Annotated in this window: 58 protein-coding genes, 1 tRNA gene and 2 pseudogenes (2 of these 61 running past the window's edge); 31 read left to right on the top strand and 30 right to left on the bottom strand. The window is 57.4% G+C overall.

The features are described from left to right. Both HL45_RS00875 and glmM read left to right on the top strand, forming a co-directional pair. A protein-coding gene (locus HL45_RS00875; protein WP_049969232.1) for an MFS transporter crosses the window boundary here: on the top strand, window positions 1-77 show its final stretch. It extends 1147 nt beyond the left edge of the window; 77 of the gene's 1224 nt are visible here — the last part of the coding sequence; the start codon falls outside the window, past its left edge; its stop codon occupies window positions 75-77. Window positions 78-124: 47 nt separating this feature from the next. Further along, window positions 125-1489, top strand: a complete 1365-nt coding sequence (gene glmM / locus HL45_RS00870; protein ID WP_049969231.1) for a phosphoglucosamine mutase — start codon at window positions 125-127, stop codon at window positions 1487-1489. Between the two features lie 20 nt (window positions 1490-1509). On the opposite strand, the gene HL45_RS00865 is transcribed toward glmM, so the two are convergent. The 7 genes and pseudogenes from HL45_RS00865 to HL45_RS00845 form a co-directional block, all read right to left on the bottom strand. Then, on the bottom strand, window positions 1510-2622 hold the full coding sequence (locus HL45_RS00865) for a DUF7118 family protein (RefSeq protein WP_049969230.1): 1113 nt from the start codon (window positions 2620-2622) through the stop codon (window positions 1510-1512). 9 nt (window positions 2623-2631) lie between these two features. Then, window positions 2632-3027, bottom strand: coding sequence for a phosphoribosyl-AMP cyclohydrolase (gene hisI / locus HL45_RS00860; RefSeq protein WP_049969229.1), 396 nt, complete (start codon window positions 3025-3027; stop codon window positions 2632-2634). A 58-nt stretch (window positions 3028-3085) separates the two neighbouring features. Next, entirely contained in the window at window positions 3086-3286 is a 201-nt protein-coding gene (locus tag HL45_RS21540) for a hypothetical protein (protein ID WP_233274651.1), read from the bottom strand. After that, a complete protein-coding gene (locus HL45_RS21535; protein ID WP_233274693.1) occupies window positions 3271-3579 on the bottom strand; it encodes a polysaccharide deacetylase family protein in 309 nt (102 codons plus the stop codon). Before HL45_RS21535 ends, HL45_RS21540 begins: the two co-directional genes overlap by 16 nt. Window positions 3580-3637: 58 nt before the next feature. Further along, window positions 3638-3958: pseudogene (locus HL45_RS21530) on the bottom strand (polysaccharide deacetylase family protein); the annotation flags it as partial. 91 nt (window positions 3959-4049) lie between these two features. Then, window positions 4050-4727, bottom strand: coding sequence for a uracil phosphoribosyltransferase (gene upp / locus HL45_RS00850; RefSeq protein WP_049969228.1), 678 nt, complete (start codon window positions 4725-4727; stop codon window positions 4050-4052). A gap of 92 nt (window positions 4728-4819) precedes the next feature. Beyond that, on the bottom strand, window positions 4820-6052 hold the full coding sequence (locus HL45_RS00845; protein WP_049969227.1) for a GTP-binding protein: 1233 nt from the start codon (window positions 6050-6052) through the stop codon (window positions 4820-4822). A 121-nt stretch (window positions 6053-6173) separates the two neighbouring features. Here HL45_RS00845 and HL45_RS00840 point away from each other — a divergent pair, with 121 nt between their 5' ends. From HL45_RS00840 to HL45_RS00830, 3 genes are all read left to right on the top strand, one after another. Continuing rightward, window positions 6174-6470 carry a hypothetical protein gene (locus HL45_RS00840; RefSeq protein WP_049969226.1) on the top strand — a complete coding sequence of 99 codons (297 nt, stop codon included), beginning with the start codon at window positions 6174-6176 and terminating at the stop codon, window positions 6468-6470. Between the two features lie 21 nt (window positions 6471-6491). Beyond that, window positions 6492-7466 (top strand): ArsA family ATPase, encoded by a 975-nt coding sequence (locus tag HL45_RS00835; protein WP_049969225.1) that lies wholly within the window; start codon window positions 6492-6494, stop codon window positions 7464-7466. A gap of 118 nt (window positions 7467-7584) precedes the next feature. Beyond that, window positions 7585-9345 carry a carbon starvation CstA family protein gene (locus HL45_RS00830; protein ID WP_049969224.1) on the top strand — a complete coding sequence of 587 codons (1761 nt, stop codon included), beginning with the start codon at window positions 7585-7587 and terminating at the stop codon, window positions 9343-9345. 22 nt (window positions 9346-9367) lie between these two features. Here HL45_RS00830 and HL45_RS00825 read toward each other — a convergent pair whose 3' ends face one another. Beyond that, window positions 9368-9991, bottom strand: coding sequence for a hypothetical protein (locus tag HL45_RS00825; RefSeq protein WP_049970035.1), 624 nt, complete (start codon window positions 9989-9991; stop codon window positions 9368-9370). A 105-nt stretch (window positions 9992-10096) separates the two neighbouring features. Between HL45_RS00825 and HL45_RS00820 the strand changes: the two genes are divergently transcribed. The 4 genes from HL45_RS00820 (at window position 10097) to HL45_RS00805 (ending at window position 13155) form a co-directional block, all read left to right on the top strand. After that, window positions 10097-10861, top strand: a complete 765-nt coding sequence (locus HL45_RS00820; RefSeq protein ID WP_049969223.1) for a class I SAM-dependent methyltransferase — start codon at window positions 10097-10099, stop codon at window positions 10859-10861. Between the two features lie 25 nt (window positions 10862-10886). After that, window positions 10887-11111: a hypothetical protein gene (locus HL45_RS00815; RefSeq protein ID WP_049969222.1), complete on the top strand. Its 225-nt coding sequence runs from the start codon at window positions 10887-10889 to the stop codon at window positions 11109-11111. A gap of 108 nt (window positions 11112-11219) precedes the next feature. Further along, window positions 11220-11909: a DUF5828 family protein gene (locus tag HL45_RS00810; protein ID WP_049969221.1), complete on the top strand. Its 690-nt coding sequence runs from the start codon at window positions 11220-11222 to the stop codon at window positions 11907-11909. A 58-nt stretch (window positions 11910-11967) separates the two neighbouring features. Further along, window positions 11968-13155 carry an inorganic phosphate transporter gene (locus HL45_RS00805; RefSeq protein WP_049969220.1) on the top strand — a complete coding sequence of 396 codons (1188 nt, stop codon included), beginning with the start codon at window positions 11968-11970 and terminating at the stop codon, window positions 13153-13155. Between the two features lie 21 nt (window positions 13156-13176). Here HL45_RS00805 and HL45_RS00800 read toward each other — a convergent pair whose 3' ends face one another. Both HL45_RS00800 and HL45_RS00795 read right to left on the bottom strand, forming a co-directional pair. Then, window positions 13177-13827, bottom strand: coding sequence for an IMPACT family protein (locus HL45_RS00800; RefSeq protein WP_049969219.1), 651 nt, complete (start codon window positions 13825-13827; stop codon window positions 13177-13179). 83 nt (window positions 13828-13910) lie between these two features. Then, window positions 13911-14414, bottom strand: coding sequence for an ACT domain-containing protein (locus HL45_RS00795; RefSeq protein WP_049969218.1), 504 nt, complete (start codon window positions 14412-14414; stop codon window positions 13911-13913). Between the two features lie 101 nt (window positions 14415-14515). Here HL45_RS00795 and HL45_RS00790 point away from each other — a divergent pair, with 101 nt between their 5' ends. The 6 genes from HL45_RS00790 to HL45_RS00765 all read left to right on the top strand — a co-directional run bounded on the left by HL45_RS00790 (window position 14516) and on the right by HL45_RS00765 (window position 21371). Continuing rightward, a complete protein-coding gene (locus HL45_RS00790; protein ID WP_049970034.1) occupies window positions 14516-15085 on the top strand; it encodes a putative glycolipid-binding domain-containing protein in 570 nt (189 codons plus the stop codon). 271 nt (window positions 15086-15356) lie between these two features. Beyond that, window positions 15357-16298, top strand: a complete 942-nt coding sequence (locus tag HL45_RS00785) for an ABC transporter ATP-binding protein (protein WP_233274650.1) — start codon at window positions 15357-15359, stop codon at window positions 16296-16298. A 275-nt stretch (window positions 16299-16573) separates the two neighbouring features. Then, complete coding sequence (locus HL45_RS00780) at window positions 16574-17146, top strand: ABC transporter permease (protein WP_211250812.1); 573 nt, start codon at window positions 16574-16576, stop codon at window positions 17144-17146. Between the two features lie 145 nt (window positions 17147-17291). Further along, complete coding sequence (locus tag HL45_RS00775; RefSeq protein WP_049969215.1) at window positions 17292-17741, top strand: hypothetical protein; 450 nt, start codon at window positions 17292-17294, stop codon at window positions 17739-17741. A gap of 217 nt (window positions 17742-17958) precedes the next feature. After that, complete coding sequence (locus HL45_RS00770; protein ID WP_049969214.1) at window positions 17959-18141, top strand: hypothetical protein; 183 nt, start codon at window positions 17959-17961, stop codon at window positions 18139-18141. Between the two features lie 92 nt (window positions 18142-18233). Further along, the gene (locus HL45_RS00765; protein WP_049969213.1) at window positions 18234-21371 is read left to right on the top strand and encodes a type 2 lanthipeptide synthetase LanM family protein; all 3138 of its coding nucleotides are present in this window, start codon (window positions 18234-18236) and stop codon (window positions 21369-21371) included. An 86-nt stretch (window positions 21372-21457) separates the two neighbouring features. Here the strand turns inward: HL45_RS00765 and hisB are convergent, their stop codons facing one another. Next, window positions 21458-22045, bottom strand: a complete 588-nt coding sequence (gene hisB, locus HL45_RS00760) for an imidazoleglycerol-phosphate dehydratase HisB (protein ID WP_049969212.1) — start codon at window positions 22043-22045, stop codon at window positions 21458-21460. A 101-nt stretch (window positions 22046-22146) separates the two neighbouring features. Here hisB and HL45_RS21040 point away from each other — a divergent pair, with 101 nt between their 5' ends. Next, window positions 22147-22323 carry a hypothetical protein gene (locus HL45_RS21040; protein ID WP_162833831.1) on the top strand — a complete coding sequence of 59 codons (177 nt, stop codon included), beginning with the start codon at window positions 22147-22149 and terminating at the stop codon, window positions 22321-22323. Here the strand turns inward: HL45_RS21040 and hisA are convergent. Continuing rightward, a complete protein-coding gene (gene hisA / locus HL45_RS00755) occupies window positions 22320-23042 on the bottom strand; it encodes a 1-(5-phosphoribosyl)-5-[(5-phosphoribosylamino)methylideneamino]imidazole-4-carboxamide isomerase (RefSeq protein WP_049969211.1) in 723 nt (240 codons plus the stop codon). The genes HL45_RS21040 and hisA overlap by 4 nt on opposite strands. A gap of 76 nt (window positions 23043-23118) precedes the next feature. Between hisA and HL45_RS00750 the strand changes: the two genes are divergently transcribed. Both HL45_RS00750 and fer read left to right on the top strand, forming a co-directional pair. Then, window positions 23119-24306, top strand: coding sequence for an inorganic phosphate transporter (locus HL45_RS00750; RefSeq protein ID WP_049969210.1), 1188 nt, complete (start codon window positions 23119-23121; stop codon window positions 24304-24306). A gap of 72 nt (window positions 24307-24378) precedes the next feature. Beyond that, window positions 24379-24768 (top strand): ferredoxin Fer, encoded by a 390-nt coding sequence (gene fer, locus HL45_RS00745; protein ID WP_049969209.1) that lies wholly within the window; start codon window positions 24379-24381, stop codon window positions 24766-24768. Between the two features lie 319 nt (window positions 24769-25087). On the opposite strand, the gene HL45_RS00740 is transcribed toward fer, so the two are convergent. From HL45_RS00740 to HL45_RS00730, 3 genes are all read right to left on the bottom strand, one after another. Further along, window positions 25088-25969 carry an ABC transporter permease gene (locus HL45_RS00740; RefSeq protein ID WP_049969208.1) on the bottom strand — a complete coding sequence of 294 codons (882 nt, stop codon included), beginning with the start codon at window positions 25967-25969 and terminating at the stop codon, window positions 25088-25090. Then, the gene (locus HL45_RS00735; RefSeq protein WP_084156764.1) at window positions 25966-27033 is read right to left on the bottom strand and encodes an ABC transporter ATP-binding protein; all 1068 of its coding nucleotides are present in this window, start codon (window positions 27031-27033) and stop codon (window positions 25966-25968) included. The genes HL45_RS00740 and HL45_RS00735 overlap by 4 nt, the downstream gene beginning before the upstream one ends. A 79-nt stretch (window positions 27034-27112) precedes the next feature. Then, complete coding sequence (locus HL45_RS00730; RefSeq protein WP_049969207.1) at window positions 27113-27700, bottom strand: DUF3238 domain-containing protein; 588 nt, start codon at window positions 27698-27700, stop codon at window positions 27113-27115. A 102-nt stretch (window positions 27701-27802) separates the two neighbouring features. Here HL45_RS00730 and HL45_RS00725 point away from each other — a divergent pair, with 102 nt between their 5' ends. Continuing rightward, window positions 27803-28846: an A24 family peptidase C-terminal domain-containing protein gene (locus HL45_RS00725; RefSeq protein WP_211250811.1), complete on the top strand. Its 1044-nt coding sequence runs from the start codon at window positions 27803-27805 to the stop codon at window positions 28844-28846. 15 nt (window positions 28847-28861) lie between these two features. Here HL45_RS00725 and HL45_RS00720 read toward each other — a convergent pair whose 3' ends face one another. The 4 genes from HL45_RS00720 to HL45_RS00705 form a co-directional block, all read right to left on the bottom strand. Continuing rightward, window positions 28862-30028 carry an inorganic phosphate transporter gene (locus HL45_RS00720; protein ID WP_049970031.1) on the bottom strand — a complete coding sequence of 389 codons (1167 nt, stop codon included), beginning with the start codon at window positions 30026-30028 and terminating at the stop codon, window positions 28862-28864. A 32-nt stretch (window positions 30029-30060) separates the two neighbouring features. Then, window positions 30061-30918, bottom strand: a complete 858-nt coding sequence (locus tag HL45_RS00715; RefSeq protein WP_049969206.1) for a universal stress protein — start codon at window positions 30916-30918, stop codon at window positions 30061-30063. Window positions 30919-31043: 125 nt separating this feature from the next. Next, window positions 31044-31634: a DUF7090 family protein gene (locus HL45_RS00710; protein ID WP_049969205.1), complete on the bottom strand. Its 591-nt coding sequence runs from the start codon at window positions 31632-31634 to the stop codon at window positions 31044-31046. A 48-nt stretch (window positions 31635-31682) separates the two neighbouring features. Further along, a complete protein-coding gene (locus HL45_RS00705) occupies window positions 31683-32123 on the bottom strand; it encodes a DUF2391 family protein (RefSeq protein WP_049969204.1) in 441 nt (146 codons plus the stop codon). Window positions 32124-32252: 129 nt separating this feature from the next. Here HL45_RS00705 and HL45_RS00700 point away from each other — a divergent pair, with 129 nt between their 5' ends. Both HL45_RS00700 and mdh read left to right on the top strand, forming a co-directional pair. Then, window positions 32253-32933 (top strand): class I SAM-dependent methyltransferase, encoded by a 681-nt coding sequence (locus HL45_RS00700; RefSeq protein ID WP_049969203.1) that lies wholly within the window; start codon window positions 32253-32255, stop codon window positions 32931-32933. Between the two features lie 147 nt (window positions 32934-33080). Next, the gene (mdh, locus tag HL45_RS00695; RefSeq protein WP_049969202.1) at window positions 33081-33995 is read left to right on the top strand and encodes a malate dehydrogenase; all 915 of its coding nucleotides are present in this window, start codon (window positions 33081-33083) and stop codon (window positions 33993-33995) included. 585 nt (window positions 33996-34580) lie between these two features. Here mdh and HL45_RS00690 read toward each other — a convergent pair. Then, window positions 34581-35240 (bottom strand): metallophosphoesterase family protein, encoded by a 660-nt coding sequence (locus HL45_RS00690; protein WP_049969201.1) that lies wholly within the window; start codon window positions 35238-35240, stop codon window positions 34581-34583. Between the two features lie 25 nt (window positions 35241-35265). After that, window positions 35266-35877 (bottom strand): IMP cyclohydrolase, encoded by a 612-nt coding sequence (locus tag HL45_RS00685; protein WP_049969200.1) that lies wholly within the window; start codon window positions 35875-35877, stop codon window positions 35266-35268. Between the two features lie 135 nt (window positions 35878-36012). Here HL45_RS00685 and HL45_RS00680 point away from each other — a divergent pair. Further along, window positions 36013-36085, top strand: a tRNA-Gln gene (locus HL45_RS00680). 70 nt (window positions 36086-36155) lie between these two features. Here HL45_RS00680 and HL45_RS00675 read toward each other — a convergent pair. From HL45_RS00675 to HL45_RS00665, 3 genes are all read right to left on the bottom strand, one after another. Continuing rightward, window positions 36156-36536: a DUF5789 family protein gene (locus HL45_RS00675; RefSeq protein WP_049969199.1), complete on the bottom strand. Its 381-nt coding sequence runs from the start codon at window positions 36534-36536 to the stop codon at window positions 36156-36158. A 64-nt stretch (window positions 36537-36600) separates the two neighbouring features. Then, window positions 36601-37098: a KEOPS complex subunit Cgi121 gene (gene cgi121 / locus HL45_RS00670; RefSeq protein WP_049969198.1), complete on the bottom strand. Its 498-nt coding sequence runs from the start codon at window positions 37096-37098 to the stop codon at window positions 36601-36603. Then, on the bottom strand, window positions 37095-39365 hold the full coding sequence (locus tag HL45_RS00665) for an ATP-dependent DNA helicase (RefSeq protein WP_049969197.1): 2271 nt from the start codon (window positions 39363-39365) through the stop codon (window positions 37095-37097). Before HL45_RS00665 ends, cgi121 begins: the two co-directional genes overlap by 4 nt. Before the next feature lie 122 nt (window positions 39366-39487). Here HL45_RS00665 and HL45_RS00660 point away from each other — a divergent pair, with 122 nt between their 5' ends. Both HL45_RS00660 and HL45_RS00655 read left to right on the top strand, forming a co-directional pair. After that, window positions 39488-40240, top strand: a complete 753-nt coding sequence (locus HL45_RS00660; RefSeq protein WP_049969196.1) for a nucleoside phosphorylase — start codon at window positions 39488-39490, stop codon at window positions 40238-40240. A gap of 79 nt (window positions 40241-40319) precedes the next feature. Then, window positions 40320-40562: a ferredoxin gene (locus HL45_RS00655; RefSeq protein WP_049969195.1), complete on the top strand. Its 243-nt coding sequence runs from the start codon at window positions 40320-40322 to the stop codon at window positions 40560-40562. A gap of 186 nt (window positions 40563-40748) precedes the next feature. Here the strand turns inward: HL45_RS00655 and HL45_RS00650 are convergent, their stop codons facing one another. Next, complete coding sequence (locus tag HL45_RS00650) at window positions 40749-42242, bottom strand: Cdc6/Cdc18 family protein (protein ID WP_049969194.1); 1494 nt, start codon at window positions 42240-42242, stop codon at window positions 40749-40751. Window positions 42243-43871: 1629 nt separating this feature from the next. Between HL45_RS00650 and HL45_RS00645 the strand changes: the two genes are divergently transcribed. The 6 genes from HL45_RS00645 to HL45_RS00625 all read left to right on the top strand — a co-directional run bounded on the left by HL45_RS00645 (window position 43872) and on the right by HL45_RS00625 (window position 47316). Further along, on the top strand, window positions 43872-44513 hold the full coding sequence (locus tag HL45_RS00645) for an Era-like GTP-binding protein (protein WP_049969193.1): 642 nt from the start codon (window positions 43872-43874) through the stop codon (window positions 44511-44513). A gap of 4 nt (window positions 44514-44517) precedes the next feature. Beyond that, window positions 44518-44904 (top strand): DUF2073 domain-containing protein, encoded by a 387-nt coding sequence (locus tag HL45_RS00640; RefSeq protein ID WP_049969192.1) that lies wholly within the window; start codon window positions 44518-44520, stop codon window positions 44902-44904. Next, window positions 44904-45773 carry an OapC/ArvC family zinc-ribbon domain-containing protein gene (locus HL45_RS00635; RefSeq protein WP_049969191.1) on the top strand — a complete coding sequence of 290 codons (870 nt, stop codon included), beginning with the start codon at window positions 44904-44906 and terminating at the stop codon, window positions 45771-45773. The genes HL45_RS00640 and HL45_RS00635 overlap by 1 nt, the downstream gene beginning before the upstream one ends. A 127-nt stretch (window positions 45774-45900) precedes the next feature. Further along, entirely contained in the window at window positions 45901-46347 is a 447-nt protein-coding gene (locus tag HL45_RS00630) for a hypothetical protein (protein ID WP_049969190.1), read from the top strand. A gap of 94 nt (window positions 46348-46441) precedes the next feature. Beyond that, window positions 46442-46534 carry a hypothetical protein gene (locus HL45_RS22025; protein ID WP_449267255.1) on the top strand — a complete coding sequence of 31 codons (93 nt, stop codon included), beginning with the start codon at window positions 46442-46444 and terminating at the stop codon, window positions 46532-46534. Between the two features lie 5 nt (window positions 46535-46539). Beyond that, the gene (locus HL45_RS00625; protein WP_049969189.1) at window positions 46540-47316 is read left to right on the top strand and encodes a DUF7089 family protein; all 777 of its coding nucleotides are present in this window, start codon (window positions 46540-46542) and stop codon (window positions 47314-47316) included. A gap of 63 nt (window positions 47317-47379) precedes the next feature. Here the strand turns inward: HL45_RS00625 and HL45_RS00620 are convergent. Beyond that, window positions 47380-48976: pseudogene (locus tag HL45_RS00620) on the bottom strand (ammonium transporter); the annotation flags it as partial. A 435-nt stretch (window positions 48977-49411) separates the two neighbouring features. After that, window positions 49412-50395 (bottom strand): porphobilinogen synthase, encoded by a 984-nt coding sequence (hemB, locus tag HL45_RS00615; RefSeq protein ID WP_049969188.1) that lies wholly within the window; start codon window positions 50393-50395, stop codon window positions 49412-49414. Between the two features lie 152 nt (window positions 50396-50547). Between hemB and HL45_RS00610 the strand changes: the two genes are divergently transcribed. Next, on the top strand, window positions 50548-51204 hold the full coding sequence (locus HL45_RS00610; RefSeq protein WP_394324783.1) for a DedA family protein: 657 nt from the start codon (window positions 50548-50550) through the stop codon (window positions 51202-51204). A gap of 364 nt (window positions 51205-51568) precedes the next feature. On the opposite strand, the gene HL45_RS00605 is transcribed toward HL45_RS00610, so the two are convergent. The 3 genes in view from HL45_RS00605 to HL45_RS00595 are tightly spaced (each overlapping or abutting the next) and all read right to left on the bottom strand, a layout consistent with a single transcriptional unit that may run on beyond the window. Beyond that, complete coding sequence (locus tag HL45_RS00605; protein ID WP_049969185.1) at window positions 51569-54253, bottom strand: TRAP transporter permease; 2685 nt, start codon at window positions 54251-54253, stop codon at window positions 51569-51571. Then, window positions 54250-54762, bottom strand: a complete 513-nt coding sequence (locus HL45_RS00600) for a DUF1850 domain-containing protein (RefSeq protein ID WP_049969182.1) — start codon at window positions 54760-54762, stop codon at window positions 54250-54252. The genes HL45_RS00605 and HL45_RS00600 overlap by 4 nt, the downstream gene beginning before the upstream one ends. Continuing rightward, window positions 54734-55655: the 3' portion of a TAXI family TRAP transporter solute-binding subunit gene (locus HL45_RS00595; protein WP_049970030.1), read on the bottom strand. The gene runs 119 nt beyond the window's last position; the window shows 922 of its 1041 coding nt (coding positions 120-1041); its start codon lies off the right edge, out of view — the gene reads right to left on this strand; it ends in the stop codon at window positions 54734-54736. Before HL45_RS00595 ends, HL45_RS00600 begins: the two co-directional genes overlap by 29 nt.

Below are 55655 nucleotides of genomic sequence, written 5' to 3'. Positions count from 1 at the left end.
TAGTCGGTTCGTTCGTCGTCCTGGCGTGGGAATCACCGGTCAAAGCGGTCACGGGACGCCCGGCAGAGGCGGAGTAGCACCGGTATTCGGAATCTCTTTGAACACAGAATCCGCAGAACCGCATATGAAGGTGTTCGGGTCGAGTGGAACGCGAGGGGTCGCAAACGACGAGTTGACCCCCGAGTTCGTGCTCAAGATTGCGAAAGCGGCAGGGACGGTGTGGCGCTCCGACCGAGTCGCTCTCGCCCGAGATACGCGGGCTACCGGCGACATGCTCGCCGACGCCGCCGCCAGCGGGTTGGCCAGTATCGGAGCAGACGTGGACCGACTCGGTGTCGTGCCGACGCCCGGGGCACAGGCCTACACGGAACGAGAGGGCGTTCCGGCGTTGATGATAACCGCGAGTCACAACCCGCCGGAGTACAACGGCGTGAAACTCATCGGCGAGGACGGTATCGAACTCGCCGTCGGGAGTTTAGAGCGCATCGAAGACAAATTCCTGACCGAAGCGTTCGAAGAAGTTCGCTGGAGCGAAACGGGACACAGCCACCACATCGAAGACGCCCGCGACTGGTACGTCTCGCAACTGCTCGAACACATCGACACCGAGAAAATTGCCGACGCGAACCTGACCATCGCACTCGACCCCGGACACGGAGCAGGGTCGCTCACCTCGCCCGAATTCTTCCGAAAACTCGGCTGTGAGGTCGTCACGGCGAACAGCCAACCAGACGGTCACTTCCCCGGACGCAATCCGGAACCGGTTCCGAAGAACCTCCGCGACCTCGGCCGATTGGTCGAATCGACCGACGCAGATGTCGGAATCGCACACGACGGGGACGCAGATCGCGCCATTTTCTACGACGAAAACGGCGACTACATCGAAGGCGACGCCACACTAGCCGCGCTCTCCGCCGCACAACTGGAACCCGGCGATGCTGTGGTTTCTGCAGTCAACGTCTCTCAGCGCCTCGTGGACGTGGCCCGCGAAACCGGTTCGACGCTCGAACTGACGCCAATCGGCAGTACGAACATCATCACCCGAATCCGCGAACTACAAGACCAGAACGTCTCGGTTCCGGTCGCTGGCGAGGGCAACGGTGGCATCTTCTTCCCGAACTATCGTCTGACCCGCGACGGAGCCTACACCGCAGCGAAGTTCCTCGAACTGCTGGTTGACCGAACCGCCAGCGAAGTCGTAGAGCCGTACAGCGGCTACCACAACATTCGGACGAACATCTCGTACACGACGGACGCAGAACACGACGCTCTGCTTTCTGCAGCCGAGCAAAAGGCGGAGGAGTCCGACGCGGAGTTGAACACCCGCGACGGCTACCGACTCGATTTCGGCGATGCATGGGTACTCGCGCGACCCAGCGGCACCGAACCGATAGTTCGAATCTACGCCGAGGCACGTGAGCAACACCGCGCCGAAGAGCTTTCCGAAGAGATGGAAGACACGCTGAGAATTGCAAAAGCGAGCGTCTGAAGTCGAATCTTGTGTCGGGTTTATCGCTTCGGATAATCCGAGAGCGCGTCGTTCAGTTCCGTTTTTCGCTCACGAATCTGTCGTAGTTTGTCCTCAACAGCACCGCGGGCGAGTCGCTCCCGTTCCTCGTCAGTCAACTCTGCCCGTGCTTGTGCCGCGATTCGTAGCGTGTCGAACCGCGAATCGTGCGTGAGTCGCTGGACTTCACGGAGGCGAGCGACCGCTTCCGCGGGCGCGAAGCGGTCTGCAACGCGAATCGCTTCTTCACACCACCAACGGAGTTCGTTGGCGGGGGCTGGCGGCCAGCCAATAAGGAGTGGGTCTGCGTCGAGTCGGTCGAGATACGTTTCGTTCGTGGAGACGGCGCGTTTCAGTTCAGCGGGGTCGGAGACGTAGTGGTCGAGTTTTGACCGGGAGTAGCGGGCGAGTTGGAGTAAATCCGGGATCGACTTCTCGCCAACCTTGTTTTCGAGCAGGTGGCTTCTGAGTTCCTCCGGCGGCGAATCGAACTCGACCAGCGGATACTGTTCGGTTGCGGTGAGAAAGTGCATCACCCCCCGGGCGCTCGAATCACGTTTGAACGCGACGAAGGCAGACGAAATCGCGTCGTCCGCGGCTTGGATTGGTTCTCTTAACTCCTCCGTCGGGGCGTCCAAGTCGGCTTCGCCTAACTCCTGTAGCCGTTCCAAATCGTCAATTTTGTCGTCCAGTTCGGCGATTCTGTCGGCGACGGAGCGGCGCACGTCGTGGTATCGCTTTTTGGCTTCCCGGCGTTCGTCGAGGGAAGATGCGATTTCGTCGGCGGGTTCGAGCGTCTGCCGAATCCGGTCGAAATCGTCCTCGCTGAGGCGTCGTTTGTCAGAAATGTCCTCCGCCCGTTCGAAGGACTCGCGGGCGGGCAGGTCGTCGGGAAGGTTTTCGACCAAATCCGCGAATTGGCCTTGAAACTCCACAAACGACTTGAAATCACCGGTTCCGGTGGCTTTGCCTTCGTACCGACTGAGCAGTTTCATCGCGCGGTCGTGGGCGTCGGCGACTGCCTCGATTCGTGTTTTTCCGTGCTCCGAAACCGCAGATTCGGCCTCTCGGCAGGCTTCGTCCGCGTTCCGGAGGTCAGTGAGTAGGTCGCTCATAGCACTTCGTTATCCGTAGACTTCGTCCGGGTCGTACACCTTCTCCGCGACGACTTCGGTTTCGGCGGTTTCATCGTCATTCAGTTCCTCAATTTGGCGGTAGAAGCAGGATTCATAGCCTGTGTGGCAGGCCCCGCCCTCTTGTTCGACGAGGTAGAGAAACGTGTCGCCGTCGCAATCGACACGAACGCCTTGGACATGTTGGACGTGGCCGCTGGTGCCGCCTTTCTTCCAGAGTTCGTCCCGACTTCTAGAGTAGTAGTGTGCGAGGCCGGTTTCGACGGTTTGCTCGACTGCTTCGGGCGAGACATAGGCCAGCATCAGCACGTCACCGGAGTCCGCGTCTTGGGCGATTGCAGGGAGCAGGTCGGAGTCATCGAATGCAAGCGCGACTTCATCTGTCATAGTTGAGCGAAGGTAGTGGTACGGAATAGGCTTTTTCGTGAGGAACGCGGCAACCGAATCAGGTTCCCATCACTTCCAAAACGTCGCGCTCGCCATCCCAAATTTCCGTTATGACCGTGTCCACATCGGCAAATTCGACGCCCGGTTTCGTCTGCATGTGCTGAATCAACTCCTCCAATCGTCGCGACCGTGGCGGTTGTCCGATGACCTGCGGATGCATGGCGAGGGTGAAAATCCCGTTTTCTACGTTCTTGTACATCCAATCGAATTGGGCTTTCTAGAGGTCGAAAACAGCTCGTTCGTTCGCGTATCCCACAAAATCGACTGTTCCCAGACGAACATCAGCACCGGGAAGTCGGCCCGCTTCCACGAAATCGGGATTTCGATGATGTCGGTCGAGTCACCGAGTTCGAAGGGGTCTGAATCGGGTGCCTTCCAGTTTCTGCGGAGATGGTACGGCGCGAAATCGTTGCCCATCTGGCTCGAATCCCATTCGAAGCCAAGTTCCTCGATGATTTCGAGCGTGTGATCCGAAAACTCCCACGCAGGCAAGCGAAATCCGGTTGATTTCCGTCACGTCCTCGATGTTGGAAATCGCGCGTTCGTATTCGGACTGCTCCGCTTCCTTGCTGTCGAAGGAGGCAGGATTGACGTGCCGCCAGCCGTGGCACTGCACGTCGTAGCCTCGGTCGTGAACTTTTCCGACGCGGTCGGGAAAGCTTTCTATCGTGTGCCCGGGGACGAGCCACGTCGCCGGAATGTCGTGTTTGTCGTGCAGGTCGAGGAGGCGCGTGGGTCGGCGCGCCGACCCACGCGCCGTAGATTCCGCGGGACAGTTGTGTCGGTGCGTCTGACGTCCCGAAGGTGTGTATCCAGACGGACACTGCGTCGAAATCGTAGGTCGGGCAGACGGTCGCGTTGGCCATCGCAAACGGAGACGACAGAAAGTGAAATATTTCTATCTCATTCGTGAGCCGTCGCTGATGGTTGGATTAGCGAGGAAAAGTCGGATAGCGAGAGAGTTACGTCGTGCGGAACGCGCGGTCACCTGCATCGCCCAGTCCGGGGACGATGAAGCCGTCGTCGTTGAGTCGGTCGTCGATACTCACGGTCAGCAAATCTGCTTCCGGAAACTTCTCGTGAACGTTGAGCAGGCCGTCGGGGGCGCTGACCGCCGAGAGAACGAAGAAGTTCTCGGGATTCGGTTGCTCGTTCAGGACTTCTTCGAGAACTGCGCACATCGTGCTCCCGGTTGCGAGCATCGGGTCGGCCACGATAACCGTATCCTTCTCCGTGATTTCGGGGAGTTTCACGTAGTCGATGGTGATGGGGAACTCACCGTCCTCGTTCATTCCGGCGTCCTCGTTCCGACCAGCGCTGATGACACCCTGTTTCGCTCGGGGGAACGCCTTCAGCAGGCCTTCGACGAACGGCGTCGCGGCGCGCAGAACGTTGATGATGACGACGTTGTCCAGTCCTTTGACGCGCTCGCCGGTCGTTTCGGTGAGTGGCGTGTTGATTGAAACGTACTCCGTATCCATCGCGCCGTCGATGATTTCGTAACCACAGATGCGGCCGAGTTTGACGAGGCCCTTGCGGAAACCGACTTGTTCCGTGTTCTCGTCTCGAATCTTCGAGAGCGTGTCCTTCGCCATCGCGTGCGTGATGAGGTGGGCGTCACCTCGCTGCTCGATAGTCATATGCGATTCGTGCGTGGCGAGTGGCTATAAGCTAACGATACGGCCGAAGCATCGGGAGGATTTGACACGGGACGAAAACGCCGCACTTTCGATTATTCGCCGAAGGTCAGCAGGCCGTTTTCGGACTGCGGAAACGGATTTTCGAACTCGTCCCACTCCGCGTCCATCTCCTCGTCAGTCAGTAAGCAGTCGTCCAGTCGGGAGGGAATCGTCTCCTCGTCGAAGTCGGTTCCGATAAAGACGAGTTTCGTTTCGCGGTCGCCCCATTCATCGTCCCAATCGAGGTCGGAGCGATTGTCGCGGTAGAGCTTCTGGTCAATTTCGGGAAGGCTCGCAATCCACTTGCCCGCGGTTTCGACGCGGGCGGACGACCCGGCTTGGCCGTACTTCATGACCCACTCTTGCCCGGCGAGCCAGAACGTCCCTTTCGCCCGGATGATGCCGTCGGGAAGCGATTCGAAGAAGTCGGCGAGTCGTTCGGGATGGAACGGTCTTCGGCGGCGACACGCGACTGACGACACGCCGTAGGTTTCCTCGGGATGGCGGTGGGCGTGATTGTGGCCGGACGTGTCATCAGTGTGGTCAGTGGAATGGTCGTGGTCGCCAGCGTGTTCCATCGCTCGTTTCCACCCCGCCGAATCGCTGACTGCATCCCTGTCGAACAGCCCGCGTTGAAGGACTGCGTCGGGAGAAATTTGCCCGTGTTCGGTTCGAATCAGTTCCGCCCGGGGTTGAAGTGCGCGAAGGGTCGCCTCGATTTCGTCCAGTTCCTCCTCGGAAACGAGGTCGCATTTGTTGAGCACGAGCACGTCACAAAATTCGATTTGCTCGATGACGAGGTCGGAAAGGGGGCGCGTTTCACCATCCTCCGTTTCGGTTCGTTCGACCGGCGAGTCGCCGTCGAAGAAGTCGCGGAACTGGCGCGCACTGACGAGGGTAACCGTCGTATCCACGTCGTATCGGGCCGCGGCGCGCGATTCGGTCGTGAACAGTCGGGCGACTGGGGCGGGTTCGCTGATGCCGGAAGATTCCACGACGAGGGTGTCGAACTCCCAGTCGCGGGCGAGTCGGCTGACCTCGGTTCGGAGGTCGTCCTGCAACTCACAGCAGATACAGCCGTTTGAGAGTTCTGCAACGCCGTCTTCGGCGGTGAGTTCGGTGCCGTCCTGTATCAGTTCGGCATCGACGTTTATCGTGCCCATATCGTTGACGAGCACTGCGATGTCCCTGTCGCTGCTTTCGCCGAGGAGGTGGTTGAGCGTCGTCGTCTTACCTGCGCCGAGATTACCGCTTAGAATCGTGACCGGGATTCGACCCTTGCTCATCTGGTACCGCGTCGCACGAACCGGAGCGTCTTAAACGTATCCGCAGAAGGAGACGGTTTGCTTCGCTCGTCGTCCTTCCCCGACCCGGTTGCTTAAATAGCGAGGACAACACTGTGGTAGTATGTCACTAGCGGACAAAATCGAGACGTATCGGCGGCACGTCTCGGAGTGGCTTCGCGGCCTCTATCACGGGATGATTTCTCACCCGGCGTATGAATTGATAGAGAAAGAAGCCGAGGACGTAGAGGACGAATTCATGCTCGCGTGCTTTCCCGACGTGTTCGGCGTCCCGAGTCCGATTTCGTACTACACCGCCGAACTGCTTCCGTATCTGACTGACGAGTTCGAGGCGTGGGAACGCCGGATGTGGGACCGCGAATCGCTCATCGAACGCAAGGGTCAGCAGTATCACTTCTAGCACGATGGAGAGAGTTCTACCATGAAGAAGTTCGTTTTCTTCGGCGGGAAGGGTGGCGTCGGAAAGACAACGGTTTCCAGCGCCTACGGCCTCAAAAGCGCGAATGCGGGGCTGAAAACGCTCGTCGTTTCGACCGACCCGGCACACAGCACCTCCGACGTGTTTGACCAGCAGTTCGGCGACGAACCCGCCCCGGTCGATGGCCACGACAACCTCTGGGCGATGGAAATCGACCCCGAACAGGAGGTCGAAAACCACCTGATGGAGATTAAACGGGCGATGGGCGACCAAGTGAGTCCGGGGATGGTCAACGCAATCGACCGGCAAATCGAGATGTCGCATCAGACGCCCGGCGCGCACGAATCCGCGCTGTTCGACCGATTCGTAGACGTGATGCAAAATTCCGAAGAGTACGACCGCGTTGTATTCGACACATCGCCGACAGGTGGGACGCTTCGACTGCTTTCACTGCCCGAGTTCCTCGAAGGGTGGATAGAACGCCTGCTTCACAAGCGCAAACGAAGCATCGACCTGTACGAGAAAGCGGCAATCGGTGGCCGAGAACCGCGACGAATGGCGGAAGGCGACCCGATTATCGCCCGCCTGCAGGAACGAAAAGAGATGTTCGAGTTCGCTGGCGAGGTGCTTCGCACCGAGTCGGCGTACTTCCTCGTGCTCAATCCGGACGAGTTATCGATTCGTGAAACGAGTCGTGCTGTGGAAGAATTGACCGAGTACGACCTCGCCGTCTCCGGACTCGTCATCAACAAGGTCACACCGGAACCCGACGCGGACGAATCCGGAAGAGGCGCGAAATACCTTCGTGACCGCTGTCGAACCGAACGCGAGCGAATCGAGCATATTCGAGACGCCTTCGAGGAACCGGTCGTCGCGGTTATCGAATCCCGTGTCGAGGAGGTGAAAGGCTCGTTGCTCGCAGACGTGGCAAAAGGGTTAGATGTGGCTGTGGAAACGACACCGAAATCTGCCGGATAGCTGTTGAATGAAAGGGGACATTGTCACAGAAAGCGGCAAGTCAAACGCATCATACTGCGAAGAGCTAAAATAACACTTATTATCGTTCGTCATATTTTGAGCCATGAGGCATAATACCATGGCGACCGCAATCATATGGCTAGTACTCGCCGTTCTCGTGCTTTTTACTGTCGGATACGTCGGCTATTCGCGCTATCTCGCGCGGTTCGTCGATTTGGACGACAGTCGTGATACACCAGCACATAAGTACGAAGACGGCCAGGAGTACGTTCCGGCGAAGAAACCAGTATTGTTAGGACACCACTATTCGAGCATCGCGGGCGGCGCACCCATCGTCGGCCCGATTACGGCAGGCGTCATCTGGGGATGGGTGCCTGCCCTGCTGTGGATTGCCATCGGCAATCCACTGATGGGCGCGGTTCACGACTTCATTTCGCTATCGAGCAGTCTCCGACACGAAGGGAAGTCAATCGGGTACATCATCGGCGAATACGTCGGGGAAGGCGGGAAGAACATGCTGTTGTGGTTCGCGTTCTTGACCATCATTCTCGTCGTCGGCGTGTTCGCGTTCGTCGTCGGCGTGGTCTTCGAGGCGTATCCGAGTGCCGCGACGGCGAGCATCCTGTACATCGCCCTCGCGATGATTTTCGGGGTGTATCTGTACCAACTCGACTTACCGTTCATTCCGGGAACTGTCGTGTTCGTCACAGGTGTGTTCGCCAGCGTCTACGTCGGGATACAGTACCCGATTCAACTCGCCGCGACGACGTGGGTTCCGATTATTCTCGTGTATGCGTTCATCGCGAGCGTCCTCCCGGTTTGGACGCTTCTGCAACCGCGTGACTATCTGTCGTCGTTCCTGCTGTACGCAGGGGTCGGCGGCGCGCTTCTTGCGATTATCGTCGGGACGCTCGGAAGCACGATGGGTATCGGTGCGATTACGCCGACTCAACCGCTCACCGTCAGTCTCGACGCCTACAGCGGATTCATGGGTGTGACCGGGCAACCGCTGTTCCCGGTGCTGTTCATCACCATCGCGTGTGGTACCATCAGCGGGTTCCACTCGCTGGTGTCGTCGGGAACGACGGCGAAGCAACTCAACCGCGAATCCGACGCCCGAGTCATCGGCTACGGTGGCATGCTCGGTGAAGGACTCCTCGCGGTTCTCGCGCTCTCGACCGTCGCACTGGTCGGCATTACCGTGGAGGGCGGCGGTGTCGGCCAAGCACTGCCGAACTTCGCACAGGGCGGCGGCATCATGCTCACCAGTTTCGGCCTGCCACAGAGTTACGGCGAACCGTTCATGGCGCTCGTGATGGTGAGTTTCCTGCTCACCTCCACCGACACGGCGCTTCGCCTCGGTCGATACATGTTCGAAGAAATCGTCGGCACGCCGGAAACGACCGTTCAAAGCGTCGGGGCGAACCGGTACGTCAACGCCGGATTCCAGTGTGCCATCGCGTACGGACTCGTCGCAACCGGAACGTGGTCCGACCTCTGGCCGCTGTTCGGCGGCGCGAACCAACTGCTTGCCGCACTCGCGCTCCTGACGGCGACGGTCTGGTTGGCCAACTGGAGCAAGAACAAGCAACTCATCAGCACCGGGGTGCCGATGGTGCTGATGACGGTCGTCACGATTTGTGGTCTGCTCTATCTCGCCCTCTACCAGAACTTGATACTGAAGTTCGTGCAGGGTAACTGGGGTGACGGCGGTGCCACCGTCGGAACCATGGTTTCCGCAGGATTGCAGATAGGAATCGCGCTCACGCTCATCGGACTGGCGCTCTCGCTCGTCTGGAAGGGGTACAAGAATATTTCTGCAGTCCGACAAGAGCGCCCCGGAACGCCAGTCACGGACGGAGGTGAGTCCGACGACTGAAAGAGAAATGGCGTTCTAAACTTTACCTGAATCGGCGCACGACGCGCGACAGCAGTCCGGATTTTTGCGGTTCGATTCGTTGCCAGAGCACGAACGCCTGACTCACGTCGGCGTTCGCGCTGGCGACGATGTCCTCTCTTTCGGGAGCGACGACGACGAGATTGATTTCGTAGCGACCGTAGTAGCCGTACTTGAGCAGTGTCCGGTCGCGGAATCCCGAGACGAACTCTCGAACGTCGTCCGGAATTTCGGGCACGATTACGACGAAAGTGAAGTCCGTGCCGAAATGCTCTTCGTCCGCGTCTATCCACTCGTCGGCGAGTTCGTGGCCGAACTCGCCGAGCGTTTCGAGGTCAGAAATTCGAACCGAATCGGTTCGGCGGACGAACAGATGTTCGACCGAGGCGTGATTGGCGTAGTTGAGCGACTCGTGGAAGAAATGTTTCCGATTCTCCATCAGCAGTTGGCCGTAGAGCGTGAACTGCTGGCCGTGAACCGAATGGGATTTCTTCAAATCGTAGTTGACGAACAGTCGGTCGCTTACCCTGTCCACGTATTCGTCGTCCCAGTCGGGAACGTCGGGTTCCTCTCGTGTCTCGGAATCGTCCCGTCGAGCCGAGTCGTGTGACTCGATACCGCCATCCATGCTCAGTCCGTTGGTCGGAAACGATAAATATCCACTGTTGGGACGTGCGTCGGTACCGAGGATCATTATATTGTTATTATAAATGATGGTGTGTGACACACTGTGATGAGTGCAGACCCACTTGGCAAAGCCATACTCGACTACCAACGAGGGGGATTGCGCGGCGACTGCCGATACCGAGATGGTGCGGACAGCCAAGACAGTCATATCCGCGAAAACTACTTCACGCCGAGCGCGGAGTGGAGCGACGAGTGGAAAAGCCGTCTCAACGCGCTCGACTCTCCCATCGTGGATGTCGGTTGCGGTTCCGGCCAGTACGCCGAATTTCTGCAAAAATCGGGCGAAGTCGTCGCAATCGACGTCAGTCCGGGGGCGGTCGAGGCCGCCACGGAACGCGGCGTCGAAGACGCCCGCATGATGGATATGCTCGAATTGGAGTTCCCGCGGGACGGATTCCAGTCGGCGCTCGTCAACGGAACCCAAATCGGGCTGACACAGTCGCTCGCTGGCGCGCGCGACTTTCTCTCCGACCTCGCTCGAATCACGGACGAGGACGGCGTCACAATCGTAGACAACTACGACCCCACGAAGCTCGACTCCGAGAGATTTTTCGGCTACCGACCCGACCCGCGACGTGGTGTGGCACACCGGACGTTTCACGTCGAATACGTCCGGGACGGCGAGCGTGAAGTCGGGCGAAATCTCCATTTCGTCCTCTTTTCGCCGGAGAGACTACGAGACGTGACGGTCGGGACGCCGTGGCGAGTCGCAAAAGTGGACGCAGACGGAGTCTACTACAGGTCGATTCTGCGAAAACGAGCGCGAAAGAGAGACGAAAACGAAGGGAAACAGAACAGGGATAACACATAACACGCCGGAATCCGTATCGAGATTCATGGGTGGAAAACGAACGGAAGCGTGTGGCAGATGCGGCCTGTCGTCCGTCGTGGACGCCGCCTCGGACGAAAACGAGCGCGACATCTACGGCGACGAGCGAATCGAAGTTTCCGAGTCGGAGATGCGAGCGGTCAGCAGGCATACGGAAATTCTCGGCAGAGTGAAAAACGGGCTGAACTCGTTCGCGGAGCGACTCACATACGGAATCGTTCGAGACAAATAATCCATCGACTAGATTCGTCAAATCCTCATTTTGGACTGCGAAACGGTCATTCACGGCCGGATGGCGGCAAGAGATAAAACCCTGCGTGACATACCACCCATCGACCGAATGGAAGAGAGTATCTCTGGCTTCAAACTCCGCGGTAGCTGGGGAGACATCGTCGAGCACGGCGAGCGAATCACGCAGGCCCTTCGTGACGCAGACGTCTCTGGCGCAGCATTCGAAGAGTGGGACGAGTGGCGGCCGAAATCGCACGAGCGACTCGGCGAGGACGTTTCCGAGAAAACAGCCGAGCAAGCGCACGTCGCTGAAGGAAGGGGCGAACAGGCGGGTGAATCGCCGGACGATGACCTCCGGACAGCGGGAGAAAAACTGACTGAATCGTACGAAAAATTAGAGGACGACGACACCGAAGGCGCGATGGACAGGTGGCAGGACTCGGTGAACTACGTCGCCCGCGCCGCGGACTCGGCGAGCAGGAAGGCGATTCGAAAAGTCGAAGATACGGTGTACCAGCGAGTGATGACGCAACTCGCGCCCTACTACTTCGACAACGACCTCGTCAGCGCGAACATCCAACAGACGAGTCGGATGGAAAACGGCGACGAAGGCTTCATCTTCGAGGTGAACGTCAACGACGACGAACTCAAAGACCGGGTTTCGAACCTGCTCACCTCTTACGAGGACGAAATCGACCGCTGGCACGTCGATGTCGAAAAAGAAACGGAAACCGTCGAGGCCGCAGAAGGCGTCGAAGCCCCGAAGCGGGGCGACGGCCCGCGAGCCGACACGACATAAAATATCACACATTTTTGAGTCGGTACACTATTGACGTGCGGGGGTATACTGGCCAGACATGGATGGCGGGTTGCTGACGTTGATTATCGCCGGGTTTGCGAGCCTGTTTATGGCGTGGGCCATCGGCGCAGGGTCGAGTGGTTCGACTCCGTTCGCCCCTGCCGTCGGAGCCAACGCCCTTTCCGTGATGCGCGCCGGATTCCTCGTCGGTATTCTCGGCTTTCTCGGTGCGGCTCTGCAGGGTGCAAACGTTTCGGAGGCGGTTGGACGGGAGTTGATTCTCGGTGTCCAACTGTCGCCACTCGCCGCGACTACAGGACTGCTCACGGCGGCGATACTGGTCGCAATCGGTGTCTTTACCGGCTACCCCATAGCAACAGCGTTCACGGTCACAGGGGCAATCGTCGGGGTCGGATTGGCGCTCGGCGGTGCCCCAGCGTGGGCGAAATATCAACAAATCGTCTCGCTTTGGGTGCTCACCCCCTTCGTCGGTGGGGGAATTGCCTACACAACTGCCAGAACGCTTCGACACGAGGACGTTCCGGAAAAAGTTGCGATTCCGATTCTCGGGGGCGTCGTCGGGCTCATCGTCGCTAACATCGGTTTCGTCTTCCTCGGCCCTGCTGAAGTGAGCGCGTCGATTGCGGAAACTCTCTCCGGGGCGGTTTCGTTTCCCACGGTTGGTGGATTCGATTCAGGAATCGTCCTCGTATCGCTCGCTCTCGCCGGATTGGTCGGGGTTGCACTCAGACGGGAACTCGTCATCGACATGACTCGCGGTCAGCGCCGATTCCTGCTGGCACTTGGCGGACTCGTCGCGTTTTCAGCAGGTGGCAGTCAGGTCGGCCTCGCAATCGGGCCGCTCCTCCCACTGCTAGACCCGTTCTCGATTCCCGTGGTGGCCGTACTCGTCGGTGGTGGACTCGGCCTCCTCATCGGGTCGTGGACTGGTGCTCCGCGGATGATAAAGGCGCTCGCACAGGACTACTCGGCACTCGGCCCACGGCGGTCGATTTCCGCGCTAATTCCGGCGTTCGCCATCGCACAGGCCGCCGTCTTCTTCGGCATCCCCGTCTCGTTCAACGAAATCATCGTCAGCACCATCATCGGAAGCGGATATGCGGCCAGCGACGGTGGCGTCAGCGCGAAAAAAATGATATACACGGTGCTTGCGTGGATTCTTTCGCTCGCACTCGCGCTGGGTGTCGGCTACGGCGTATTCTCCGGGGTTCAGGCGGTGTTCTGAGAATTTTACCGGGATGTTGAATCAGTTGTCCGCATCCGAATCGACATCGGCGTCGATTTCGGCCCGACCACTGGTTGCGCTTTGAAGTCGGTCACAGAGAGCGTCTGTCTCTTCGATTGGCACGCGAACCGAAAACTGTACGTCTTCGCCGTACTCGGCCTCGAACTCTACCTCTTCGCTCTCGATAATTCCGTGAACGGTTCCCGAATCGTCGTAGGTGACCGCAATTCCGAATCGTTCGTGCGGCCGTTCTTCCACAATTTCGGCGACGTCAACCGCCTCCTTGACGGCGCGGGAGTACGCCCGAACCAAACCGCCGACGCCGAGGTTGGTGCCGCCGTAGTAGCGCGTGACGACGGCGGCCACGTTCTCCACCTCACGTTGCTGGAGGACGTTTAACATCGGTTTTCCGGCACTTCCGGAGGGTTCTCCATCGTCGGTGGAATATTCACGGAGGAACCCGACAGCGGCTTCCTCGGCATTCCCGGCCCGAACTCGATACGCAGGCACGTTGTGGGTTGCATCGGGATGACGTTCCTCGATTTGCTCTACGAACGATTCGGCCGTTTCGACGCTCTCGACTGGCGCGACGTAGCCGATGAACTCAGAACCCCGAACTTCGAAGGCGATTTCTCCGTGCCCCGCTACGGTTCGGTACGTTGTGCCACCCATTTTCGCAAAGTTCGGGGTCGAACACCGAAAAGGCGTGGATTTCGAGGAGATGAAAATAGCGAATTGAGACACGAAATCCGCGATTAGCTCAACTGAATCTGCCGGACGAAATCGAGGTTCTTCAGTTCGTTCAACACGTCACCCGGCAGGTCTTCGTCGGTGACGAGGTAGAGGCGCGGGTCGTCCGTGAACTCCGGGTCTTCGCTTATCGTCTGGCGAATCGAGATGTTGTTGTCGGCCAGCAGAGACGTAACAGTGGCGACGATTCCCGGTTCGTCGGCGTCGATGACTTCGATGGTCAGCACCGACAAATCGAGGACGGGGGCCAAATCCCTCAGGCTCGGAATCGAGGAGATGTTTTGGAAAATTCGACGAAGTTCCTCATCCGCCAGAATCGCGTCCGTGGTCGAATCCACGACGCGGCGGTCAACCCCGATTTCGCGGGCGATTTGCGTGTTCGGAATCTCGATACCGCCCGAAACGACGCGCCCCTCGTCGCTCACCGAAAAGCCGCGTTCGAGGAGCAGTCGGATGACCTGCTGTTGACTCGGACTCCCCTCGAACTTCTGCATGATTCTGTCGAACATCCTTGTCAATGGTAGGCGCGCCCGACGATTTAGTCCTGTGGGGTTCGGGGAGTGGAGTTCGGATAGTGGGATTCATCACGTCGTGCTTCGTCGGAGTTTCCATGAAACGACATATCGTCTGGGAGTTAGTCGATGGCGTCAGCACCGAACATCTCACTGTGGAGTTCGATCCCGTCCGCGCGGACGGGGTCGTGGTGGGAGTCGCGGAAGGCGAAGAGGCCAAAGAGCCGTTTCGGGTTCGCTATCGCGTGCAGTGTGACGAATCGGGAATGGTTCAGCAGGTCGAAATCGAAACTCTCAGCGAGAATTTCGGAATCGAACTGGAACACGATGCTGAGGGTAATTGGACGAAAAACGGAGAACCTGCGCCGGAACTCACGGGATACCGTGATGTAGATATTGCAGTGACGCCGTTCACGAACACGATTCCGATTCGGCGGCTGGATTGGGAATCCGGCGAGAGTGAGACGATTTCAGTCGTCTATCTCGACGTACCTGCGATGACTGCGAAAGCAGTCGAGCAACAGTACACCTGTTTGGAACCGGTGGACTCCGATGGTGGTCTGTTCCGGTACGAGAGTTTGGAGAGTGGATTTACTGCTGAATTGCCAGTGGATTCGGATGGTGTTGTAGAAGATTATCCGAGTGTGTTTCGGCGAGCGGAGTTGTAAACAGAAAATTCACTGGCGGTTTTAGCTGGAGTAGGGGATGAATAGGAAGTAAAGGACTACAGTTCGAAATCCTTCGATACTGTCGTGAGGTGTCTATGTAGATTATATTAGAAACCGAATGGTTCTTGTATCCTGATGATTAGAGGATAATTGAATGGATAGTCACCTTAAACATGAGTCGCATGGCGTAGATTCTACAAACGCGGCGAATAGCATACCAGCCGTTGAGGTAGATAATGTACGAAAAGTCTATGGTAGCGGTGACGACAAGGTGACGGCTGTAGAAGGAGTGGATTTGGACATCGAACCCGGAACCGCTGTCGGCCTACTTGGACCGAATGGCGCTGGAAAGACGACAACTATCAAATCACTACTTGGACTGATACTGCCGACGGATGGGAATGCGCGTGTTCATGGTATCGACGTCCACGATAATCCGAAACTTTCCTACCAACAGATAGGTGCAATGCTAGAAGGTGCCCGGAACGTCTATTGGCGTCTAACAGTTCGAGAAAATATGCGATTTTTTGCGGCGCTCGCGGGACACTCTCCAAAAGAACAACAGGAACGACGCGAGGAATTGCTCGAACAGTTCGGACTTACCGAGAAGGCCGACACAACTGTTTTAGAACTCTCTCGCGGTCAAAAACAGAAGGTATTGCTGGCCTGTACGCTCGCACGGGATGCCAGCGTGATTTTTCTCGACGAACCAACGTTGGGTTTGGACGTGGAGAGTTCGCTCGAACTTCGCAAAGAACTCCGAAATCTCGTTACGGACAGTGGTACAACGATTTTGCTGTCGAGTCACGACATGGATGTCATCGAAGAGGTGTGTGACCGTGTCGTTATCATGAACGACGGCCGTGTCATTGCAGACGATACGGTCGAAAACTTACTCGGTGTGTTCGACGCTCAGTTGTACGAGGTCGAAATCGACGATCCATTAGATGCTGATGTCCGTGAAACGCTCCGGACAAAATTCGATGCGAAAAACTTCGAAGAGCGAGCAGACCATTATCGCTTCGAAGCACAGGTCGTTGGAAACGAGTTCTACAGTCTCGTCGAAACACTTCGAAGTGCCGGGCTATCGGTTCAGTCTTTCGACTCGCAGGAACCGAACCTCGAAGAAGTATTCTTACGGATTACGAGCGAGGAACGACAGGAAGCGTCGGCCATCGAAGCAGCGACTGTAGGACACGGAGAAAATCAATGAGTGATACGTCTGTTGATAAGGTCGATTCGCGCGCTGCTATGCTCAAACAACAAAATTCAGTGAGCACGGTTACGCTACTGTGGGAGATTCTGAGAAAACAGTTTACGGTTATGATTCGCTACCGGGCTAATTTTATCATTAACTTATTTACAATTTATCTATTCTTTGCTATTATTTTCTTCGGTGGGCAGGCCCTCGTCAGTCAAGTGACCAGCGGCTCCGGTTCGATGAACTCGACCTTCAACGGGATTATTGTCGGGTGGTTTCTGTGGACGATGGCACAAGGCGCATATGCCGGGCTTTCAGGCGATGTCACTATGGAATCCCAGTGGGGGACACTTGAGCAGTTGTTCATGTCACCGCACGGATTCGGGAAAGTCATGTTCCTGAAAGCGATATCGAACGTCGTACAGAGCATGGTCGTCGGCGGTCTTGTCCTCGCAATGATGCTGGTGACGACTCAGCGCGTTCTGGCCGTCGATGTAGTGACGATTGTACCGATTACCCTGTTCGCGTTGCTATCCGTCGTCGGACTCGGGTTCATTTTCGCCGGATTGGCGCTCATCTACAAGCGCATCGGAAGTATCTCCAATCTCATGCAGTTTGGGATGATAGCTCTCGTCGGGGCCCCGATAATCGATGTTTCATATCTCCGGTTCCTGCCGCTGGTGCAAGGGTCGGCGATGTTGCAGGAGGCGATGCGTTTCGGAACCCGGCTTTGGCAGTTTTCAGCGGTCGAGTTGGGGATTCTCGTCGGAACTGCGTTCCTCTATCTGATAATCGGATATGCCGTCTTCCGATTCTGCTCACGTATCGCGCGAAAGCGTGGCGTAATGGGTCACTACTGAGTGATTCCGTCACATTCCGGAGGCCGGCCGTTGTGGAATCGAAGTTTGTACTATATTAACCAGCAAGGATTTAGTGAGAGTGTAAATAGTATAGATTTTATAAATAAATCAAAAATATTTTAAACCGAGAAAATAATTTAAATACATGAAACGGAGGGCGGCTATTGCAGTTGGACTTCATCTTATCACACTAAGTGGTTGTGTTGCGACCGAGAGCAGCGGTGGAAACCGACTTAACGAAGAAGGCGACATACGCATCTTCATAGATGGTTCCAAATTCGACCTCTCGAAAAAGAAGTTCCAGGCCGAGAGCGCACAGTCCGATTTGATGGCGTTTCACCTCCACGAAGGGGATAATAAATGGTACATGGAAGGCAAAGAGCGGGTGACATTCGCGGAGGCAATCAATAAAATCCCACATTTCAGTTACAAACAGGAAGGAGATAATGACAGCATGACAGTGGATGATGACCGGTACAGCGAGGAAAATCCTGGGACAGAAATCAGTTACATCGCCAATGAGAATGAAGTCGAACCAACTACCTACAAACTGCAGGACGGTGACAACCTCGTAGTCGAAATCACGACCGGGTGAACACAAAGAAGGTGAGAAGCGAGAACGCGGAACATCGTTGAAATTTCGTGTACAAAAGACACCTAATAGGAATTTCGACAGCTTCCTGTCCAGTTATTCAAAATATAATTTAAAATTGGGCTTTTGATTGTGCATATATATTATAAACTTTTGAGTAAATTAAAATGACTTTCAGAATGAAAAGATTTAAGTTATATATTTGAGTTATACAATACGCATGTCCGTTGCAATTGACAACGACACCACGTGTACCGTTGACAAAGATGCGTTCGATGCCGAGTTCGAGGCTATCGACGCACCGGAAGAGAACGAACTGGGTCACACCCGAACGGCAACTGCATCGTGTTACCTTCCGTGCCACACGGCTTCGAAACTGCCGTGCTGTGACACGACGAACTAATCGACATATAGTTCGCGTCGAGAAAACAGACAACTCCCTGTCTACTCGGCGTACAACGGCACGTTATACAACAAATTTTCCAATTCTGTTACATGAAAGAGAGATTCACTGCGGAGGAACACCACGAGATTGCCGGACGCGCCCGAACCATACATGAACGTCTTGACGGGCCATCGAATGACCCCGGAGCGAACCCACCAATCGAACCCGATGAGATACTCGAAAACTGGCGTAAACAGTTCCCGGAAGAGAAGGCATTTCAGGCACGACTCGAACAGAGTGGATTAACGGAGACACGAGTTCGAAACCAGATTGCGGCAACACAGTGGCCTCGTGATGAACCGCTTCCAGACTGGATAGACGAACTTGAGCGGTTGGTGAAATACATCGAGACGAATCGACCGACTGACCTCGGGGCAGTTCCGGATGACGCCGCATTTCCGGAGCTACTGGCAGTCGTCGCAGAGTACGCTCGGGGACAGCTTTCCCAGGAAGTCGTCCTCGACGACGCACTGTCGCCGATGGTTGAAGGACTCGTTTCACAACTGTTCCTCCTCTGCATTCGTCCGTTGTATGTTGAATTTAAAAGTTTCGTTGAACACCACGATTCGGAATTAGCGTACGCCGACCCAGACGACTTCGAGGAACCACCAACCGAATATTACGACCGATTCATCGACGCCATGTTTGAACACGGGTTCAAAAACTTCTGTCTGGAGTATCCGGTTCTTGCACGGCAACTCGTTTACGTGACGACTCACTGGGTCGAAGCAGTCGAGGAAGTCTGTCAGCGTATCGATGTAGACCAAGAGGTACTGCAAGAACGGTTCGGTGTCACAGGTAACGTGACGAAACTCGAACCGCTATCCGACGACGCTCACGCAAAGGGCCGCCTTCCGGTTCGAGTATCGTTCGAGTCTGACGACGTGATATACAAACCGAGGGAGGTTGGCGGCGGTTTTACGCTGTATACGATTCTCCGTCGGCTTGACGAACATCTCTCGACCCCCTCGTTGAAGATACCGACATACCTGCTTCGAGATGATTACGGTTGGATGCAACCCGTCGAATATCAAAATCTTCCCAACGAGGGGGCAGCGAGTCGATACTACGAGCGCGCTGGAGCAATCGCCTGTGCGGCGTATGCACTCAATTTACCCGATTGTCAGTTCGAAAATCTCATCGTTGATGGGGAATACCCGATGATTATCGACGGAGAGACGCTCTTTCACCCGTATATCAATGTGAATGCACAGCCGCATCTCCCCGAAATCTCTGCTGTTGCTTCTCAATCGGTGTTACTGACGCTACTCTTCCCGTGGTCAGTTGGTGATCCGCGAAGGGCACATGAGGAAGATATCGGTGTTTCTCACGCTGGGTTCGGGAGTTCAAGCGAGACGAGATATGGAGAGCGGATGCGTCCGTGGGTCAAAGCGGTCAACACCGACGTAATGTCTGTCGTGGAAAAACAACCCGAAGTTGACCTGAGTACGAACACACCGAGCTTCGATGGCAACGATGAACCGCCGAGAAAACACATGGAATCGCTCGTTCGGGGATTCAGCGAGGCTCACGAGACGATTCGTTCGCTTCATGCCGACGGACGGTTTTTCTCGGACATCGCTCCCCCAGAACTGATCGAAGGAATAGAGAATCGGCTGGTGTACCGTGCAACTGCGCGTTACGGAGAGATTTTGCGCTCGACTGCCGCCAGAAACCCACTCCAAGACGGTGCGCGACTGTCGGTCGAGTTTGAGCAACTCGCGGTACAGTTCTTCGACGAAAACAACGATGCGGAACGATACTGGCAACTGTACGAAGCAGAGCGACGGGCACTTCGAAGACGTGACATTCCGCGGTTCGCATCTCGCCTAAACGAACGGACACTGTATCACGACGAGGACTCGCTGGACGTTTCAGCCGATGCATCGGGGTACGAACTGTGTCGAGAACGAGTCGAAACGATGGACGACAAGGACTTGGCTCGCCAAACATGGCTGATGCAGTATTCGTTCAACCCGGGAACAACAGATGTGGGCACGCCGCCCTCGGCAGAAGTGTCGGAGGAACGCTTCGAATCGGTCGCAAAAGCACTGTTCGATGACGTGCTGGATGCGGGATTCGAAACGGCGAAAGGTGACCGGTGGGTTTCTATTTCCCCGACAAATACAGGACTTGATATATATCCGACAGATCCCTCGCTGTACCACGGTCGAGGTGGAATCGCACTTACCGCGGCGGCACTATACAACGTAACTGGGGAAGACCGATATAGAGAGCGTGTCTCTACGGTTCTCGAACCGGTCGTAGAAAATATCGAACGGGACAGATTCGTCGCTAATCTCGGTGGTATGTTGGGGATTGGAAGCGTGATTTACACACTTTCCATCGTCGCTGAACTACTCGACGACCATACATACAGTACAACCGCCGCGAAAGCAGTCGAACTGGTAACGGACGAACATATAGAAAAAGATCAAACGTTCGATATTCTAGAAGGGACGGCGGGGACAGTACTCGGTCTGCTGGCGTACTACGACCGGTACGGTGGAGAGGATGCCCTCAATCGAGCGATTTCGTGCGGCGACCGGCTACTCGAAGGCCGAACTAACGTAGGAGGCCACCGAGTATGGAAAACGGCGGAAGACAAACCCCCACTCACCGGGTTCTCACACGGAGCCAGCGGAATCGCCTACGCACTTGCAAAACTCTCGGCGAGAACCGGAGAATCGCGGTTCGCCGAGGCCGCGAGAGAAGCACTGGATTTTGAGGCAGAGTTGTACGACTCATCTCAAACCAACTGGGCGAAATCCCACGACGACCACGACTACGTAGATAAATGGTGTCATGGTCGCTCCGGAATCGCACTCGCACGAATTGGAATCAGCGAAGAGATCGGTGACGAGAAACTGCTTGCGGATGCGAACGAAGCGCTTGCGCAAACTGCGAGCGTGGAACCATCGAACATGGATCATCTCTGTTGTGGCAACCTCGGCCGTGCCGAAGTGTTGCTCGTCGGTTCACGCCGTGGGAGTGCAAACCGTGCCGACGCGATTGAACTTGCATCCCGGAGCCTTACTCGACGTGAGCACAATGGAGCACTCTCGATGACTGGCCATTCCGACTCGTTCCACAATCCAATGTTCTTCCACGGTCTGTCGGGGGTTGCCTACACCCTACTCCGGTTGCAAAATCCCGATTTGCTACCGTCCGTTCTCCTGCTTGAGTAATCGAAAACTCTCTCCACGAAGAAAATCCTCGATTCGGCGCTGTAATTGTAAAATCGGATAGTCGCAAACAAGTAGCCGCTAACGGGTTACAAACTCTCTTTCGTACTCGCCACATCACTCCGTCGCTCGTCAATCCGCGTCGCATCGTCCATCGCCCGCGCAGTTGCCTTAAACAACGCCTCGATTTCGTGATGCGCGTTCTCGCCCACAACACCAGCGTGAAGCGTCAATCCGGCGTTCATCGCAAACGAGCGAAGGAAATGTTTGGCCATATGGCTAGTCAAGTCGCCAACCTGCTCCTGCGAAAATTCGCCGTCGAACCGGAATAGCGGCCTGCCGCTCACGTCAACCACGATGTCCGCGACGGCCTCGTCCAGCGGGACTTTTCGGTCGGCAAATCGGTTGATTGCCCGGCGGTCATCGAGTGCGTCGTCAAATGCTTCGCCGAGGGTGATGGCCACGTCCTCAACAGTGTGGTGGTCGTCGATGTGCAGGTCGCCGTCCGCGCGCACAGTTAGGTCGAACAGGCCGTGACGGGCGAAACTGTTGAGCATGTGGTCGAAAAAGCCGATTCCCGTCTCGACGGTGGCGTCACCGTCGCCATCCACGTCGAGTGTCACTTCGATGGTCGTTTCCGCCGTTTCACGGGACACGGCGGCAGTTCGGTCGCTCATAGTCGGATATTCGTCCGCGGCTACAAGGTGATTTTCGTTCGATTCGATTAGAATTGTCTGACGTAAATATATTTATGTAGAGTGCGAAACGACAGATAGGCATGAAACGCGACGTACTGAGCGGGCTGATGATTACCATCGGTATCCTCCTGAGCGGAACAGTTCTTGGGCTGATGCTCGGTGCGCCGATGGCCGCTGCCGGTGGCTTTCTACTAATCGAACCACGACTTGGGGAAGAAACCGACATACTGCACCGAATAGCGAACAAGACCCGTTAGTCCAGCGCATCCCTCGCGTCCGCCAGCGTGAACGCCCCCTGATAGAGCGCACTTCCGACGACGACTGCGGCGGCACCCGTCTCGCGGAGCGTCACTACGTCTTCGACCGTGGTGACGCCGCCGCTCGCCACGACGGGGATTTCGACTGCTTCGGCGACTCGCCGGACGGGGTCGGTTTGAACGCCGTCCATTTGCCCTTCTACGTCTACGTCGGTGAACAGAATCGCACCAGCGCCGAGTTCCTCGTATTTTCGTGCGGCCTCAGCCGGGTCGAGGCCGGTGGATTCTGTCCATCCGGAGACGAGAACTTCGCCGTCTTTGGCGTCGAGACTCACCATCACCGACCCCGGATACTCCTCGCTGATTTCGGCGACGATGTCCGGGTTTTCGATTGCGGCGGTGCCGAGAATAACGCGGTCAACGCCGCGAGAAAGGAGGGAGAATGCATCCTCCGCAGTTCGGATACCGCCGCCGAGTTGGACGTTAACATCGGCGGCGTTCAGGATTGCATCGACAGCGTCGGCGTTTTTTCGCTCGCCGTCGAACGCGCCGTCCAAATCGACGAGGTGGAGCGTTTCGGCACCTTGTGCTATCCACTGTTCTGCGGCTTCCACCGGGTCGCCGTAGGTCGTCTCCGTGCCTTTCTCGCCCTGCACGAGTTGGACGACTTCGCCGTTTTGCATATCGACCGCGGGAACGACCGCGAATGTCGGAAACATACCCAATCGTTAGGCGGGGAGTGGTCTAAACCCAACGAGTCGGTACCGTTTAAGAGGTACAGGAGAATGTAGGAGTATGGTCGAACTCTTGCTTGTCGTCGGTCTCGCCGTCGCGGTATTTGTCGGATTTAACATCGGTGGCTCCTCGACTGGCGTTGCGTTCGGCCCCGCGGTCGGGAGCCAAACCGTCACGAAACTCGGCGCTGCCGGGTTGATGTCCGGGTTCGCCCTCCTCGGCGGATGGACGGTCGGGCGAAACGTCATCGAAACGATGGGTGGGGAAATCGTCAGTATGCAGTTTACCCTCGGGATGAGCGTGGGCGTCCTCTTTTTCGTCGGGATGGCCCTCCTCATTTCCAACCTGTTCGGCGTGCCCGCGTCCACCTCGATGACCGCAGTCGGCGCGATTGCCGGATTGGGGGTCGCAACCGGAACGTTAAACGAAGAGGTGATGTTCGAAATCGTTTCGTGGTGGCTCATCGCTCCCGTCCTCGCGTTCTGGCTCTGTGCCGTCATCGGGCGATACCTCTACCCGTATCTGGACGTGTGGTTCAGACTCGAACAATCCGAAGGGCCGCTGTTCGAATTCAACCGCGTTGCGTCGATTCCGTATCCGACCGTCTCGGCAAACGCGACGAGAAAGGAACTGTTCGTGACTGTTCTCGTGGTCGGAATCGGCTGTTACATGGCGTTCTCTGCTGGCGCATCCAACGTCGCCAACGCCGTCGCGCCGCTCGTCGGGAGCGGCGCGATTGGGGAGAGCGAAGGTGTTCTACTCGCCGCGGGCGCAATCGGTCTGGGTGCGTTCACTATTGCACGCCGAACCCTCGATACGGTCGGGAACGACTTGACCGACCTTCCTCTCCTCGCGGCGCTCATCGTGGAAGTCGTCAGCGCGAGCCTCATCACGTTCCTCTCGCTCATCGGGATTCCAGCCAGTCTCGCGGTGAGCGCGACCATGTGCATCGTCGGACTCGGGTGGGGTCGGGCGACTCGAACCGTCCGAATTTCCGACGCCGCCGCCGTCGCTGTCCGCGGACGCGGAGAAGATGAAGAGAAAGGCCCCGGTATGTCGGTCAACGCGCTGACCGCCGAGCAGAAAGAGGTGACCAAAATCGGGGAAGAAGACCCAGATACTCTCGACGCCAGCGACCTGTTTGACCCGTCTACGACTGCTCGCGTCGTTGGACTGTGGATTCTCACCCCGTCGATTTCCGCAATCGCGTCCTACCTCCTGTTTACGTTCGTTCCGCTCTCCGCGTGAGTCGTTCCTTGTTCATAACGGGGGCAATCGAAACAACAACTACTAACCATCCCCCCGACGAATCCTCGGGTGATGCCCACCGTAGAATACCTTAACTACGAAGTGCTGGACGACCAAGGCTGGGACTTGGACGACGATGACCTGTTCAACACCGCCGCAGACGCTGGCCTCGACGCCGAGGATTACGGCACGCTCGATGTCAACGAGGGAGAATACATCCTCGAAGCCGCAGAGGCGCAGGGCTACGACTGGCCCTTCTCGTGCCGCGCAGGTGCCTGTGCGAACTGTGCCGCCATCGTCAAGCAAGGCGAAATCGACATGGACATGCAACAGATCCTCAGCGACGAGGAAGTTGACGACAAAAACGTTCGCCTGACCTGCATCGGCAGTGCGGCGACGGACGAGGTCAAAATCGTCTACAACGCAAAGCACCTCGACTACCTGCAGAACCGCGTTATATAAATTGTTTCGTGGACACGCCGTGTCCACAACTCTCGGTTAGCGAACTTTGTTTTCGAAACTGTGAGATTGTCCTCTCCAGCGAGTGCGCTACCGATTCAGTCATGGGCGAGGTGTCGTCGCCCGACGCCGAGTGCGCACCCGACGATTGCTGTGAGTGGAACCGTAACGAGGCCGAAAATGATGAGACTCATAACCGAGATGTGTGCGTCTATCGTTGTTATGCGAAAACGAGAAACAACGAACGTTAAATTGCTACTTCACGTTCGAACTCGACCGACAGTACAGCAACCGACGACGACCACGGCGGCATGTTAAATTGCTACTTCACGTTCGAACTCGACGCCCGCCGAAGCATGTAGACCGCAATCGAACCGAACACCAAATCTAGCGCGACGAGGACGAAAATCCCCGGAATAACCGCATTCCACAAACCGTCGAACTGAGTAACCTGAACGACTTCCATCACGTCCGCATCGAGCATAATCGCTCTCGCGGCGTCCACGCCGTAGGTGATTGGGTTGTATTTCGCAACCGTCTGAATCCAGTCGGGAAGTACGTTCAGCGGCAAGAACGCAGTCGAAACGAACAGCAGGGGAAACTGGAGTAGATTCGCGCCGATGATGGTCGATTCTTGGTCTTTCGTCAACACGGCGAGCGTGTTCGATAGTGAGGTAAACCAGAGCGAGAACAGAACGCCGACGACGACGATTCCGACCGCGCCGACGAACCCGGTTGCGACATCGGCACCGAGAAGGACACCGAGGCCGATGATAATGGCGATTTGCACTGCAATGCGGAGTACCTCTGCAGCCGTCTTCCCGACGAAGACGGCGGTTCGATTCATCGGCGTTACCAGCACCTTCTCGAACATGCCGTTCTCGATGTCGTTGACCAATCCGACGCCGGAGGTTGCCGCCGCCGCGAGGGCCACCTGAATGCAAATTGCAGGAACGAGATACGTTTCGTAAGAGATGCTTGACCCGCCGCGGTTGACCGCGCCGGTTGCGACCTGCCCAAACACCTGCGTGAACAGAATAAGGAAGATAATCGGTTGGACGAGCGAGACGACGAGGACAAAGGGATTTCTGACCGCCTTGAGGTTCCAGCGCTTGAAGTTCACCCACACGTCGCCGAAAAACGAGTTGCTCGACCGACGGACGGTTTCGTTCGTAGACGGTGATTCTTCCGTTGAAGAACTCATTTGTCGCCTCCCGGTACCGAATCAGCCATCGACTGTGCTTCCTCGACATGTTCGCCCGTAATCGCAAGGAACACGTCGTCCAGCGTCGGTGCGCGGACGTTGAACCCGGTGACAGTCAGTCCGGCATCGCGGAGCGCGACGAGGAGGTCGGTGCCGTTCGTCCGTGCCGACTGCGCCGTCACGCTGATTCCGTCATCGGTGCGGTCGATGGTCGCGTCCGAGCCGAAAAGTCCCGATTCGCGGGCGACTTCGATGGCACGTTCGCGGGTGCCGTCGTCGTCCAATTCGAGGTCGAGAATTTCGCCGCCGACGCGCCGTTTCAGTGCTTCGGGCGACCCCATGGCGACGATTTCGCCGTCGAGAATGACGCCGATTCGGTCACAGAGTTGATCCGCTTCCTCCAAATACTGCGTCGTGAGAAATATCGTGGTTCCCTCGTCGTTTATTCGCCTGAAATAGTCCCACAGTCGCAACCGCGCTTTCGGGTCGAGGCCGGTCGTCGGTTCGTCTAAGAAGACGAGCGGTGGCCGATGCACGAGGGCGGTTGCCGTGTCGAGGCGTTTTTTCATCCCGCCCGAAAAGTCCTCGGCTCGTTTGTCGGCAACGTCCGCCAAATCCGCGAGGTCGAGCAGTTCGTCGATTCGGCGCGACCGCTCGTTTCGAGGGACACCGTATGCTTCACACGCGAATTGGATGTTTTCTCGGGCCGTCAGTTCGAGATCAACGCTCGTCTCTTGGGCCATGTAGCCGATTGATTCCCGCACTCCCCGTGCCTCAGTCTGTACGTCGAATCCGTTCACTCGCACGTCACCAGCAGTCGGTCGGAGCAGGGTCGCCAGCACTTTGATTGCGGTCGTTTTTCCGGCCCCATTCGGCCCGAGAAAGCCAAAAAGCTCGCCTTTCGGTACCGTCAGTGAAACGTTCTTTACAGCTTGCGTGCCATCGGAATAGGTCAGTTCTAATCCGTCTGTTTCGATTGCTGGCGGGCCGCTCGTCCCCCTCGTCTCTTGTTCCGCATTCGATGGGTGTCCTTGCTCACCCAGTGCTGAATCCCGTGTAGTCATATCTGTTCCTCACGCATGGTACGGGAACGAGCCACAAATACGTCCGAGTGAAATTGTCCCTTGGACAGGGGCAGGTCGGTTATACGCGCGCCTCGAACTCGTACTCCATCGTCCCCGCCAAGGCAGTCGATTTGTCACCGGTTTCGCGGAAATCGTGGCGGTACAGCGTCTCGAACGGCCCGGAATCGGTTTGGACGTAAAATTCGAAACACGGGAAGCCGTCGTGTTGCCCGCGAACTTCGACGCCGTCGCGCCGTACCGTCAGTTCGAGGACGTAATCGACGGGAGATGGATGTGGAACCAACGGGTTGCTCGCGCTGGCGTGCATCTCAAACTCGACGTGGTCGTCGTGCCACACGGGGTCAGTGCAGAAAATTCCGTCACTCGATCCCTTTTCGGTTCGAATATCCTCGGTACCATCTCCTCGAATCCTTCGTTCGACCGAGGTTCCGGTGTCGCCGTACTCGGTGAGCGTTTTACGTTCGAAATCCACGACCGCTTCCTGTTCGACCCGAGAGCGCCCGGTGTTGACCGCGTGTGGCGTGAATTCGCGGTCGTCACCGCGGAACTCTGCGGTGTGTTTCGTTTTCCGCGTGTTTGGAATCCACGCCGATGGAATGAATGTGGCGGCGCGTATTTTCACGAGTTCGGCTTCCTGCTGACGCATATTTATAATATGATTTGCTTAGCGATAAAATTAGCGCGTTTTTTATTTTTCACTTTTCATAGACCGCAAAACCTAACATCCCTCCCTGAGCGGTTCCGCGTGGTGCATATTCCGATACCTGATCTCCTACGACTGCTCGTACTGCCCGTCTTCGCGTGGGCCGCATGGCGCGACGTACAGACGCGCCGGGTGTCCAACGCGCTGTGGTATCCGCTGGCCGCGCTCGCGGTCGTACTCCTCCTTGTCGAGAGTTGGGTAGCGTGGAGCGGCCCACCCTTCTCTCGTGAGTGGATGGGGCTACAGGTCGCCGCCAGCGAATGGTACTTTTTCTACGTCGCTGTGAGTCTCGGATTTGTCGCACCGCTGGTTCTCGCCTTCTGGTGGTTTCGGGCGTTCGGCGGTGCGGACGCGAAAGCGTTTCTCGTCGTCGCCGCACTGCTTCCGGCGTATCCGTTCTACCACGTTGGAGAGGCAGTATTCCCGGTGCAGGGAACCGTCCTCGGCGTGTTTTCCTTGACGATCCTGACGAACACGGTACTGGTCGCGGCGCTCTATCCGCTCGCACTGTTTGTGCGAAATTTGGTTGCCGGTCGGTTCGATTCGGTGATGTTCGTCGGACGCGTCGTCCCGTGGAACGAGATTCCAATAGCTCACGGGAGACTACTCGAAACACCGGAGGGAACCAGCCGAAACGGTGCGGATTTGGACGCGATTCGGATGTATCTACGCTGGCGAGGGGTTTCGCTGGCAGCCCTCCGCAAACGCGCGAGCGAACTGCGCGACCCGGCAACCCTGCCTGCGGAACCGAATCCACCGACGGATGGCGCAGTCGGTGCCGGAAGCGGTGGCAGCAAAACCGTGACTGATGGCGGCAAGGTCGTGGAGAAGTCACAGAAATCGGGCGAATCGGGCTATGAAGACCCGTGGGGTGCGGCCCAGTTCTTGGAGGACATCGACCACGGTGCGTATGGCACGACGCCGACGCAACTGCGCGAAGGGTTGGAGGTGCTGGTCAGCGAAAACGACGTGTGGGTGTCGCCCGGCATTCCGTTCATCGTCCCGATGTTCGTCGGGTTGGTCGTCGCGTTCAGTTACGGTGATTTACTTTCGGGACTGCTCGGGGCGTTGGGTATCGCCGCGATCTGATTCGTATTTTCGACGCTATCTGATTCCAGTGAGCATCGTGAGAACGGTGTAAATGCCGTATCCGAGCAGTAACGCACCGACGAGCGAAACGACCCACGCGCTGAGCGTGAACGCTATTTTCCGGCCGGAGACACCGCCAGATCCGGCGACGAGGCCGCTTCCGATGACGCTGGAGATGATGATGTTGTTGAACGAAATGGGGATTCCTAACGCGATAGCCGCCTGTGCGATGAGGAATCCGGGCACTAGCGCGGCAATAGAACGGCGAACGCCGAGTTTCGAATATTCGCGGGAAACCGCTTGAAGCAGTCGTGGCGACCCCATCCATGCACCGAGCAGGATGCCGACAGCGCCGAGAACGAGAAGGGTGATGCTGGGGACAGCGAACGTGGTGAAAAGGGGTTCGAGCGGCCCGGTGGCCAATCCGACCTGACTGCCACCGCTGGAGAACGCGACGACGGCACCGAGTCCGACGAGAAACTGTCTGATTCCACCTTCTACGGAACGTTCCATCGAACGCCGCAAAACGGCGAAAACCACCGCACCGACGACAAAACTCGTCAGAATCATCGTTACGTCGATGGCGCCGAAGAGTGTCGGCGTCGTTCCGACTTGCGCCGAGGCGAGGCGGGCGAGGGTTCGCTGGCCGGGCGAACCGGGAAAAATCGCAAGGTCAACGTTCGCCAACACGAACCCGACGAAGCCGCCGAGGAGGGGAACACCAACCGTTTCGGGAATCGAATCGTTTCGCAGGAGCGAAGCAGTGATATACGCGATGGTCGCCGAAACGAACGGGACGGACACCCAGAAAGTCCCGATTCGTTGATAGGTGTCCCACGCCGGATTGCCGCCGAGCGCCAATCCGACGCCCACCATCGCGCCGGTGGTTGCGAACGCCGCCGGAATCGGATACCCCGTCGAAACGCCAATAGCGATGAATAGTGCGGCAGTGAACAGTCCGGCGGCGGCCCCGAGCGGTGAAATCGAAACGCCGTCGATTAATCCGGTGCCGACGGTTTCAGAGATGCTCCCACCCTGTGCGATTGCGCCGAGTGCCGCGAACACGCCGATAAAAAATGCTGCACGCATCGTCGGAATCGCGTTCGCGCCGACGGCAGGAGCGAACGGCGGCGAGTTGCTCGATGCACCAAGCGACCACGCCATGAAGAAACTGGCCAGCATCGCCACCAAAACGACGGCTATCGTTCCGGTCGTCACAGCGTTTCCCGAATCAGTCGGTTCAGTCGCGGGCGGATGCCAACGGGACGACGAGCGATGATGACGGTTGTCTCCGACCGCCGACCGACCGCCTGCGGAACGGTTCCGACGAGTTGTCGGCGAAGCATTCCGCGTCTGGTCGAACCGAGAACGGTAATATCGTGTTCCGACGCTTCGTCCACGACAGTTTCGGTGACGTTTCCAGTTCGTACCTCCGTCCAAACCTGTACGGGTTCGATTCGGTCTGCCATCTCCGGAATCAGTCCTTCAGCTTCGATGTTTCCGTCGTGAACGACTCGAAGGAGATGCACGCGAGCGTCATTCGTCAACGCGATTGCGCGGGCGACGTCCGCTGCGAGTTTCGCATGCGGGCCTTCCGCGACGGGAACGAGAATCGAATCCACGCCGTCTGCCGGGCCGATTTTTTCCACGAGAACATCGCAGGGAGCGCGGGCGACAATTCGGTCGGCGTTACTTCCCAGAACGATTTCACTCGGTCGTTCGCGTTCGTGCCACCCGATGATGAGCGTATCGCAGTCGAACTCGACGACGGCGTCCGTGAGTGCGCGGACGATGTCGTACGAAACGAGCAGTTGCCCGCGGACGGGAACCGTTCCCTTCGCGGTTTCGACCACTTGGTCGAGAATTTCCTGCTGCTCCCCGCCGAACTCGCGGATGATTACGTCGTCGGTGAACAATGAAAACGGAGATTCTCGTTCCGTTACGAGAACGCTCAACACGAGCACGTCTCCGTCTCGCTCGCGGGCGATGTCAACCGCAGTTCGGGTCAACTGCGGAGCATGGGCCGGGTCAGCAATCGCAACTGCAACCCGGTAGTCGCTCGATTTCCCCATCAACAGTAGTACGAGGTCAATGAGCAAAAGTATTGACTCTCATACAGCTTTTCGGTCTGAAAATCGCACGGTGGAAAATACTCGCCAGTCCAGACGGCGAATTTCGGGCGAACGAACGCTGGCAACTATTCCGCTTCCGGGAAGTCGCTATCGACGTTTCCGTCCCGGTCTAGATCGACGACGGCCTCGAACAAGCCGAGGAATCGCTCGATTTGAACCTCGTCGTGGACACCCTTCGAGAGGTGGAACAGGCCGACTGCGTCGTGTTCGGAGAGGAGGGAAAGAACCTGTGAAACCGTCTCGTAGACGCGCTGTTCGTCGGCGTAGTACGCCATTTCCGTGATGGAGTCGAAGCTGATTCGTCGTTTGCCGTCGGTTTCCGCAAGGAACTTCTCGGTCACCGAAAGGATGCCTTCGAGATTGTCGGGCGCGGAGACGTAATGAACGTCGTTTGTACTCCGGCGAGAGTAGCCACGTTCGATGGATAGCGTGTCGAGAATGTCGGCTTTGCTCTCGTCTACGTCGTAATGGTCGAGTTTCTGTTTCACCTCGCGGGCGGTTGTGCGGGTCGAAATAACCAGAAATCGGTCAGTATCAGTTTTCAGAAAATCGGTGTCGATTCGGTCGGTTTCACCGGTGCTCGGGTGCAGGAGAAGGATTCCGGTGCCGCCCGGTACGGTGTCCGGTGTGTTCTCGATAGCGAGTTGGTAATCCATATCGTCCGGTAACCCGTGGCATCGACTTAAAATATACGGGAATCTCGGTCAGAAGACGCTGTCGGCGGTGGCCGCCCCGACGACGCTGAAGATTGCGCCGACGCTGATAGCTTTCAGCGTGTTCGCCAACACGCCTCGGGAGGCGGCCCCATCGAGGAGGCCGTCTTGATAGAAGGTTTCCGGTGCCGCGAAGACGATAGCGAGGATGGCAACCGAGCCAAACGCGACAATCATTAGCGAGATAAATCGAGCAGGGACGCCAGCAACCTCCGCTTCCCGGTCTGGGTTTCGGTCGTGGTCTGCCTTGTACAACGCACCGTAGCCGATAGCGAAGACGATACAGACGGTGACGATGCCGTGGAATATCGACATATTCTCCGCCAGTCGCCACACCTCCTCGGTGACGACGAATGGCCCGGCGAGGAGGAATCCGCCGACGACCTGTTGGGCCGTGTCAGCAAGGGCGAATCGCTTTTTTGAACCGACCATAGCCGGAGTGATGAACCGGGAGAATGTAAAGCCCTCGCGGTTTCGGGTTCCGTCGCGCAGTTCAGGAAACGAACTAACGTTTCGAACGCTTTCGAACTCATTTTGTTCCCGGCGTTCGTTCCACTGGCCATGAGCGTGCGCGAGGAGTTCGATACGTGGGCGGCAGACGGAAGGGACAAAGGAATGGAAAAGCGTCACTGGCACACGGCGAAGTACGTCCTCGCCAGAATGCCGGTGGAGGCGGGCGACACGGTTCTCGATTTGGGATGCGGAAGCGGCTATGCGGGACGCGCGCTCCGCGACACGAAGAACGCGGGGCGCGTCTACGGACTCGATGGCTCGCCCGAGATGGCCCGCAACGCGCAGGGCTACACCGACGATTCGGACGTTTCCTACCTCGTCGGTGACTTCGACCACCTTCCATTCGAGGACGACAGCATCGACCACATCGTTACGATGGAAGCGTTCTACTACGCGAACGACCCGCACGAGACACTTCGGGAAATTCGACGCATTCTCCAACCCGGTGGAACCTTCTTCTGTGCGGTGAACTACTACGAGGAAAACGTCCATTCACACGACTGGCAAGATTCCATTTCTGTCAAAATGACGCGCTGGAGCGGCGAGGAGTACCGTGAATCCTTCCGCGATGCTGGCCTGTACGTGGCGGAACAGGACAACATTCCGGACAGAGAGACGGAAATTCCGAATACATCCGAATTTCCGACCGACAGTTGGGAAACCCGGGAAGACATGGTCGAACGCTACCGTGAGTTCGGGACGCTTCTCACGGTTGGCGTTTCGCCTTAACCCGTTCACTTCCTCGAAACCCCTTCGTTTCGGGTGGAAGATTACGGTAAACTGGGTTTCGATTCCGTTCTTTCGGCGGAAATTGCCGCTCCCCGCCGCCGTTTTTCCGGAGGATTTAACCAAATCGCAGGGCGTCTTCTACGTGATATGGCGAAAGTTAGCGTAGTCGGCGCGGCAGGCACGGTCGGGGCCGCCGCAGGCTACAACATCGCGCTACGTGGCATCGCGGACGAACTCGTCTTCGTGGACATTCCGGACATGGAAGACAAAACCATCGGACAGGCCGCGGACGTGAACCACGGGGCCGCCTACGACTCCAACACGGTCGTCCGACAGGGTACCTACGAGGACACCGCGGGTTCCGACGTGGTCGTCATCACGGCAGGTATCCCACGACAGCCGGGCCAGACCCGTATCGACCTCGCGGGCGACAACGCACCAATCATGGAGGACATCGGTTCCTCGCTCGCAGAGCACAACGACGACTTCGTGACCATCACGACTTCGAACCCAGTTGACCTGCTCAACCGCCACCTCTACGAGGTTGGCGACCGCGCACGCGACAAAGTCATCGGCTTCGGTGGCCGCCTCGACAGCGCCCGATTCCGCTACGTCATGAGCCAGCGATTCGACGCGCCTGTGCAGAACGTAGAAGCGACCATCCTCGGCGAACACGGCGACGCACAAGTTCCCGCGTTCTCCAAGGTTCGCATCAACGGCGCAGACCCCGAGTTTTCCGACGACGAGAAAGAAGAAATCCTCGGCGAACTCAAACAAAGCGCGATGAACGTTATCGAGAAGAAAGGCGCGACCCAGTGGGGGCCAGCGACGGGCGTCGGCCACATGGTCGAAGCAGTCCTGCGCGACACGGGCGAAGTCCTCCCCGCATCCGTCAAGCTCGACGGGGAATACGGCCACGACGACGTGGCGCTCGGCGTCCCCGTCAAACTCGGCAACGACGGCGTCGAGGAAGTCGTCGAATGGGACCTCACCGAGTTCGAGCGCGAACAACTCGGCGAAGCGGCTGATAAGTTGGCGGAGCAGTACGACAAAATCGCGTAAACAACGGTTTTGGATTCGAGCTTTTTCTTTTTGGAAACTAGAACTGCAATGGCATTCGGAGATATTTCGGCCCGCCTCGTGTGTTCTCGGTACTGCAGCCAATTACCGACTCCAATGAAACCGCCGCAGGCCACTCCCTCTCCAACCGACTGCGTTCCTCGGTCGCTCCGCTCCCTGCGGTACTCACCCACCGTCAGAGTACGCTCTGACGAGCCGTTCGCTCGCTCGTCGCTCACGAAGACCTCGCGCGATAATCAGCAAGCCCTCGGACGACGACTCCTCGGGCTTGCCAACGCACGCGCCATGTGGTTTGCGTCAATTCAGAAATCTAATTGTACCATTTGGCGTGCGCTGGCACAGGTCTTCGGACGTGAAGTCCTCAGTCCTGTGCCAGCGCACGAGAGATGAGCATCGGAACGAAGTTCTCGTGAACGACGAAGGAGTGAACGAGAGCACGGAAGAGCTTGTTCTTCCGGAGTGAGAAGCGCAATCGGCTGGGGAGAGTGTGGCTGTCGCGGTGCGGTAACGGTTTATTTGGAGTCGGCAACAGCTAGCGCCACGACGACTGCAATTAGCTACGTTTTTCTACCGGCCCTTTTCTAATCGAGAACCAATCTTATCAGGCAATCCGGCCTCTCGAACCGCCTCCTGTACCGCCTCAATATCATATTCGACACGTCGCTCTTCTACTGTCATCTCCGCCAAATCCAAAATCGCATACGCTGCCCGCGAATCCCTGTCCCGAGGCTGACCAACACTGCCCGGATTCATCACGATTCCTTCGTCGTACACCTCGTGGTGCTGGACGTGGGTGTGACCCATCACGAGAACGTCCTTATCATCCAGCAAGTCCGAAGAAAATTCGTCCGGATGGGTGTAGTGGTCGGGGTCGTCCGGATGCCCGTGGATGATTCGCACTCGACCATCGCAAGCGGTTGTGCTGGTGGGGCGGTTCGCCAACCACTCGCGCTGGAGGTCGTTCAGTTCGTCGCGGGCATACTCGACGCCCGCACTGGCCATGCTGTTGAATTTGAACGCCGTCCCCGAAACGACCGCGCGGTCGTGGTTACCCATCACGCTGGCCGTTACTCGGTCACGGAGAGTATCGACGCACTCGGCGGGCCACGGGTTGTAGCCGACCACGTCGCCCGCACAGAGCAGGGCATCGACCGCTGGCATGTCGTCCAGCACGGCGTCGAGTGCGACTCGATTCGCGTGAACGTCCGAAATGACGCCAACTTTCATGCAAAACAATACGTTCGCAGAGGACTTAATTCCCGTTCTCGATTGCGAAGGAGAACACATCGCTGTCCGTATCATCCGTTTTCGCACCGTCCGTTTCCGCGTCGTTTCGCGTCACGCCGACCGCACAAACCGGATGTTCGAAATCAAGGTCGTAAGCCGCATCCGCCGCCTGCTCGGCGTTCTCCACCCTGAACGAAAAGGACTCGGGCGTGTCCTTTTCGTAGGTCGCAACCAGCGTCGGTTCCGTTACTTGCTCGACCAGCAGGGCATCTCGGCGAACGATGCCGATGTACGACTCTTCGCCAATCGTGCCCGCGATTCGCGGCGTGTCGTAGTCGTCCTTCTCGTAGTCAAGCGCGAGCAGGGTTTCGGCGAGTGCATCCCGCGCGGGGTAACCGAGTTCGAGTTTTTCCGCGATTGGGTCTACCTGCGACCCGTTTCCGATGACCGCGGTGTCGCCGACGGTTCGCACGCAGTTGTAGGAGATGTAGGGGTTGTCCGTCTCCGACGCGTCCTCGGTCGGCGCGACAGTCACGGCGTCGTCGCGCGCAACCGCCTTTCGATTCGGGAACGACCGCGAGGAAACTCGGTATGCGCCAATTTCGGGGCCAATCACGATGAAGCGTCCGACGTACATACACGAGTGTGAGCAATGATTGTGGAAATAGGTAGTGGTTTGTGCATGGTTACGGAGTGAGTGTTCGTAACATACGGAATCCGAACGCGCAACGCTTACAAGCAAGCGGCCAGTACGGTATTCTGCAGTAAGCCAAGTCCCATGGGGTAGTGGCCAATCCTGAAGCCTTCTGGGGGCTTCGACCGCGGTTCGAGTCCGTGTGGGACTATCCTTTCATTCGATTTTGAACAGTATTGAACCAAAAGTAGCGACCGAAACCCCTTCGTTTCAACTGGAGATTACTGCCAGTTCGTGTTCGATTCGTCGTCCGATTCCACGTCCTCGATTTCTCCTAACGCCCGTTCGTCGTTGTACTCCGTCATTCCGCCAGCCTCGCCAGTGACTTCGTTGTACACCGCTTCCCGCGCCTCTTCCGCGGATTCGAAGCGTTCGTCCACGAGTCGGTCGAAGACGCTTCCCAGCGTTTCCGTTTCGTTCGGCAAATCGAGTTGCTGGTCGCCGTACTCCGCCGCCAACTCTTCGCTCGTCGTCGGATACTTGTGCTCGCCCAGCATCCGGCCCGCTTCACCGAGCATATCCTCGACGGTTTCGGCGCGTTCGTGCTGTCGCTCACGGGCGCTGTCCTGTACATCACCCGGGTCGTGGTCGTCTTCAGGCATGGTATCGGGCGTACATCGGGATGGATGAAATTCGTACTGGCCACCAGCACTCGGAATTTCGACGCTATTTCTCGACTTCGAGCAAGGCAACCCGCTCACAGACGAGGTCTGTGAGACTCGCACTGGTCGCAGCTAGTTCTCGCTCGGAAACGTCGAAGAAGTCGAAAATTATCTCGCAGTCGGGATTACCGAGTGTATCGGCAGGTTCTATCAGGTCGAAGATAGCCGCTACAGCTTTGTTTTCATCGTCTTCCTGCTTTCCATCGACCACGACGACCACCTGTTGTTTTCCCGTAGAAACCCCCATTTCGAGTCCCTGATTGATTTGACGACGACCAGCGGCGTACAGCAAAATCTCGACCGCTCGGTCGCGGGCGACGTTTTCACCGCGGTCGAACGCGCGATTCGCGTGTTCGACCGCCGATTCGAGATGGTCACGTCCGGCGACGTAACGCGCGTCGAACGCCTGTATCGCGCAGTCGGATTCGTCGGCAATGTCCCCGATGTGAGAGAGAAAATCATCGAGGTCGTCGATGGTGACTCTGCCTTCGACCACTCTCATTCGAAATCACCGAGACTCTGCTGGCCGCCGTTTCCGGCCGCCTCATTTGCTGTTTTGGTCGCACTCGCTTTCGCCTCCGCGTCGGCCTCGACACCATCCAGTGAGGGGTCTTTTCGCCCCACGTTTTCGAGGATGGTTTCGGTCGTTTTTCGTCTCCCACGGAGCGCGCCCAAAACGACCGATTTGTCGGCCTCGCGGAGGTCTGCTCGGGATTCGATTCCGGCGGCGTACAGACGGCGGGCGCGCTTTCGCCCAACATTTCGCACACCTGCAAGGTCGAGCAGTTCTTCCTCGACGCCGTATTGGACTCGTTTTCTGGCTTCGCGGACTGCGGTCGTAGTGGCGGATGGAAGGCTTTCCTCGTCGCTTCGCTGAAGTTCGCTGGCGAGTCGTTCCGCCGCGTTCAGCAACCACTCGGCCGTATCGACTTTGCCACGGATGTCGCCGGGGCCGATTGCGTAGCGTTCAGTAATCCGGTCTTCGTCCAGTTCGCTGGCCCAATCTTCGAGGAGTCGGGCCGTTTTCAGCGCTGAAAGCCAGTCCTCGAAAGCGTGGTCTTCGAACTCCGAGGGCATGTGTCCGAGGAACTCCGGTTCCCGTTCGTAGGCGATTTCGGTGTAGCGTTCGCGGTCACCCGATCGAAGATAGAGTTGGTACATGTCCGGCGTGCGCGAGACGAGGTGGTACAGTCCAAGTGCGGTTGGGTCGTCCTCCGCGGCGCGCAAGCCGTCGATGATTTCTGCGGCGCTCATCGGGTCGAGATACAGTTGTGAGACGCGGTGGCCTAAGCCAGTTGCCCGAAGACGGTCGTCGCGTTCGAGGAACCCGTTTCGTTCGAGGTAGTCAAGGACGCGCTGGGTGACGGTTTCGAGCCGACCCGTTTCGTCGGTTTGAGTCGCATACAGCGTTCGTTCGAGGAAGTCGAGTAGTTCGTCTTCGGTTCCCGCGAACCCAGACGCGACCGTGGCAAGGATGTGGGTTCGCAGTGCAGGTTCCGCCGCGAGTTTCGAATGCACTGCTTCCGGGTCGGCCCAGACGTACTGGTCGAACAGTTCTTGGAGTTCTTCGTGACTTTTGGCAATGAGTACCGCTTCGCCGTAAGGGTCAAGGCCGGGTCTTCCCGCCCGGCCAAACATCTGGTGAATTTCCAACACGTCGAGCGGTTGCATCCCGCCGACGTCGCCGTCGTACCGCCGCCAGTCGCGGACGATGACGCGCCGACTCGGGGTGTTCACCCCCGCCGCGAGCGTCGGGGTCGCGCTGATGACTTTCACGAGTCTGTCTCGGAACACGTCTTCCACGATTGAGCGGTGTTCGCTAGCGAGTCCCGCGTGGTGGAACGCGGAGCCTTTCTCCACCGCGTTTGCGAGGTCGTCGCTCGTTTCCGTATCGCTCACGTCCCGAATTTCGTCGGCGACTTCGCGGAGTTTGCTTCGTTCCTCGTCCGTGAGATGGTTTTTCGTCACGTCCGCGAGTCGTTTCGCGGCGGCCTCCGCATTCCGGCGCGAGTTGACGAACACAAGCGACGAACCCTCGTCACCTAGCGTATCCTCGACAAGTGCCGCGGTTTCTTTCTGCTTCCCGCGCGCGAGTTCCTGTTGTGTCCCGTCGTCGAAATGTAAGGCTTGGCCGTAGAGGACGCCTTTTCGGAGGTCGATGGGCCGCCACGACGAATCGACTAAGGTCGCATCGAGCCAGTCGGCCATTTCGTCTGCGTTCCCGACCGTCGCCGACAGGGCGACGGTCTGGAGGTTCGGATTCACACGGCGGAGTTTGGCGAGGGTGACTTCGAGCGTCGGGCCGCGGTGGGCGTCGTTGACGAGATGAACTTCGTCGGCGACGACGCAAGAGAGGTCGTCAACCCACTTCGCACCGTTTCGCACGAGCGAGTCCACCTTTTCGCTCGTGGCGACGATGATGTCCTTCGTTGCCAACCAGTCGCCGTCGCTGTCGTAGTTTCCGGTCGAGACGCCGATGGAGACGCCGTACTGTTCGAACTCCTCGAACTCCTCTTTTTTCTCGCTGGCGAGGGCACGAAGCGGGACGATGTAGAGGGCTTTTCCGCCGCGGGCGACACTTGAAAGCATCGCCAGTTCCGCGATGAACGTCTTTCCGCTGGCCGTCGGAATACTGGCGACGATGCTCTCGCCGTCGGTGATACCCGCCTCGACTGCTTCCGCTTGTGGCGGATACAGTTCTTCGATACCCTGCGATTGGAAGTGTTCGGGGACGCCATCCGGTAATCCCGTCAAATCGGCGACTTTCACGCACGCTCACCCTGCGTGCGCGGTGCGAATCCGGTCATTACCACCGATTGGCGCGTCTTCCCGTTTAAACTGTCGGGTGAACGCGGGAGAAGATACTTTTCGTCTTGCCGGAAGGTACGAATATGCCCGTTCCGAAGTTTGGAGACAAATACGACGCGCGCGCACTTTTTTCGCCCGAGGATGCTGTGGAGGCTCACGGTGGACAGTTACCGGAAATGCCGCCAGCAGTTATTTTCGGGTTCGAAGACGAACTGTTCGAGACGGTGGATGAACGCGCGACGGACACAGTGAACTACGTTCGAAATCAGGAGTTACAACTGCTAGACGAGAACGTAGGTTTCGTCGGCGATTTCGGCATCGGGCCGACAGTTACCGCAATCGTCGCGGAGAACGTCATTGCGGCGGGTGCGGAAGTCGTCTGTCTCCTCTGCGGTTGTGCGAGTTTGCAGAAAGACGTCGGACTGGACGAAGCTATTCTTCCGACTCGCGCCATCCGCGACGAAGGGGTTTCGCACCATTACCTTCCAGCGGACGAACAGGTCGAACCAACACCGAAACTAGTGGATCGTCTCGATTCCAGCCTTATTGAGGCTGGAATCGAAACGCATCGCGGGGCGACGTGGTCGATGGGCGCGATGTATCGTGAGACGATTCCCGAAATAGAACATTACGCGAACGAAGGTGTTCTCTCGCTCGGTATGGCCGAATCGGCCATGCTCGCGGTTGCCGCCTACCGTGGCGTCGATGCCGCCGTCGTTCACGAAGTCGGTGACTATCTCACGACGGACGAGTGGAAACCGAACGCCGAAGAGCAGTGTTCGCTTCCGACGATGCTCAACCCGACTATTGAGGCGCTTCGAACCTACGTTTCGTAGTATCCGTCGCAGTTCGGTTTCGGTTACCAACTGCGCCATTTCCGTCACTGATTTGAAGGCACATATCGGAGTGATAGATATGAAAATCGAATACGACCGAAACACCTGCACGGGAATGTATCAGTGCACCGCCGAATGGGAGGAATTCGTAGAGAATCGTGAAGAAGGAAAAGCTGACTTGCTGGAGAGCGAGGAAGTCGAAGATGGAATTTTCGTGCGCGAAGTTCCAGAGGGTGAAGAGTTCGATGCGGAGATGGCCGCCCGTGTCTGTCCCGTTGACGCCATCAAGGTGTACGACGACGATGGCGAGCAAATCGTCTGAGCAGTTTGTTTTCGACGTTGCAAGTGCTGTCGTTTGAAGGAAACAGTTTCCTTCGGAGGCTCCCGTTTCGACTGGATTAGAAAGGGTACTGTTTCGGGTGGAAAACGCCTGAAAGCGTCGTGGCGAGCCGAGAAATCAGTTGCCAAATTGTAGGGTCTGTTGTCGAACTTATCCGAGCAAATCAGCTTAGCTGTCGAACCGCGCCTGTTGCATGAACGGCTGGATGTCGTCGATGTCGCTTAGTCGTGAATCCGACTGGAGAACCGCCTCGGTTTCGTCGATGGGAACCGAGATGCTGATTTCTTTCGTGCGCCCGTAGCGCCCCTTCGAGACGACGACAGCATTGACGATGCCGAGCATGTCGAGTTCACTGATGAGGTCGGTAACTCTGCGCTGAGTGAGGATGTCGGCGTCGATTTCCTCACAGAGGTGTTTGTAGACGTTGTACACCTCACCCGTGTTGATGTTGTGGACGCCGTTCTTTTCCAGCGAGATGGTCGAGAAGAGGACGAGTTTCGACTGTGTCGGAAGGGTTCGGACGACTTCCACCACGCGGTCAAGTTCGATTTTGTCCTGCGCCTTGCGGACGTGGCCCTCCTCCACGCGCTCTTTCTGGTCGCGCTCTGCGAGTTCACCTGCGGTTCGAAGTAGGTCGAGTGCGCGCCGGGCATCACCGTGTTCCTGCGCGGCGAAGGCGGCACACAGTGGAATTACGTCGTCCGAGAGGGCGTCGGCTTTGAACGCCACGTCGGCACGGTGCTGAAGGATGTCCCGAAGTTGGTTCGCGTCGTATGGTGGGAAGACGATTTCTTCCTCGCCGAGGCTGGATTTGACGCGAGGGTCGAGGAAGTCGGTAAACTTCAGGTCATTACTAATGCCCATGATGGACACGCGCGAGTTTTCCAGTTCTGAGTTCATCCGCGAGAGGTTGTAGAGCGTGTCGTCACCGGATTTTTCGACCAGTTTGTCGATTTCGTCCAGCATGATGACGACGACCCGTTCCTGATAATCGACGGCCTCGAAAAAGGTGTTGTACACGCGGTCGGTCGGCCACCCGGTCATCGGGACGGCCTCCATTTCGTCTGCGTCCGCTTCGAGTTCGGAGATGCGGTCTTCGATTGCATCGAGCGACGAAAAGTCCGTGTTTTCGAGTTGGTCGGATTCGGCGGCGACACCATCACGGATGTCTTGGAGTTCGGAGATTCGTTCTCCTATTTCGATTTGGTTGTTTTCGATGAACTTGTTGGCGAGTTGCGCGAGCACACGATACTGTGTGTCGGTCACTTCGCAGTTGATGTACTCGACTTCGCAGGGAACCTCGTATTTCAGCGATGTGCGTTCGAGTTCTTGACTGACGAATTTCGCGCTCGCAGTTTTTCCGGTTCCCGTTTTTCCATAAATAAGGATATTCGACGGTGTCTCACCTCTGAGTGCGGCGACGAGGATAGTCGCCATCCGGTTGATTTGTTCTTTTCTGTGCGGGAGTTCGTGCGGCGTGTACGAGGGTCGAAGAACTTCTTTGTTCTCGAAAATCGGCTCGCCACTAAGTAGGTCGTCGAACAACCCTTGGTTGCCCTCGGCTGTATCGTCCAACACGACCTCGTCCAAATCGACGCCCTCGAAGCCACGACTCCCGTGGCCGGTTCGTTCGTCCGATGGGTTGGTATTCTCGTCTGACATGCGTCGGCTACAGACCCCTTCGTTTCCACTGGAATTATCGCGCCGTGCGGAGAGAGACGGGAAGACACCGGGACAAACACCCGGATTCACTTCCCACAGAAACGACAGCGCGTCCAGTTGATGCAGATGAACAAAAGGTACAGCACAGTATTAAAATCTTTCTTATTGGTAGCATGACGGGCGAAATACGGGTTTTTCGGCGGTACTCGTCGGAAACAGCATCGTTTCAAGTCGAGTTCGAAGCTCACCCCCCCCCACTCTCACTTTCACTTTTAATTTCATTTTTTACTGTCAGTCACACACACACACACACACACACACACACACACACACACACTCGTTTACTTATTTACTCATACTCAAACTGTCGATGCAAAAATTATATAAATTTCATTTATGAAAATGGATTAACAGGAAGTAAGTCAATAGGAAGTAGGTCAAAGAAGAGAGGAAGGAAACTTTGAGAAAGTTAACTCGATGTTACAAAGGGTAACTCGGTGTTACAAAGGGTAACTCGATGGAACCGGCTCGACGAAATCGTGGAACTGAAGTAACGAGGTTTCCGAAAACCGGCGTTTTGATTAACCCCTTCGTTTCGGGTGGAACACGAGACCGCATTGAGAGAAACGCGATGTGATGCAAAATAACAGAGACTCGTCCGTAGGTCGTCGGAAACCCGCCCATGTCGTGTGGTACCGATGAACTTGGGAACCCCCCACCCCTTCGTTTCGGGTGGAACGCGAGAAAGGGAGGGTGGGGTGTGAGTTGGCATCTAGAACACAAACCTTTATCAGAACACAACTTAAACAGCATCCGCAAACTAGAGCAATCTGTTTTCTAGATGGGGTTGTTGTCTGTAAATTATCCGTCACCGACAACCCCCACCCCATATTTTCCCGATTCCACCTGAAACGAAGGGGTGGGGGTGGGGTTCCGGCCTATGATACGTGTTCCTTAATAGCAACCAACGTTGGGGTCCGCGTCTTCCGCATCTTCCACGCCCTCTGCATCCTTCGTGTTTCCTGCGTCCCTTGTGTTATTTGTTCACACGAAACTGGCCTCCACGACCGAATTACTTCCTTCGGGTCTTCGTTTCAGTTCTCCCTTCGACTTCTCCCACCGTTTCCCACTTCGACTTTCACTTCCAACTCTCTCTCTCTTTCTCTCTGTTACTGTCTGTCTTTCCTTGCACTTCTCTACTTGACTTACGTCCACCCCAAACTCGCGCCAACCCCTCCATTTCAAGTGGAACATTCACATGGTACTGCGAGAGACGGTGTTTCGGGCTTATGAGGACTTCCTCACGAGGTTTACCACCGATTTACAGAAACCATTTATTTCTTCTTCTTTCGTCATTTCGTCCCTCTAGTTTCGACCCATATCTCTTGCAAACAATTATTCCTCTTCTGCAAGCAAGTCGATGATTTGTGTCAATAGTTGTCTGACGTAGGTTTAAGTGAGTGGCGTAAAGTTGTACGCGCAACAGCCCCGCGTGTCCGGGTACAATCACTCGGTCGCTCACCGACGGGCAGTCACTCAACGGTAGGTGACTGTTCAGCGATGGGCAGCCATTCGATAGCAAATCTGTCTAGTGAGGGTGCCGACAGCCGGGGTCTGGGAGGAAATAGGATGGGATTGTTTACAGGTCTCAAGCAAAGTGTTAAAAGAGTCACAGATAAGCTCTTCACATCCGAAGAGCCGAAACGAATCGGAATCTACGGCCCGCCGAACGCTGGCAAAACGACGCTCGCCAATCGAATCGCCCGTGATTGGACTGGCGACGCCATCGGCCCCGAAAGCCACGTTCCACACGAAACACGGCGCGCACGGAGAAAAGAAAACGTCGAAATCGAGCGAGACGGAAGAACCGTCACCATCGACATCGTGGACACACCGGGTGTGACGACGAAAGTCGATTACGAGGAGTTCCTCGACCACGACATGGAAAAGGAGGATGCGGTTCGTCGTTCCCGTGAAGCCACCGAGGGTGTCGCGGAAGCGATGCACTGGCTCCGTGAAGACGTAGACGGTGTTATCTATGTGCTTGACAGTTCGACCGACCCGTTCACACAGGTCAACACGATGCTCATCGGCATCATCGAGAGTCAAGACCTGCCCGTTCTGATTCTCGCCAACAAAACCGACCTCGAAGATTCGAGCGTCCAGCGGATTCGAAACGCCTACCCACAGCACGAGACGATTCCACTCTCGGCGCTCGAAGGGGAGAACATGGACGAAGTGTACACGAAAATCGCGGAGTACTTCGGGTGATTCCATGCCGGAAGTGAAAAAATCGGACGACGGCGTCCAAATCGACCTCATCGGTGGTGAACGGATGGCTGGCAAGACCAGCATGGAAAAGATTCGGATGATACTGGACGGTGTCCACGACGGAAATATCGTCATCTTGGAGGAAGGGCTTTCGCCGGACGAAGAGAGCAAACTCATCGAGGTGACGATGGCCGAAATCAGTCCCGACGAGTTCAGCGGTATCGAAATCGAAACCTACCCGCGCTCGAAGACTTCCGACAGTGGGCTTTTAGGTCGTTTGATGGGACGTGAGTCGGACAGTTCGAAGCTCACGGTTATCGGCCCCGCAAACCAAATCGAAACGCTCCACAAGGACGAGAACCTCATCAGCGCCCTCATATCCCGTAAATAATGCCGCACAAGTGTACGAACTGTGGGCGCGCATTCGCCGACGGGTCGAAGGAGATGCTTTCGGGATGTCCGGACTGCGGCGGCAATAAGTTTCAGTTCCGTCCGTCCGGGTCGTCTCCAGACGAAACAACGGCCACTGGTTCGGCGAACGCGACTGCGGAGACGAAAAACGAGGCTCCTGACACCGCGTCGAGCTCTGGCGCGGTTGGCCGCGCCGCCTCGACTGTTCGGGGGTGGGTCGGTTCGAACGACCGCACGAAAAACACCCAATCCGGCGGCTCGCGGAACGAACAGACGACGTCATCGCGCGATACGCAAACAAACGCTTCGCGGAATCAGCAGAAGACTTCACAAAACCAGCAGACGGAGTCTACAGCAAGCGAGACACCTGCACGCGAACGCAAGCAACGAACGAAATCAGCGAAATCAGCAGGAGAACCGACATCTGCGAGCGGAGCAAAACCCACAGACGACCGGCAGAAACCAACCGGCAATCGAAATTCGACTCGCACACGAACGCCAGCAGATGAATCGCAGGGCGATTCACCTGCACCTGTTCAATCGGAAGAAGACCGCGCGCAGGCAAGCGCGCGCGCGGAAATCGTCCCCGAGGACGAACTTCCGGAAACGCCGACTCAGGAGGGAACTGGAACCGTCGTCGAGGCACCCAGCGATAACCAACCGAGCCTCGATGAACTCCGAGAGGAACTCAACAGCCAGTTCGAGAGCATCAAGGTGGTCGAACCCGGCCAGTACGAACTCAATCTGATGGAGCTGTACGAACGTGACGAGTACATCATCGCCCTCAAGGAGAACGGCCGATACGTCATCCAAGTCCCAGATTCGTGGGCTGGTTCAACCGACAGCTAACCGTTTTTATCGTTTCTCTTTCCTCGACAGTTTTCTTCATTGTCAATACCTCCTTTCCTCGATAGCCACTCAAACAGCACGCGATACCAGGGACGTGATCTTTGTCACTTGATAGCTCAGCGACTGTATGAATCCCGTCGAAGAACTCGCACAAAACTTGCTTTCGGAGTCGAAGGCATACGGCTACACACTGATGATTTGGGGCGGTGGCGCGATACTGATGAACCAGTACGGGTCGTCACGCATTCTCGAAATTTTCCTCTACGTCGTCGGTGCGTTGGTCGCGTTCGGGGCGATGGCCAGTATCGCGTTCGATGACCTCTTCGAGGACATCGATTCGAATCCCAGCGGGAGACTCATCGCGGCATCCATGGTTCACGTTGTCGCTACGTTCGGCAATCTCCTGTTGAGCTATAGCATTGTCGCGGCTCTCAACCCGGGATTTCCAGCGAACTGGGTGTTTCTCGCCATCGGATTTCAAGGGACACTCGTCTACAATCTGCTGTTGCTCTTGGAAGATGGCGTTGCCCGCTTCGTCACGGTTCGGGTCGATGCTGTCGGTGTAAGCTCGTAAGTTCGTGAGTAGTTATTCACAGTTCTGGAGTGGAAACGAAGGGGTTTCACCCGGACTCGGCAGATTTTAAGCGTTCGAGTGGAAACAGTCGGGTATGAGCACTCCGACGAAAATCGTTATCGGCACTGTTGGACTGACGGCGTTGGCCGCAGTTGCAGTCATCCTCAACCTCTGGTTCGTCGCCTGAGCGCGATGTTCAGTCAACGAACGCTCCCCGAGGATGTGGCGGCGGTTCGAGACGAACACGCGCCCGATACGCTCGTCCTCGACTGCAACCGGGATTTCGAGACGCTTCCGGTTCCGGCGCGCGACGACCTCGCGCTTCTGACCGACGAAATCCGTCCGTTCTCTGCAGCCGACGAGTGGCTACCTGACGACGCGCCCGAACTGCTGCGGCGATTCGCCGGAACTGACCTCGTGGTTGGCATGCCGGGCGACGGAAGTGTGGCGTGGACGCACCAAACGTCTCCACCTGTCGTCTTCGTCAAAGCACGAGTAGAGGGGTCACCAGAGGAGTTCATCGACTTTCTGCTCGCGGAGGCACTGGTCGAAATCGGACTCGACCTGCCCGAACAGTTCCTCGAATTTTTCGGTGAGAGATACCGGAAGTTCGCCGACGTGGTTCCGCTCAATTCCGGAAGTACGTACCAACTCGCCGTCGCGCTCTGTGACGCCTACAACGGACTTCATACCCGCGAAGCATTTACGGAGTGGCGCGAATCGTATCCTCGTTTGTTCGAAGCGTGGCAGGACGCTGGTGAACGAATCGAACCCCGGGTAGAAGGAATCTCCCGAGAAATTGCCACCGGTCGCACGGATTTCTCAGACGCCACGGAACTCGCCTGTAGCGCCATCAAACACGGCATCGAACCACCTGCGCCGTTTTCTGCACTAGATACACAGGCGTACCGTCATCACGGCGTCGATTATGCAATCAAATGGGCCGAAAAAACGCTAAATACTGAATAGTAGGGCGAAGGTTGCGAGAAGAAAGAGAGTCGAATTTTGTCGCTCTTGTTCTCGTCTCAGACGGCCTCTGTTACCCGTTCTCACCTGACAGGTTTCCCCGACAGGGACGACGAATATCTTCCCGTCGCCGGGTTCGCCCGTGTTTGCGGCTTCGCGAATCGCCTCGATGACGTCGTCTGCGGGGATGTCCGCGACGACGCACTCGACTTTTACCTTCTGGTGTAAATCCACGACGTACTCCTCGCCGCGCCACTGGCCGAGTTTTGCGGGTTGACTGCCGCGGCCACTCACGTTCGTTACGCGAGACTCGGCGCGCCGATGTCAGCCAGCGCTCGCTTCACGTTGGTCAGTCTGTCCGGACGCACGATTGCGGTGACGAGTTTGATATCGCCGTCGTTGAGCAGAGAACCGCCGTCGGCGCGCAGGTGCTCGGCGGGAATCTCCGCGGTGTCGCCGACGCCGAATACCGAGCCAGTTGCGACGACTGTCCACAAACCGATGAGCAGGACGCCTGCGGTCTGCACTGCGAGCCCCGAGAGCACGGAACCGAGTCCCGCTCCCTGCCACGTTCCGACTGCGACGAACGGATAAGCCAGTGCTCCGAGAATCTCGGCAGACATGTGAACAGGGAACACTGCACACACGTCGTCGATGTTAAGGCGTTTTTCCACGAACTCGAAGACGAACGGGAGTTGTGCACCTGCAAGCAGACCGACCGCGAGTGCGCCGGGCCAGACGATGTCGTCGCGATTCCGGTAACGCCGACCAATCCGGCGAGCAGGCCGTTGGCGACGTACAAGGTGTCTACCTCACCGGTGCGAACCAGCGAAACGATGCTTGCACCGATTGCGCCCGTCGCCATTCCGAGCGTCGTGACGAGGGCGACTCGACTGACCGTTGCGAATGCGTCCAGCGAGAGCGCCCCGCCGTCTGCCGCGAACACCGTAGCCGCGGTGTCGACGTTGAACCCGAACCAACCGAACGCGAGGATGAGCGTCCCGAGGACGGCGAAGGTCACGGAATGGCCGGGGATGACGTTCGCACCGCCGTTCTCGTCGAAGCGACCGAGACGCGGCCCGATGACCCACGCGGCGGTCAATCCGGCGATGCCGCCCATTCCGTGAACGACCATGCCGCCCGCGAAGTCGCGGAAGCCAATCGTCGCGAGGATGCCGCCACCCCACATGAATCCGACGTCGACGGGGTAGATGACCGCCGCGAGCAGGACGGTGTAGCTCACGTAGGTGCGGAGTTTACAGCGCCCCGCGACGGCCCCGCTGACGATGGTTGCGGCGGTCATGGCGAACACCGCGCCGAAGAGCCAATCGACCCAACTGTTCACGCCGCTGGGTTCGAGGATTGCCGCGAACTCTCCGGCGACCGACCACGCTCCCGCTGCGCCGGTCAGGTAGCCAACGATGCTCGACAGCGCTGCACCCACGAGAAAGAAGGCGAGGACGCCGACGCTCCACGTCAGCAGGTTCTTCGTCAACTGGTTGGCGACGTTTTTCGAGCGCACCTGTCCGGCCTCCAGCATGGCGAATCCGGCGTGCATGAAGAAGATGAGGAAGGTTACGACCAACACCCACAGCAGGTTGACGCCCTCTGCAAGCACTTCGAGGGCGCTCGCACCCTGCGCCAGCACGAGTAACTCGCTCATTCGTCGTCCTCCTTCGTGTCTATCACGACGATATCATCTGGACAAATGTCCACGAATACTTAGTATTCTACGTTGTTTATTTTCTGCATCACGGTGTGACGCAACAGAGCTCTTGCTTATGACGTTAATCGTTGAAATATCCGTTTTTACTGCCGGTTGGGTGGCCGAACGACCAGCTTATTATCGGATACTATCTCCTTAAGGTTGTAATGTGGTCGAAAAACGACCATCCGAAAACTCGTTTCTGGACGCTCGTCCATCGACAAATCGGTCGCCATTGGACGACGGCACTCACCACGCCGAACTTAGTGCGCACGAGATTCACTCGCAAACCAGTGTGCATCCATCGATTCGACCGAAATTCGAATCACTGCTTCCCTCGATTATAGTAATTTTCGTTCGATTTCGCCCGATTACGAGGGCCGATGAACTCGTTTACGCGAGTTCGTCGGCGATGTCTTCCGCGAAGTAGGTGAGAATGAGGTCTGCTCCTGCCCGTTTCATTGACAGTAAGGATTCGAGCGCGGTTTCCTGCAAATCGAGCCATCCCTTCTCGCTCCCGGCGTGAAGCATCGCGTATTCGCCCGAAACGTTGTAGGCGGCGACAGGGTGGTCGAACTCCTCGCGGATGTCGCGGACGATGTCGAGGTACGGCAGTGCGGGTTTCACCATCAGTACGTCCGCACCCTGTTCCACGTCCAGTTCGACTTCCCGAATGGCTTCGCGCGAGTTGGCCGGATCCATCTGGTAGTGGCGCCGGTTTCCGAACGAGGGTGCGCCGTCCGCGGCGTCGCGGAACGGCCCGTAAAACGCGCTTTCGTACTTCGCGGCGTAGCTCATGATGGGAACGTCGGTGTAGCCCGCGTCGTCCAGTGCTTCCCGAATCGCGCCGACCATGCCATCCATCATGCCGCTGGGGGCGACCATCTCCGCTCCCGCCTCGGCGTGCGAAACCGAAATCTTCCGAAGGAGGTCTAACGTTTCGTCGTTTTTCACTGTGAGTCGGGGGTCGTCCGCGGCATCGTCTTCGAGCACGCCACAGTGGCCGTGTTCGGTGTACTCACAGAGACAGATATCGGTGATGACCGTGGCGTCCGTCTCGCTCGTGATTCGGCGCGTCGCTTCCTGTACCACACCGTCTTCGGCCCACGCGCGACTGCCGCGTTCGTCCTTCGATTTGGGAATCCCGAACAGCATCACGGCCTCGACGCCGGTTTCCAGTACTTCCTCGACGCGGGCTACGCACTCTTCGATTGGAACGCGCTCGTGGCCCGGCATGGTTTCTATCTCGACTCGTTCGTCCGTGGTTGCGTCCACGAAAACGGGTGCGATGAGGTCGCTGGCCGCCAGTTTGTTCTCGCTGACCAGTTTCCGGAGTCCGTCCCGGCGGAGCCGACGCGGGCGCTCGATTGGGTCCATACCGGTGCTATCGGCGGAACGGCCAAAACCGCGTCGCTCCGGGCGCAGGTCACAACGCATTTAGTATATCACGTCAATAGCCGTACCAGATGCAACTCGCCTCGCTCGTCGCAGTCGAGACGACACCTCTCGTCGGTCTGTTCGCCCTCTTGATGTTCGGTTTGGCGCTCCTCTCGGTTGGCTCCGGTTCGAACTCCCTCCGGAAGTTCCTCTCGGATTACGGAATTATCTTTCTCGTGGCCGGTGTTGCGGTTGCCGCGGTTGTCGGTATCTACCTCTTTTTGACCGGGGATGAGGAACTCGCAAAACAGTGGCTCGACCAGTACGGACTCATCGCACTCTTCCTTATCCTCATTTTGGAGGGCGCGATGTTGCTGTATTTCGCACCGAGCGAGAGTCTCGTTCCGTTCTCGGTGACCGTTCTCGCGTCTCCGGACAACATTCAAGCTATCGCCGTCATCATCTTCGTCGCCGTCATCGGCGCAACGACTGGCCAGTACGCGCTGTTTTCGCTGGCGAAGCGCGGCGGTCGAGAGTACCTGCTCGAAAAACCGTGGTTTCGCATCAGCGAGGACTCGCTCGACCGATTCGACGGCTGGTTCGACCGCTGGGGTCGCATCGTCGTCCCGGTCAGCAACGCCCTCCTGTTCACCCGCGGAATGCTCACCGTCCCCGCCGGATTCGCGGAAATGAAGGATTGGGAGTTCATCGTTCTCTCCGCGATTGGAACGCTGATTTTCCAGTCGTGGCTGGCCGCCTTTGCGATTTACACTATCGAACTCGGCCTGCTCGATTTCCTCCCATTCTGATTGCGCTCATTCTGATTTTCTCCCTCTGAATTTCCTTCCCACATTCTGACACCGATTTCACTTTTCGCTGACAATCGAACTCCTGTCGGAAAATCCCCGACGTAATCGAGTCAATATTGAAATTGACTTGGTTTTACCATAGCGATAGACCTAACACTCCTGAATGCGTACTTTCGAGTGCGTCCGCGTGCCGTTTGTCGCGTGCCATGCCATGAGCGCCGCGCGGACGCATCCTTTCGAAAACAGTTTTGATAGCCGAGGGTATTCGAAAAAGTTCAACGAATCCAGAACGACCCAACGCGGATTTCAGCGCCACTGGCGCTGAAATCCGCTTCGAAACCCGACTCGGCGACTGCGGCCAGTTTTAGGCCGCCTCCGTCGTTCCGCGCTCCTCGGCAGCTTCCCTGTCCGCCCGCCGCCGGTTTTTGAGCGCCAGCGCGCCGAAAGCGACTGCGCCGACCGCTCGAAGCAGGAGGTCGAACGAACCCGGTTCCACTGTCGGTAGACCGACCAACCCCAGTATGCTCGTCACGGTGTTGAACAGCAAGAGCGGAGCCATAAGCAAGAGTGCAGTTAGTGCGAACCACGCCCGGTCTGCCCTGCTCACGTCGGCGTAGAGATAGCCGATGACTGTTGCGCCGAGTGCGACGACGCCGACGAACACTCCCGCCACTGGAATCAGCACGTCGGGGACGAAATACCCGAGATTGGTTACGTCGTTCACGCCGATGACGCGAACCTCCTGTCCGGTTCCGACGCCGCGAAGGAGCAGGATTCCGGGCGTCAGCACGAACGCGAACGGAACAATTGCCTTGTTCAGTGAGAGCGAAAACGCCTCGACGCCCGTCTGGAACTGGTCGGATTTGGCGATTCCCGAAGCTGCGTAGGCCGCGACCGCCACTGGCGGCGTGATGTCGGCGATGACGCCGAAATAGAGAATGAAGAGGTGCGCCGACAGAATCGGAATCCCGAACCCTGCGATGGCGTCGCCGAGCATCGAAACGAGGATGATGTAGGTCACCGTCGTCGGCATTCCCATCCCGAGAATGATGGACGAAATCGCCGTAAGAACCAACAGCACGACGATCGAACCGCCGCTGACAGTTTGGATGAGCGCGGTGAGATTCGGTCCCAATCCGCTGACGCTGATGACGCCGGGAATGACGCCCGCCGCCGCAACCGCGATGACGACCGTCGTCGCAGTCCTCGCACCCGAATCCATCGAGGTGAGGACGAACCCACCGTACTGGAATCCGCGATTGTCCGCGAGTCGGGGTCGCCGAAGGACGTTCGCACCTTTCGCAACCGCACTATCGACTTGGCCGTCGAAATCGAGCAGTGGTGCGTCCGCGTGCGGGCGAAGCAAAAGCGTAACGAGACTCACGGCGAGAATTATCCACCCGAGTTGCCCCGCCACCACGTTGAGTGCAGCGAGCGGTGCGAGTCCCGTTCCTGTACCGCCTCCGCCCGCGAGCAGGGAAACGATACCGACGCCTGCGGTCACAAAGGAGGCGAACTGGAGCGCGGAAATTCCGACAATCGTTCCGACCAGCGGCACCCTCGAAGTTCGGTTGTAGGCCGCGATGAGTGCGATGAGTGCGGCGATGGCGACGAGGGTGTACCACGCCGCTCGCTCGATTGAGAGTCGTTCGATGATGAGATAGTGGAGGAGCAGAATTAGCGGGACGAGGTAGAACCAGCCGCGAAGAAGGTGGGGCCGAAAGCCCACGATTTTCGAGTCGGCTAAGCCACCGATGTTCTCCTTCGAGGCTTCCAGATGCACCATCACCCAGACGCCGAAAAAGAAGACGACCGCGGGAATCGCCGCGGCCATAATCACGTCGCGGAAGGGCGTCAGTGTGTACTCTACGATGAGGAACGCTGCTGCGCCCATGACGGGTGGAAGAATCTGCCCGCCCGAGGAGGCGGAGGCTTCGACGGCCCCCGCGAACTCCGGTCGATAACCGGAGCGTTTCATCAGCGGAATCGTGAAGGCTCCGGTCGTCACCGTGTTCGCAATCGACGACCCGCTGATGGTACCCATGAATCCCGAGGCGAGAATCGAGGCTTTGGCGGGACCGCCTTTTCGCTGTCCCGTCGCGGAGTATGCGAGTTCGATGAACCATTGGCCCGCGCCGCTCATCTCCAAAAACGCGCCGAATAGGATGAAGATGAAGATGAATCGGACGCTCACCGTCACCGGAATCCCGAACACGCCGTTCTCGGTGTTATACCAGAGGTTCTGAACGATGGAACTCCAGTCGAGTGGTGGAATCGAGAGGACGCCGACGATGGGTGCGTCGAGTGGAATCAGATAGCCCCAGCGGGCGTAGACGATGAACGACGCGACGATAATCATGAGATACAGGCCGAGGACTCGGCGAGTCGCTTCGAGCACGAGCAAGACGCCGAGTGCGCCGAGGACGAACGCGTAGGACGCTTCGTTTAACGGGATTCCGATTGCTGAAATCGCGTCCACGACGGGCGAGAGGAACGGATACACCTCCGAAGTCGTTCGTCCGAACCCGAGTCCGAGCGCGCGCATTCCGCGAATTTCGTCGAAATCCGTCAGCATGTACCAGACGGCTAGTATCGCTATCGCCATCATCACGAAATCGACCGGCGTCACTCGTCTTCTGTTGGGGTCAACCATCAGCCATCGGACGACCCGGCGCATGCCTGCGGCGACCCGGGTGACCGGACTATGCTCGCCGAATCGTTCCCGCAGTGCGGGAACGATTCGGCCGAGACGACGCGAGAGAAAGCCATTTCCAGTCGTCGTCGGAAACAGTAAAAACGACAGCAGCAGGGCAAAGATGACGTGAACCGCGTTGACCTGCAACAGTTGCAGGGCGGCGATTCGAATTTCACCGACCACAGGGAGCGTTACTTGAAAGATGAATCCCCGCGCCGCGAGCCATATCTGAAACGCAGAGAAGGTGATGGCGATTGCCGAAGCGATGACGGCAACCACCCCGCGAAGGTCACGTCTGTGTTCGAGTTCCTGAACGAGTTCTTCCTGTTCTTGCTCGCTTAGCGTGTCGCTCATGTCGGACACCGTTCGATGACGAACAGTTTGACCGATTCACCGCCCGAGAGTGCCGCGAGGTCGTACTGCTCGTCTCCGACTCGCAGTTCGTGATTCGCCACGTCCCCGGGTGCGACGGAAATCTGTGCGTAGCGCCCCGGCGGGTCGAAGACGAACCAACCGCTTTCGCTCGTCACGTTCGCGTTAGCCGGAAGTCCAGCGCCGTAGGATTGGAATCGCATTTCGGTCATCTCCAACTCAGCTCCATCCACGACGTACACGTCCCGAACCGGCGTTTTCTCGACGCTGTGCGTGTATGCGAGCGCAACCTGCGTTCCGTTTTCGACCGGCGTGACCAGTATCGGTTCGCCCGTCTCGACGTCGGCGACGACGAGGACTTTGTCGTTATCGTCGCCGCTCTGTGAACTGCTCCCCCCGACAGCACCCGCCGGAACCGCGAGCAGGAGGATTGCACACAGGGCGAGCGACAGTCGAGCAGTGTTACGAACTGTTGTTTCCACCTGCGTCATTGCCTCCTGACTGGTTCCCGCCAGTCTGATTTCCGCCGGTTTGGTTGCCACCTCCTGCCTGTGTCGTGGCCGGGCCGAAGATTTCCCGTGCGGCGGGATGGAGCGGAATGGACATCCCATCCAGTGCACTCTCTCGGTTGATGAACTGCTGTTTCAGGCTCAACTGGCCGGTGTTGTTGAAGATGGATTCTGTCACGCCTCGCACCGCGGCGTTCGGTTGGTCTTGGGTCGTCGCAATCATCGCCTGCACCGCGACGGTCTGAACCGGTTCGTTCTGTCCGGTGTACGTATTCGCCGGAATCGTGTCCTCCGCGAACCATTGGGCCTGTTGAAGGATGTTCTGCTGTGCTTGTCCGGAAATTTGCACGAATGCGATGTTGTTCGTCGTCGCAAGTTCCTCTATTGCGCCGACAGGCCAGCCACCGACGACGAATGCGGCGTCGATGTCGCCGTTTCTGAGTTGGTCTGCTGCCTGCGAGAACCCGGTATTCTGCTCCGTGAAGTCGTTTTGCTGGATGCCGACTGACTCTAAAATCTGAAGCGCGTTTACCTGTGTCCCGCTTCCGAGGTCACCCGTGTTGATGGTTGCTCCTTGGAGATCTTGTAGCGTCTCGATGTTGTTCCCCTGAAGCGTCACGACGTGAATCGTTTCGGGGTACAACGTCGCTACGCCCCGCAAGCTCCGTATTCTCGTTCCTTGGAACTCCTCGATACCAGTTCCGTTGTACGCGAAGAAGGCAACGTCGTTCTGGATGAGCGCGAAATCGGCGTTTCCTTGTGCGAGTCCGCCGACGTTTTCGACGCTCGCACCCGTTGACTGCACCTGTACGGTGTAGTCGGTGTTGTTCTCGATAATCGTCTTGAACTGGTTCGAAAGCGGAAAGTACGTCCCG

The sequence above is a fragment of the Haladaptatus cibarius D43 genome, assembly GCF_000710615.1.
In the GTDB taxonomy this organism is placed as follows: domain Archaea; phylum Halobacteriota; class Halobacteria; order Halobacteriales; family Haladaptataceae; genus Haladaptatus; species Haladaptatus cibarius.
The sequence above is the reverse complement of the archived record's forward strand: the minus strand, read 5'-3'. Positions and strand labels throughout refer to the sequence as shown.

What these genes read in the sequence shown, in the direction of transcription:
- glmM (WP_049969231.1), top strand. Translation starts at nt 125, where the DNA reads ATGAAGGTGTTCGGGTCGAGTGGAACGCGAGGGGTCGCAAACGACGAG.
- HL45_RS00865 (WP_049969230.1), bottom strand. Translation starts at nt 2,622, where the DNA reads ATGAGCGACCTACTCACTGACCTCCGGAACGCGGACGAAGCCTGCCGA.
- hisI (WP_049969229.1), bottom strand. Translation starts at nt 3,027, where the DNA reads ATGACAGATGAAGTCGCGCTTGCATTCGATGACTCCGACCTGCTCCCT.
- HL45_RS21540 (WP_233274651.1), bottom strand. Translation starts at nt 3,286, where the DNA reads ATGTACAAGAACGTAGAAAACGGGATTTTCACCCTCGCCATGCATCCG.
- upp (WP_049969228.1), bottom strand. Translation starts at nt 4,727, where the DNA reads ATGACTATCGAGCAGCGAGGTGACGCCCACCTCATCACGCACGCGATG.
- HL45_RS00845 (WP_049969227.1), bottom strand. Translation starts at nt 6,052, where the DNA reads ATGAGCAAGGGTCGAATCCCGGTCACGATTCTAAGCGGTAATCTCGGC.
- HL45_RS00840 (WP_049969226.1), top strand. Translation starts at nt 6,174, where the DNA reads ATGTCACTAGCGGACAAAATCGAGACGTATCGGCGGCACGTCTCGGAG.
- HL45_RS00835 (WP_049969225.1), top strand. Translation starts at nt 6,492, where the DNA reads ATGAAGAAGTTCGTTTTCTTCGGCGGGAAGGGTGGCGTCGGAAAGACA.
- HL45_RS00830 (WP_049969224.1), top strand. Translation starts at nt 7,585, where the DNA reads ATGGCGACCGCAATCATATGGCTAGTACTCGCCGTTCTCGTGCTTTTT.
- HL45_RS00825 (WP_049970035.1), bottom strand. Translation starts at nt 9,991, where the DNA reads ATGGATGGCGGTATCGAGTCACACGACTCGGCTCGACGGGACGATTCC.
- HL45_RS00820 (WP_049969223.1), top strand. Translation starts at nt 10,097, where the DNA reads ATGAGTGCAGACCCACTTGGCAAAGCCATACTCGACTACCAACGAGGG.
- HL45_RS00815 (WP_049969222.1), top strand. Translation starts at nt 10,887, where the DNA reads ATGGGTGGAAAACGAACGGAAGCGTGTGGCAGATGCGGCCTGTCGTCC.
- HL45_RS00810 (WP_049969221.1), top strand. Translation starts at nt 11,220, where the DNA reads ATGGAAGAGAGTATCTCTGGCTTCAAACTCCGCGGTAGCTGGGGAGAC.
- HL45_RS00805 (WP_049969220.1), top strand. Translation starts at nt 11,968, where the DNA reads ATGGATGGCGGGTTGCTGACGTTGATTATCGCCGGGTTTGCGAGCCTG.
- HL45_RS00800 (WP_049969219.1), bottom strand. Translation starts at nt 13,827, where the DNA reads ATGGGTGGCACAACGTACCGAACCGTAGCGGGGCACGGAGAAATCGCC.
- HL45_RS00795 (WP_049969218.1), bottom strand. Translation starts at nt 14,414, where the DNA reads ATGTTCGACAGAATCATGCAGAAGTTCGAGGGGAGTCCGAGTCAACAG.
- HL45_RS00790 (WP_049970034.1), top strand. Translation starts at nt 14,516, where the DNA reads ATGAAACGACATATCGTCTGGGAGTTAGTCGATGGCGTCAGCACCGAA.
- HL45_RS00780 (WP_211250812.1), top strand. Translation starts at nt 16,574, where the DNA reads ATGGCACAAGGCGCATATGCCGGGCTTTCAGGCGATGTCACTATGGAA.
- HL45_RS00775 (WP_049969215.1), top strand. Translation starts at nt 17,292, where the DNA reads ATGAAACGGAGGGCGGCTATTGCAGTTGGACTTCATCTTATCACACTA.
- HL45_RS00770 (WP_049969214.1), top strand. Translation starts at nt 17,959, where the DNA reads ATGTCCGTTGCAATTGACAACGACACCACGTGTACCGTTGACAAAGAT.
- HL45_RS00765 (WP_049969213.1), top strand. Translation starts at nt 18,234, where the DNA reads ATGAAAGAGAGATTCACTGCGGAGGAACACCACGAGATTGCCGGACGC.
- hisB (WP_049969212.1), bottom strand. Translation starts at nt 22,045, where the DNA reads ATGAGCGACCGAACTGCCGCCGTGTCCCGTGAAACGGCGGAAACGACC.
- HL45_RS21040 (WP_162833831.1), top strand. Translation starts at nt 22,147, where the DNA reads ATGAAACGCGACGTACTGAGCGGGCTGATGATTACCATCGGTATCCTC.
- hisA (WP_049969211.1), bottom strand. Translation starts at nt 23,042, where the DNA reads ATGTTTCCGACATTCGCGGTCGTTCCCGCGGTCGATATGCAAAACGGC.
- HL45_RS00750 (WP_049969210.1), top strand. Translation starts at nt 23,119, where the DNA reads ATGGTCGAACTCTTGCTTGTCGTCGGTCTCGCCGTCGCGGTATTTGTC.
- fer (WP_049969209.1), top strand. Translation starts at nt 24,379, where the DNA reads ATGCCCACCGTAGAATACCTTAACTACGAAGTGCTGGACGACCAAGGC.
- HL45_RS00740 (WP_049969208.1), bottom strand. Translation starts at nt 25,969, where the DNA reads ATGAGTTCTTCAACGGAAGAATCACCGTCTACGAACGAAACCGTCCGT.
- HL45_RS00735 (WP_084156764.1), bottom strand. Translation starts at nt 27,033, where the DNA reads ATGACTACACGGGATTCAGCACTGGGTGAGCAAGGACACCCATCGAAT.
- HL45_RS00730 (WP_049969207.1), bottom strand. Translation starts at nt 27,700, where the DNA reads ATGCGTCAGCAGGAAGCCGAACTCGTGAAAATACGCGCCGCCACATTC.
- HL45_RS00720 (WP_049970031.1), bottom strand. Translation starts at nt 30,028, where the DNA reads ATGCTGGCCAGTTTCTTCATGGCGTGGTCGCTTGGTGCATCGAGCAAC.
- HL45_RS00715 (WP_049969206.1), bottom strand. Translation starts at nt 30,918, where the DNA reads ATGGGGAAATCGAGCGACTACCGGGTTGCAGTTGCGATTGCTGACCCG.
- HL45_RS00710 (WP_049969205.1), bottom strand. Translation starts at nt 31,634, where the DNA reads ATGGATTACCAACTCGCTATCGAGAACACACCGGACACCGTACCGGGC.
- HL45_RS00705 (WP_049969204.1), bottom strand. Translation starts at nt 32,123, where the DNA reads ATGGTCGGTTCAAAAAAGCGATTCGCCCTTGCTGACACGGCCCAACAG.
- HL45_RS00700 (WP_049969203.1), top strand. Translation starts at nt 32,253, where the DNA reads ATGAGCGTGCGCGAGGAGTTCGATACGTGGGCGGCAGACGGAAGGGAC.
- mdh (WP_049969202.1), top strand. Translation starts at nt 33,081, where the DNA reads ATGGCGAAAGTTAGCGTAGTCGGCGCGGCAGGCACGGTCGGGGCCGCC.
- HL45_RS00690 (WP_049969201.1), bottom strand. Translation starts at nt 35,240, where the DNA reads ATGAAAGTTGGCGTCATTTCGGACGTTCACGCGAATCGAGTCGCACTC.
- HL45_RS00685 (WP_049969200.1), bottom strand. Translation starts at nt 35,877, where the DNA reads ATGTACGTCGGACGCTTCATCGTGATTGGCCCCGAAATTGGCGCATAC.
- HL45_RS00675 (WP_049969199.1), bottom strand. Translation starts at nt 36,536, where the DNA reads ATGCCTGAAGACGACCACGACCCGGGTGATGTACAGGACAGCGCCCGT.
- cgi121 (WP_049969198.1), bottom strand. Translation starts at nt 37,098, where the DNA reads ATGAGAGTGGTCGAAGGCAGAGTCACCATCGACGACCTCGATGATTTT.
- HL45_RS00660 (WP_049969196.1), top strand. Translation starts at nt 39,488, where the DNA reads ATGCCCGTTCCGAAGTTTGGAGACAAATACGACGCGCGCGCACTTTTT.
- HL45_RS00655 (WP_049969195.1), top strand. Translation starts at nt 40,320, where the DNA reads ATGAAAATCGAATACGACCGAAACACCTGCACGGGAATGTATCAGTGC.
- HL45_RS00650 (WP_049969194.1), bottom strand. Translation starts at nt 42,242, where the DNA reads ATGTCAGACGAGAATACCAACCCATCGGACGAACGAACCGGCCACGGG.
- HL45_RS00645 (WP_049969193.1), top strand. Translation starts at nt 43,872, where the DNA reads ATGGGATTGTTTACAGGTCTCAAGCAAAGTGTTAAAAGAGTCACAGAT.
- HL45_RS00640 (WP_049969192.1), top strand. Translation starts at nt 44,518, where the DNA reads ATGCCGGAAGTGAAAAAATCGGACGACGGCGTCCAAATCGACCTCATC.
- HL45_RS00635 (WP_049969191.1), top strand. Translation starts at nt 44,904, where the DNA reads ATGCCGCACAAGTGTACGAACTGTGGGCGCGCATTCGCCGACGGGTCG.
- HL45_RS00630 (WP_049969190.1), top strand. Translation starts at nt 45,901, where the DNA reads ATGAATCCCGTCGAAGAACTCGCACAAAACTTGCTTTCGGAGTCGAAG.
- HL45_RS22025 (WP_449267255.1), top strand. Translation starts at nt 46,442, where the DNA reads ATGAGCACTCCGACGAAAATCGTTATCGGCACTGTTGGACTGACGGCG.
- HL45_RS00625 (WP_049969189.1), top strand. Translation starts at nt 46,540, where the DNA reads ATGTTCAGTCAACGAACGCTCCCCGAGGATGTGGCGGCGGTTCGAGAC.
- hemB (WP_049969188.1), bottom strand. Translation starts at nt 50,395, where the DNA reads ATGGACCCAATCGAGCGCCCGCGTCGGCTCCGCCGGGACGGACTCCGG.
- HL45_RS00610 (WP_394324783.1), top strand. Translation starts at nt 50,548, where the DNA reads ATGTTCGGTTTGGCGCTCCTCTCGGTTGGCTCCGGTTCGAACTCCCTC.
- HL45_RS00605 (WP_049969185.1), bottom strand. Translation starts at nt 54,253, where the DNA reads ATGAGCGACACGCTAAGCGAGCAAGAACAGGAAGAACTCGTTCAGGAA.
- HL45_RS00600 (WP_049969182.1), bottom strand. Translation starts at nt 54,762, where the DNA reads ATGACGCAGGTGGAAACAACAGTTCGTAACACTGCTCGACTGTCGCTC.